The sequence below is a fragment of the Bradyrhizobium sp. 190 genome (genome assembly GCF_023073415.1).
In the GTDB taxonomy this organism is placed as follows: Bacteria; Pseudomonadota; Alphaproteobacteria; order Rhizobiales; family Xanthobacteraceae; genus Bradyrhizobium.
In genome coordinates, this window is sequence record NZ_JADPJL010000041.1 from 1 (window position 1) to 56451 (window position 56451).

Consider the following 56451-nt stretch of genomic DNA (forward strand, 5'->3'; position numbering starts at 1 on the left):
TTGCCGCGGACCCATCATCGATTCAAGTCTCCCGCCCACACCGACAGAATGAATCAGTGATCTCCTTCGGATTCAACGGTCGAGTTTTTCAACACAATCCGCCAGAAGCGGTCGTCGCCGCGCGGTCAGCCTTTGACCGTCTACCCGAATTCAGCGCATGATTGCCGACCAAACGGGAGGAACCGTTCATGCCCAATTGCATCGTTGTCGTTCAGTTCGATTTGCCAAAGCGCTCCGAGGAGCTGGCGGTGAGAGGAGGCACTTCGACCGCGCCGACCTATCGCGACCTCGCCAGGAAAGGATTGATCCGAAAGGACTACCTGAATGGTGAAAATGGCACCGGCGGCGTTTATCTCTGGGACAGCCGTGAATCGGCGGAAGCCTGGTTTACAGAGGAGCGCATCGCGGACTTGACCGAGCGCTTTGGGGTCCGGCCTCGCCTCACCTGGTACGACACCTACGTGACGGTCGACAATTTGAAGGGCGAGACCCGCGTCAACGGCAAGGCGATTGAGGCCGTGGCCTGATCAACCTGATCGCGGCGCAAGGGAAATGTTCCGATGACGATTATCGACTCCCAGGTCCACGCCTATGAGGCGAACACGCCGAAGCGACCTTGGCACAGCGTGCCGAACTGGCCGGATCACGTCACGGGTGACGAGATGGTAGCGGCGATGGACAAGGTCGGCGTCGATGGCGCGATCTTCATCTCCGCCTTTTCCCTGTACCGTTACGACGCCAGCTACGCCGTCGAAGTGCAGCGAGCCCATCCCGGCCGGCTCGCCATCGTCAAGCCGCTCGACCCTGATGATCCTGATGTGGCTGACGTCGTCGCCGAGTGGAAGAAAACGCCGGGCGCGGTCGGAATCCGCGTCATGCTGAGGAAGGAGGAGAAGCGCGCGACTGACGATCCCGGCCTCGACCGGATTGCGCGCGCGGCCGTTCGTTACGACTTTCCACTCAACATCCTGTGCTGGGACAATCTGGACGCGGGCATTGCGCTCATCGAACGTCACCCCGATACGCGATTCATCGTCGACCATTTGGGCATCCTGCAGCCACGCGTGCCGCCTGCGCCGCCCGAGCCCTGGACCAACCTCCCGAAGGTGCTGGAACTGGCCAGGCGTCCCAACGCCGTGATCAAGGTCAGCGGCGCCTGCACACTTTCCCGGCAGCCCTATCCTTTCCCGGACATCTGGGACCCGCTTGCCCGCATATTTGACGCCTGGGGTTTCGACCGCTGCCTGTGGGGCACGGATTGGACGCGTGCGTTCGCAGTCGTCAACTACGAGCAGGCCGTTGAACCCTTCCTAAAGACCGACCGCCTGACCGACACCGAGCGGGCAATGCTGATGGGCGGCGCCTGCGCCAAGGCCTATCGCTGGTCACCGAAGAAGGTTTAGAGCTTCGATCCGCGCCCGCGAAGCTTACTCACTCCGCAGGCGCGGCCGTTGGAAATTTACGCGGCGCGAACGTAGCCGTAGCGCAGGTTCGAGGGCTCCTTGGCCGCCAGCGTATACTCGTTCTTGAGCGAAGCGAGACGATCCGCGGAAAAGGCCGGCATCCTGGTGTTCTCAGCCGCTTTCAGCCTGATCTTATAGAATTTGGTTGCGTTGCCGCCGAAGATCAGCTGCTTGGTGGCGCTATTGGCGTCGCCGAGCGGCGCAAATCCGTATTTCTTCTGCATGTCTTCCGGAATTTCGAGGCGACGCAGCGCTTCGATCTGCCACTGCGGTGAGCCGTACCAGACCGAGTCAGTCCCCCACATGACGTGATCGACCCCCATACCCTTGATCAGCGTGCCGACCAGCGCGGCGCAGAACTTCGGATGCGCCACCGCCGAGTTGGCAAAGGAGGTGCCGATCTCGGCATAGACATTGGTGACGCCGAACTTCTGCGGAATTTCCGCGAGATCCGTGGCCCACTGGATGCGGCCGGTCTGCTCGAACTCCGCCCAGGCCTTGTCCGGCAGTTCGAGGAACGCCCGCAGCGCCGAGTGATAGATCACGAAGTTCATCTGCGGCCAGTCCTTCGCCGCCTTTCCGATGTCCCACGCGGTCGCGTATTCCCACACGCCGGCGAACGACTTCTCGTAGTCGGGCGGCAGCAGTCCCTTGTGGATGCACAGCGTGTTGATGCCGGCCTTCACCGCTTTGTCGTAGAACGGATACATCACCTGCTCGTCGTCGAGCCGCCATGGGAACTTGGAGGGCGCCAGCGGGTCGCCGATCGTGTAGGACTTCCAGGAATCCGGTTTGTAGACCTCGATTGCCTTGTCGACCTCCTCCATCCAGCCAGGCTGCTTGGGAGTGATGACGCTGTGCGCCAACAGGCGGCGCGAGCCCGCGAAGTCGTTGATGATTTCGCGCGCTTTGACGATTTGCTCGTTGGACAGAAGCCACCAGCTCGGATCGTCGAACGGCGCACCGCTCAAGAGTGCCATGTTGGTGTCGCTGTCGTAGTAGATCTCTTTCACATAGTTCAGGAACTTGTAGCGGGCGAGCGAGGAGACCCCCTCCTCCTTCATCTTCGGGTTCCAGTGCTGGCTCGCAAAATCCGCCAGGCCCAGGAGCTCCTTGTGATCGAAGTCGTCGCGCACGAAATGGGTCTGGACGTCGAAGATGAACTGGCCGGCGAGCCCTTGCGCGCGCGCCAGCATCAGCTCGGGCTCGCGGGCCTCTGCAGCCGCGACCTGGAAAACATTGCCGTAGATGTCGTTCATAGCGAGGAATGCCGCCGCCATGCCGCAGCTCGTGTGCAGGAACTGCCTGCGGCTCAAGCCGAGGTGCTTGCCGTTCTGGTCGGCGAGTTCGTTGATCCGCGCCTCGACCTTCTTCTGCGTAGCGCTCTGCGGGGGCGGGAGATACTCGCCGTTGGAAACAATCTGAGTGGGGATCGGCGTTGCCGCCGATGCCGCCTCGGCACCCGCGACCAGGCGCTGCTCTCGTTCACTAAGCCAAGTGCTCATCGTTTTCCTCCCTTGTTGATGATCGAAGCGCGTGCTGATCGTTGCCGCATGGAGGCTGCGTGCGTCTGGCTGCTTCAGGGCGGTTGCGAGGCCGGTACGCCACCATCCTGCCTCGCTCAAAGATTGCACCGCGGCCGCGCATGACGCGGCGAATTCAACGCTCAAATTTCCATGATCGCAAGCAGAGTAATCCGGCAGCCGCACTGTCCCAAACTCATTTCGCTTCTGATCGTCATTCCTCGTTCAGACCCGATTGGACGAACGCATCGTGGGCGGCGCAAGCCAATTATCAGCCGCATCGGCGTCCCTTCCGGAACGGTACAGGTTGCTGCAAACTGCATATGTAGCCTGCGATTCGTAGATGTCTTGAGGACCCATGAACGAGATTTTGATATCCGCCTGCACGATGTTTCTCATTCCGGCAACGCTTTTGTTTGGCGCTTTAGGTGTCGCGAACTCGTCCTTTCTCAAGATGCTGGTCTGCTTGCTGGGCATAGCCACGACAGGAATATGGCTTTACCGGATATGGTGGTGGACAAACCTGTCTTTGATTGATCGCAGAACGGCGCTTGGTCTTGCCGGCATGTATGCGTGCGCGTGGCTGGTGACATTCCTGGTGCAGTTGAAGAATGTGTTCTCGTCGCGCTGACTGACTCCGAAATTCGTCAAGGGCTGGGTGTGTTGACCTTCTTCCAGGTCTGGTCGGGATCGAACCACGTCATCCGCTCGGCCAGCGACATCGTGTAGTCACCCAGGTCCTTCTGGTAGACGGTGCCGGAATGATTCACGAGGAAGGTCATCACGCCCGAATTGCCGTATTCCGCGGGATAAGCGAGCAGCGCAAATCCCCCGATCATCTTGCCCTTGACGATGTAATTGAGCACACCGCCGGGAGCGTTCGGCCCTTGACGCGTCAGAATGCGATAGTAGTAACCGTGGTACGGCATACGTCCCGCCCCCGCCTTGTACCCCTCTTGAGAAGCCTGTGCGACGAGCTCGCCAAGCGGGCTCGCATCACCGTTTGACGCCGGCCAATAGAGCCCATCCTTCTTGCCGGAGGAACTGACGATGCGCCGCGCATAGACGCCGGGACCGGCGCCGGTACGGTCTTTCTCCGCATATTCATTCTGCGCATCGACATAGGCAAGGCAGGTCTGAATCGCGTCGAGTTCGTTGCGCCCAATGCGCCGGTACAAGACCTCGAGCCGGCCAGCGGCCGTATCGAACTTCCAGTTCGTCTCCTGACGGATGAGCGGAATCGGAAGCGGGAAGTCGTCGGCTCCCACGACCAGAAAAGCCTTGTCGCCTTCGACGGTCACATTGTGCTTGGCGTCGTAAGCGCCTACGAACCGATCCCGGGCTTCGCGGTCCGCTACTTCATCGCCTGAGAACATGATGTCCACGCCATCCCGACCGAGCACCTTGAGGATGTCTCGCGTGGCACCCGATTTGATGGCGGCGGCGAGCGCTGTGGCGGCCTCCTCCGGTGTCTTGAAACCCTGCTGAGCACTAGCGGACGATATCCCCAGCAGTAGCAGCAGCGCCGCCGCTGCCAGAAGACCGGTAGTGTGCTTACGACAGCTCTGTGCCAACCGAAGCCTGGTCATCGTCACATCCTCCCGCGCAGGGGGATCCGCGCGCCGGCTACGAGCCAATCCTGGTAGGTGAGGAACTTGATCCCGAGCCTGTCGTAGTGAACCCGGAGATAGCCATCAGCGCCGCGCGTGACCGCTCCCGGCAGGATCGCCTGCACTTCCTGCGCCATGACCCCGACATAGGCCTTGTCGCTGCCGAGATAGCTGAAGCGGTAATAGCCGAGGCCGTTGTCCAGTTGGCCGAGCAGCACGACGTCGTGCTTCAGCGCGATATCGGAGCGTCGGCCGCCACCACCGCCGCGACCTCCACCACCGCCAAACCCTCCGCCACCGCGTCCGCCGCCGGCAAATGCTGCACCGCCGCCACCGCGATGGCCGCCGCCAGCCATGCTTGCGCGTGACACACCGGCGCTGGCAAAACTTGCGTGGCCACGGGCAGAATGGGCATTGGCCGCCCTGCCCGACGACACGTTCCTGATCGCCGTATCGCGCCCGCCCTTGTTGCCCGCGCTGGAACGGCTGCGGTCGGCTGTCTTGGCGCGCTCGCCGCCTTTCGCACCACCACCGCCTGCCTTGGCACGATCACCTGCCTTGGCACGATCACCTGCCGTGGCGCGGTCGCTTCCTTTGGCGCGATCACCGGCTGCGCGGTCCCCGGCGCCCGGCCGATCGGCGCCTGCGCGATCACCGGCACGATCACCCGCGCCGGCGCGGTCCTTTCCGGCGTCGAGTACTTTCTGGCCGTCGCGGCCGCGATAGTCCATCCGATCCGCTGCGCCGGCCCGCAGGTTGTTGTTGCCGAATTTCTGCGCAACGCCGGCGTTGTTGTATCGGACCCCCTGGCGGTGCGCCGGGTTGTGCTGCCAGTTATTTCCGATGTTGGTCGTCCTGTTGTAGTGATTGACGTAGAGGTTGCGGTTACCCCAGTTGAAACCGCCGCCCCAGTAATTGCCCCAGCGCCCGATCGCCCAGCCGGCGCCAAATGCCAACCCTGCGGCAACCACGCCGGCGCCGATGTAGGATGGATAGCCGAAATAATACGGCGGATATTCCGCATAGGGCCACTCACCATAAACTGTCGCCGGATCGTAGTAGGGAACGTAGACCGTATCGGGCTGCGCCTGCTCGATGACGATCACCTCCTTGTTCTCCTGCTGCTGAACGCTGACCTTCTGCTGCTTGTTGGTGACGAGCTTGTTGCGCGCGTGCGCCTTTGCGCGCAGCCGCTGGATCGCGTCCATCACGTCGGGCTGCTGGGCCAACACGGCATCGCCGAGATTCTTGGTCCAGTCGATCTTGTCGCTCATCATCGCGAGAACATCGGGTGTAGCGGCCAGCGCCTTGATGCTGTCGTCCCATGCCTGCTTGTCGACCGCTGCCTTGAGCGCATCGCCTTTCAGGCTCTTGTTGGCTTTCGCCCAGCGGTCGGCCTGCACGGCCTCCAGGGGATAGGTCGAAGCCGCCAGCACATTGGCGAGCAACTCATCGGGGTAAAGCGCGATCGGCGCGACCAGCGCATCGAGCTGCTCGGGTTTCAGCAAGGTCTGCTCAGGCTCCGGCGGTTTGCTATCGGTCGTCTGCGCCGTCGCAATGCTCGGAACAGTAATCATGATCGCTAACGCCAGCAGAAATTTCCCGCAACGCAACATGGTTGTGTCTCCACTTCCGATCGTGGACAAACGAACGACGGAAACGGCACCGCACCTTTGATCAGGATCAAAGGTCCGCGTTCGACGCGAACTGCAAGGGCTGGGGCAGTTGCGCTTGCTCAAGCCAGCGCCTTGCCGTCGGGCCGCGCGGACAGCAGCGTCCGCCGATCATGGACGAGGTTCTGAAGGCGATGCGCGGCTACGTTGAGGGTCGTGACATCAAGGGCGTTTTCGTCCCCGGCCGCTGCCTTGACGCGCTGCATCTGAAGGACCTTGTCGATCTCGCGCTCGATTTCAGACAGCTCCTGCTCGCCCTCTGCCGATCTTATGCGGTGACCGAGGGCATAGAGTGAATCCAGCGCTTGTTCGCTCTTGCGGGGTTCGCCGTCGCGAAGAAACTTCCACGCCGCCGCCGCCACAGAGACCAAGGCTCCGAATATCATCGGAGCCAGAAAGATGGCGTTTCCCCATTGGTCCAGGAAGCTTTCCTGCGTGCCGTTGTAGAAGGCGGCAGCACCCGGATGGACCGGCAGATAGGCATCCGAGTCGGTGCTGGGCGCGGAGATCTGCGCCAGCATTGGCAATTCGCCGAGCAGGTCCCTGCGCGCCTTCATCAACGCTTCCGCCAAAGCGCCGGCCTGATCGTTATCGAGCTGCTTGTTGGCAACCAGGTAGAACGAAACCCTGAGCGTGGTCAGATCGTCGCTGGGAATCGGAGGCGAGCCCCGGAGCGTTCCCTTCGGAACATCGAAGCTTTCGTAAGCGGCTTGTTTCCCGGCAATGGCGCCGGCCGCATCGATAGGAATAAGGACCGGCGCGGTCTTCGGATTTTGTAGAAAGAAACCTCGCAGCATTGCCAGGTATTTCTCAGCCAGGGGAACGACGATCAGAAGTGCGCGCACCTCTTTCGCTTCGAGCGCGCGCCGCGTCTCCGCGAGCCCGAGGTTACGGAACGTGACATTGGCGCGGCCGAGATCGTATTCCTCCGTCAGAACGCTGACGACTTTCCGATTTATCTCGCCGCCGACCACGCCGACGGTGAGGCGCTTCAGGCCGGCGACATCGGTGATCGAGGATCCCGGAGGTGCAACAAGCAATACAACAGCATGCGCGAGGATGATGATGGCTTGCGCCTGCGACAGGTCGCCAACATCGCCTCTCACGACGGCAAGGTCAGTCTTGTTCGACGAAAACGCGTCGGCCGCCTCGAGCGCGCCGGTCACTTCCACCAGCTTGAGACGTACTGTCGCATTCGCTGCGGTGAGCCGGCTTGCCAGCGCCGACATCAGTTTCGTGGCCTCGCCGTCCAGCGATCCGACAGCGACGGTCAGCGTCGTCGGCCGTGAATACCAGCGATAGCCGAACAGACCTGCCCCCGCCACCAGAACGACGACGCCTGCGACAAGGACCATCCGAAGCCATGACGGCATTCTGATCGAATCCATACGGCCTCACTGTTCACAGCATCTGTCAGTGGCCGCTCAGCACCAGCGTCTTGATCGGCAGCAGCAGAGCCTGGATTCGCAGTAACAGCGCATGAACGAGGCCAACCGCATCGACCGCGTGCAAGCCGAAACTCTTAGCCGTGCCCAGCTTGCCGGACGAGATCAGCTCGTGATTGCTGGTGTAGGCGTTGACGATGCAACTGCTTCCCGCCGTCACGCCCTCGAGCCCGCCCTTGTAGAGCGGCTCCAGGAACACGAGAATCGTGCCCGGTCTTGCGATATTCTGCGCTTCAATCAACTGCTCTCCGCCACGGAACTGACCCGCGGCGATATAGTCCTGAACGCCGGTGACGACCATCGGGATGATGGTCCATGGCTTGGAGATGCACGCAGCCTCGGCCACCATGCCGACCTTCATGACCTGGGCTTCGATCTGCCCGAAGCCAGCCTGCAGCGAACGCTGCCCTGCTCCCTCCGGAATCAGAATTCCGGCAGGACGCATCAGTGGATTGACTACATCTCCGGCGCGAAGGACGAACTGCTCCACGCGTCCCGCTACCCCGGCCTTGATGAAGGTCTTGTCATAATCGACCTGTGCCTGCGCCAGCGCGGCTTCCGCACTCGCCTTCTCGGCCGGCAGAAGGGTCGACACGCGCAGCTCGGCCGATTGTTTCGAGGCGTTGGCCGCATCGAGTGATCCCTGGCGCCCGTCGACCATGACCCGCAGCTTTTCGATGTCGCGCTGCGGCACGATTCCCGGGTTGCGCCGTTGCAGCTCGGTCTTCACTTGCAGCTCATCCTGAGCCTGCTGAACGGAGCTCTTCGCCTCCTGTATCTGGCCTTCTGTTTTCAGCACTTCCACTTGTGCTGCGACCAACGAGGCATCGATTTCTGCGATCTTCCGCCGCGAGGTCTCCAGCGCCGCCTCCTGCTTGGAGCTGTCCAGCCTGAAGAGCACGGCATCCTTGGCGACGGGGGCACTATGATCGACACGGACCTCGGCGACACGCCCCGGGATTTCGGGAACGATCGGAACCGTCCTGAAGAACAGGGCCGCGGAGCTGGTCGACGGGTGGAAATAAAAGATCAGGGTAATGAGTGAGACCGTGAGCATCAGGCAAGCGACGATGCCGTATCTCAGTTCGAACCAGACCGAAAAGAAGGTAATTTCCTTGCCGATACGCTTGCCCTGGACATAGCGGCGGTACAGGTAGTCCGGCAGGATCGTGAGCATGGAGCAAATGATCAGCTCAAGCATGGCCGTGCACCTCCCGCTTCGACGCGCGCGGCTTCGGCTCTTCCGTCACCGCGAGGGCTGGAGCATTGCCCACCTCGCCAACGACAACATCGTCCGGCGAAGTGCCCGCGATCTTCTCGACCGAGCCTGCGATGCTGCGCAATGGTGTGCTGAAGTCCGGAAGGTCGATCATCGCAAGCAACAGAGCTCCGATCCAGAACAGATGAATATGGGTGAACAGCGCCAGGAGCCCCAGGACAGCCACGATCTCGAACTGCAACTTCTGCGACTTGTGAGCCATTCGCTCGGGCAGCGAGTGCAGTTTCAGATAGAGGTTGCCAACCGCCAACACGGCGACAATCAGGAAGACACCCATCACGACCATCCAGACGTCCGTGTCGCCGGGCGCCGTGATGAAACCGGGCAAGTGGTGCGGCGCCAGTGGATGAAGTTGATCGCTCAAATTTCCCTCCACTTCTAAAGCCAAATGGGTTCCAGAACCCGGCGCCCCCTTTTAGTCCCACCAGTACTGATCGGCAGCCGCGCCTGACCTTTGATATGAATCAACCCGCCCCGGTGCCCGGCCCTGCTCGTCGACGGCAACAATGATCAGATCGGGCAACGGTGATAGCTGATCGCCATGTCCGCGATGCCCGGAAAGATCCGCGATATCCTGTTCGGCTCGAGCATCTTGAGGCTGAACTGGACGTTGGAAAGCATGATATCGGCCGCACAGCCCGCGATGATGTTCACGGTGTCGCCATCCTCCTTCTTCGTCTTTATCTTGCAGCGGGCAAATTTTCCCCTGAGACGATCGGCTTCCACGATGAAGCCGCCTCCGTGCTGATCCGACAGTGCGGTAAACTCAATCTGCTTCGCCCGTCCCCTCCTGACGAACACGTTGGGGCATTCATCCGTGCTGGTGGCCCATGCCCCGGAGAGATCGAGGGCGCCTGCCTGCTTCGGATCGTGCAGACCCGCAACCATTGCAGCGGCGATTGCGAACCGAAGTAACCGCTTCATGCCATCTTCTCGCTCGGCAAGGCGCTGCCGCAAACTGAAAATCGCGCGGCGTCGCAAACGCTTGATTTGGATCAAAGGAGCGGTCGCGGCGCTGAGGCTAGCTATCGGTTCAGGCGCGACGGTCATTGAGGAAGGATCAGCCATGCCCGAGAAAATCGACGATCTGCTGCCCACGGCGAGGGATATCCAGAAACAAGCCGCCCTCCAGGAGGCCGAAAGGGCCGAACAATACGCCCGCCGAACGGCCGCGGCCGAATCTGAAAAGCACAAGCTGATCGAAAGACTAAGCAAACCATCGGGCCTGACCGAGGACGAAAAGGTCAAGCTTGCCTCGACCGTCATCCAGCGCGCGGTACGAAATGGGCTGAGCGAGGTTCAGGTCTATCGGTTCCCCCACACGCTGTGCACCGACAACGGCCGCGCCATCAATCAGCAGGAGCCGGGCTGGGAAAAGACCCTTACGGGAATAGCGCAGGAAATCTTTCAGCTCTGGTCCGACTACCTGAAACCGCGCGGCTACCGCATCCGCTATCAGATCGTCGATTTTCCCGGAGGTGTTCCGGGTGACATCAGCATTACGATCGCCTGGGGCGAATGATTGCCGGTACGACACTCCGGCGAGCTTGAAGGCGCCCGACGGGCGCCTCGACTCAAACTCATTTCCGCAAACTCATCGCATGGCGATCGTAACCCCGCCCATGGCGGCCGACAATTCCACGCCAACCCTTGGACCGCTGAGCTGCAGGATCACGCCTTTGGCATTCTGCAACTGCACGGCGCCCGCTCCGGCCGCAAGAGCGCCACCGGCGCCGACCACGGCGTATGACCCGGCAATGTCACCGGGGCTCCTCAGGTTCACTGCCCTGCCGACCAGCTTGGTGGTCGATGCGCCAACGGTAAAGCCGATGCTGGCTCCCGAAACCGTAAATGGATAGTTTTTGCCGCGGAATGTCAGCACACCCTCGCCACCTCCGACGCCGACGATGAACCCACCTTTGGTGAAGACAACCCTCACCGTCCCGACTTCCGCGGATGCCGGCGTCGCAATGGCCGCAGAGGTCAGCAATCCAAACAGGGCTACCACGACCGATCGCCTGTGATGCAACATCATCATTATTCACTCCTGCCGGGGTTTAAGTCCGGGCGACAGTGAAGCCGTGACCGCGAGTTCCATTGATCCAGATCAAAGCCACTCAGTCTCATCAAGAAAGGCTTTCGTTACTCGGTAACGGCCGGGATCAGCAAAACCCGAAATGCACGCCATGCTTCGATATCTGGTGCGCGTTCTTATCGCTTCCATCGCCTCCGTCATGGCGCTGGCCGTGGCGGCTTTCACTGATGAGCGCCCCGCAGATCAGACCATTCAGGAGGAGGTGTGGGCGATCCCGGTTACGCTGCCCACGATCGCGTATGTGGTTCGGCCGGTCGGGAAGGGTCCGTTTCCACTCGTGGTCATAAACCACGGCGTTTCGATGAACCAGAAGGAACGCGGCTTCTTTCCGCTGGTGGAATTCAGGGACGCGGCGATGTGGTTCGCCCGGCGGGGCTATATGGTCGTTGCGCCCTCCGGCACCGGATATGGCGCAGCCGCGCTCGATGACGCGGAACGCGGCTTGTACTCGCTGTTCTTTTCAAAGGTCGGCAGTTGCGACAATCCGAACTTCCGCGATGCCGGACGCGCCGTCGCCCTGATCGACAAATGGATCATCGAATACATGACCGATCAAAAGCTGATCGTGCCGGACAATGTCATTGTCGTCGGCCAATCGGCCGGCGGCTGGGCCGCCATTGCGCTGTCGAGCGAGAACCTCCCGGGGGTGCGCGCCATCGTGGCATTCGCGGCGGGGCGTGGCGGACGCGTCGGCGGAAAGCCCAACAACAATTGCGCGCCCGACAGATTGGTTTTGGCGACCGGGGAATTCGGACGAGCCGCTCGTACTCCCATGCTTTGGATCTACATCGAGAACGATACGTTCTTCGGTCCGGAATTATCCAGGCGAATGCACGAGGCCTACACCGGGGCCGGTGGGAAGGCCGAATATCACCTGCTTCCCCCGTTCGGCAATGAAGGACATTTCCTGGTCAGTTCGCCCGACGGCCTTCCGTTGTGGACCCCGCTGGTCGGGGCGTTCCTCGACAAGCACAGATGACGCTGACGCGGATAGAGCGACGGAGGCGAGAAATGACAAGTCAGCGGTTACGCCGATACGACAGTCAATCTCACCTGGTGACAGCACTATCGGTGCTGATGCTGTTGAATTTCGGTATTGGAACTGCGTCTGCGCAACAGCCTGCGAAGCCGGACGGCGGCCCGGCAAGCGAGAAACTAGCCGGCCAAGAGTTCGCTTTGCGTGGCCAGCGCGCGGCGCGCGACATCAAATATTCGGACTGGCGCAAGTTCTGCTTCAAGGTTCCTGGCACAAACATGGTGTGCCGGACATCGATCAGCGGGACGTTTGAGACGGGCCAGTCCGCCGTCCGCGTCGACTTGATCGAGCGCGAGGGCGACAAGGCCGCGCGGCTGCAAATGTTCCTTCCCATCGGGCTCTACCTGCAGGCCGGCGTAAAGATCACGATCGATCAGGGCGCCGCCTACCGGTTTCCGTATGTCTGGTGCCTCACCAACACCTGCATCGCCGCCGATCTGGCTGATCCCAAATTGATCATGGAGATGGAGACAGGCCAGAAGCTTCAGCTCGAGGTTGTGGATTCCAGCGTCCTGGCAGTGACCACGGCCTTGCCGGTCAACCAGTTCGCTGCGGTTCGGCAGGGAACTCCGACGCAGACGTTCGAGCAAAATATCGATGAATGATGCGTAGCATTCGCGGCGGCGACAACTTACGCCGCCCCGGCCGTTACCTTTTCGATCGGCTCAATCAGGGACTTCGCCCGGAACGGCTTTGTAAGATAGGCAATGCACCCGGATTCGATTGCTGCCATGCGGACAGCAGGGCTGTCGTTGGCTGTGATGTAAATAACCGGCAGTGAAATGCCTGCCGCCCTGAGACGATGCCTCAGTTCAATTCCAGATTCGTTGTTCAGGTTGATATCGAGAACCACGCAACATGCCGACTCGAAATCGTCATGGTTCTGGAACTCCTCGGCAGACGAAAACACGACGCAATCGTAACCGTGTTCGCGTAGCAGCCGCTTTAGCCCCCTGAGCGTCCCGAGGTCATCATCGACGACAAAGACGACATTTCGATTCCGCAAGGTGGTTATCCCGTCCATCGCGCTTGAACGTCTTCCAGGAGACGATCTGCAACCTGTCAGCTTCCGCCGAAACTGATCAAGTCGTGGTTCGCCCGACTCACCACGCTATTTTAGTAAGCTCTGAGTCCCCCATCTTCTATTGTCCCATGGGACAATGCGAACTCAAATCCAGCTGACGATTCCTCAATTCGCCTGTCCGGTACCCGACGATTCTCTTAAAATTCCGGCCCGCTCTGCAAGGGAGACCAATTCGGCAAACGTCTGCACTTGCAGCTTCTCCATCACTCTGTGGCGATGCGCCTTGATCGTGCGTTCGGTCGCGCCCAACACGTTGGCCACCTGTTTGTTGGTCTTGCCGCGAATGACGAGTTCAAAGACTTCGCGCTCGCGCGGCGTCAACTTCGCAATATGGGCGCGCAGGGCGTCGAGCTGGCTTCTCTGGCCACGCATTACCTCGTGGTGAGCCATGGCTCGTTCAATTGCACCAAGAAGTTCTTCCGACGATACCGGCTTGGTGAGAACATCTTCCGCGCCTGCCTTGATGGCCCGCACCGTGGTCTGGACATCCGCATAGCCCGTGAGAAACACGATCGGCAAGGTCGAGCCGATTTCACTCAAACGCCCCTGCAGCTCCGGACCGCTCAATCCCGGAATCCGCACGTCGAGCAAAATGCAGCCCAGTTTGTTTTCGCTCGGCGGGCAATCGAGCAAATGCTGGGCCGACGGATAAGTCGCGACCTCGTAACCGGCCTTCTTCAAACGACGTTCGATAGCCGTGCGGAAGGAAGCGTCGTCGTCAACAATATACACAAGCCCCGGCAACAGATCCCCCTACGATAAAGCTAGCGGCAGAGACAAATGAAACGCCGCGACACCTTCCCTTTGATTTTCCGCCCAGATACGTCCCTTATGCGCCTGTACGATGGTGCGCGAGATCGACAGGCCAATTCCCATTCCCTGCTTCTTGGTGGTGAAGAAGGGATCAAAGACTTCGTTCAACTTTTCGGCGGGAATTCCGGGACCGGAATCCAAAATCGAAATAACTGCGGACGACCCACCATTCATCTCGGTTCGCCCAATCACCGCCCGTCCATTCGGTATTGCGGCCATCGCATCCATGCTGTTCACGACCAGGTTCATGATAACCTGCTGAAGCTGAACCTGATCACCCCTCACCTGAATCGGTTCTCCAGACGGCTCGAAGTACAGTGCGACGTTTCGAGCCGACGCCTGGACCGAGAGGAAATCGAATACCTTGCGCACGGTATCGTTGAGGTCGATAGCCTTGTCCTCAAAAGGCACCCTTCGCAGGAAGCTGCGCATTCGATGGATGACCTCGCTGGCGCGAATGTCATCTCGCTTTATGTCAGCAAGAATTTCCTTGACCTCGCTCAAGTCCGGCGACGGAGAATTCAATATCAGTTCTGCCGTCTCGGTATTGGTCAAAATAGTACCGAGTGGCTGATTTAGTTCATGGGCGATCGAGGACGACAGCTCGCCAGCTGTCGCCTGACGGTTCGCATGCGCCAACTCGGTCAGGCGATTCCGGGATTCGCGTTCGGCATTGGCTCGCCTGTGCCGTTCGTGCAGCAAAATCGAAATCAACAAGGCCTGTATCAACAGCACGGCCGCAACAGAAAGGGTCTGCCAGCGGTATTTCTCCCATATGCCTGGCTCGCGAAAACGAACTTCACTTCCAAAAGGCAGGTCGGACTCGCTAACCCGCCATCGCTGCATCTGCAGCCAATTGAAGATCGGTTTCACCGCATCGGACATGGTTACGGGAATACTAGACGCCGGTTCTCCGTGCAAAATCCGCAGGGCCAGCTTTGCGGCGTCAGCGCCGATCAGACCGGGAACGATCACAGGGCCGCCGATGCTGCCCAGCGCAACAAGCGGTTCCGCCGCAACAATAATTGGTCGGTTCGCCTTCTCCGCAACCAGTTCAAACCCTTTGGCAGGCGAAAAGTAGGTACCCTCTCCATCGGAATAAATTGCGGAATAGATGATGGCGCTGCGCGCGGGAAGCGCTTCAACCCTCTTCCGCACCTCCACCATCGTCGCGCCCACGAGATCAATGACATTCAGTCCTGCGGTAGCCTGAGGTATCTCAAGGCCCCAACTCCCGAACACGTTCTGGCGGTCCCAATGATCGCCAACGAAGACGACGGTTTCCAGATCAGGCACCACCGCTCGCGCGACCCCGATCGAATCGGCGAGCACCGTCTTGAGAATGCTGCCCGTCACATCGTTCGGCAATTTCAGCCGGGCGTAGTCGGCCGCATCGACCATTCCAAAAACGACAGGAATTCCCGGCCATAGCTCATTCCTCCAGCGCTGGACGAGCTCGAGCGTCCCGGAGCCCATCGCGACGATAACGCCGATATTCTTGTCTCGATATTTCTCGCCGAAATGACGGCGCAGACTTTCATCATAGGCTTCGCCATCAAAACGGCTGAGATCGAGACTTTCGGAGAAAAGCGTGGTGTGAGCGCTGGCATCGGCGCTGATCCCGGCGCGGAGCCCAGAGAATATCTGAAGGAAAAACGGTCCCGTGGATTGGGATTGGTCCAGAACTAGTATTGATCGCGACCGCCCCTCTAGCGCCGTCACCGGGGGAGAGGCCAGGACCAAAGTTACGCAAATCAACAACGCACTGATCCGCGATATCATCGCTTCAGAACCGCCGTTAGCCTCGATGAAGCTAATCCCCATCTTCGCCGAAAAGATAAATAAAAGCTGGATGGTCGCCGAGGCGTCGGCTACATCCTCGAAAAATTATACTGGTGACCTATCAGACCTTGCCCATCCGGTCATTGTCCCAGAGGACAATGACCCTCGATACAATAGCCTACCCTGCACGGTCTGGTTTAACACGTTCCCGGGAGCCACCAGCCATGTATTTTTAAGGCCATTGGCAGCGCGAGTCCCGGGAATGCAGACAAATTGTCTCAAACAGGGGGAGACTATGTTTGTCAACATCAACGCCCATCCCGGCAGCAGACCGAAGGCTCTCGGACAGCTCGGCGAGCTTTCGCGCGCAAAGGTAATCCTGAGCGAATTCAAGTACAACAAGGGCACCGAGATATTCGGAGAAGCGGAGCCTGCAGACTACATCTACCAGGTCGCGAACGGTGCGGTTCGCACCCACAAGCTCCTCTCCGACGGCCGCCGCCAGATCGGCGCGTTCCACCTGGCCGGCGACATTTTTGGGCTGGAGAACGGAGCAACCCACCGGTTTACCGCTGAAGCGATCGTCGATACGACAGTAAGGCTGATGAAACGGTGCAGCCTGGAGCACGTTGCGGAAACCGACGCGATGGTGGCGCTCGATCTGCTGAATATGACAACGACAAACCTCCGGCATGCCGAGGAACACATGCTGCTGCTGGGGCGCAAGACGTCACTTGAGCGGGTGGCCGCATTCCTGCTCGAGATGGACCCCCGCCTGACGGCCGCCGGCGTGATGGCCCTTCCGATGTCTCGCCGCGATATCGCCGATTATCTCGGCCTGACGCTCGAAACGGTCTCCCGGGCGCTGTCACACCTTCACGGCATGGGCATTCTCGGCTTCCTCGGCCAGACGCAGCGGCAAATCGTGTTGCTGGACCGGATACGATTGGCGGAACTGGACCTTTAGGGCGAAGCTGGATCGCTAACTCGCCTCCGGCCAGCTCACTGAGCCATGCGCCAAAGTATCCGGCGCAGACGTCCAATGCCCGGTACCGTGATTAGCTTCAATCCGGCAGGGCTGCCTGCCATCGTCCAGAGATCAGCGGGAGCAGTCCGGCCATCCTTCTCGCCCCACAACACCAGGGACTTGCTCCAAGTCGGTGGTCGGCGACGCGCCGGGAGGTTCAAGGCGTTCAGGCGCTGTATCTCTCGGTATCTTTTGGCCAAGCGATGCAATCTTCTCGTTGAGCCAAGTGATCTTGGAGCCAAGTGATCTTGGCCTTCGGTACCGCTTGCCCCTCTTGATGCAGATCAAAGGTTCACGCCGGGTCCGCTCCACTTTCGGTCACGCGCCTGCAAGCGCAAGCGAATTTCGGAGACTCCGATGAAAGCCGTCTCTGTGGAAGAAGCGGTCGCCAGAATCCCCAACGGCGCAACCGTGATGGTCGGTGGGTTCATGGGGGTCGGAACGCCCGAGCGTCTGCTGGACGAACTGGTCAGGCAAAGGAAATCCGAGCTTTCCATCATCAGCAATGATGCCGCGGTCCCCGGCAAAGGTGTCGGTAAACTGTTCGACGCGGCGCTGGTCTCGACGCTGACCACGAGCCACATCGGGCTCAATCCAAACGTACAAAAACAGATGATGGCCAACAAGGTCGCGGTCAACCTCGTGCCTCAGGGCACCCTCGTCGAGCGGATTCGGGCCGGCGGCTGCGGCCTGGGAGGCGTGCTGACGCCGACGGGTGTCGGCACCATAGTCGGGGAAGGAAAACCAAAGATCGAGGTCGACGGCAAAAGCTTCCTGCTCGAGACGGCGCTTCGTTCGGATTTCGCGCTGATCCATGCATTTCTGGCGGATTACCTCGGCAACCTCGCCTACGCGCTGACCGCGCGCAACTTCAATCCCGTCATGGCAATGGCGGCCGACACCGTCATCGTTACCGCGGAGAACATTGTCCCCGTCGGCGTCATTGCGCCCGACCATGTCGTAACGCCCGCGCCGCTCGTCGACTACCTCATCGCCAACGGGTGACCCATGGACGCTCAATCGCTCATCGCGCGACGGGTGGCACGCGAACTTCGCGCAGGTAACCTCGTCAATCTCGGCATAGGGATTCCGACGCTGGTCGCGAACTTCGTTCCGTCCGATCTCAAGGTATTTTTTCAGTCGGAGAACGGATTGATCGGCACGGGACCGATGCCGGAGCAAGGCATGGCCCACCCCCTGCTCACCGATGCCGGCGGACGGCCGATCAGTGCCCTGCCCGGCGCATGCGTCTTCGACAGCGCGATGTCGTTCGGATTGATCCGCGGCGGTCACGTGGACATAACGGTCCTCGGCGGCCTTCAGGTCGACGCAGAAGGGCACCTCGCAAACTGGATGATCCCCGGCAAGATGGTGCCGGGGATGGGCGGTGCGATGGACCTGGTGAGCGGAGCAAAGCGCGTCATTGTCGCCATGCAGCACGCCGCCAAAGGGAAATCTAAAATTGTCCAGAAATGTGCGCTGCCGCTGACCTCTTCCCGGCCGGTCGATCTCGTCGTCACCGACATGGCGGTGATCGGCTTTTCCGGCGGAAGGATAACGCTGCAGGAGACCGCGCCGGGCGTCACCGTGGCCGAGGTCATGGCGGTGACGGAAGCGGATTTGTTCATTCCAGCCAGCGTTCCAGAGATGAAGATCTGACCCCGCAGCGTGCTCGAGTAAGGACCTGACATGCGCATCTTCAGCGATTTCAGTGAGTTCAAGGCGGCGGTCGGCAGCGAACTCGGAACCAGCGAATGGATTGAAGTCACCCAGGAACGCATCAACCTCTTTGCGCAGGCGACCTGCGACGATCAATGGATCCATGTCGACCAGGAGCGGGCGAAGAAAGAACTTCCCGGTGGTATCACCATTGCCCACGGACTCCTGTCGCTCAGCCTGGCGCCGATGTTCATTCGTTCCGTGATGGGCTGCAAGGGCCTGCGCAACACCTTGAACTATGGCGCGGACCGGATACGTTACCTCTCGCCTGTCTCAGCCGGCTCACGAATCAGGGGCCACACCAGCATCGCGGAAGTGGAGGACGTCCCGCCCGATGGTCTGAGAGTCAACTATCATATGGTGATCGAAATCGAAGGCGGTCAGCGTCCTGCGTGCGTCGCCGAACTGATCGCATTGCACTACCGCTGATCGTGTTGCTGGAGACGCGGCTAGCAGATCCGTCGGAAGCATCGGATGAAGAAGCACAGCTGGTATGTGACCTTCGAAATTCCATGGAGAGGTACAGCTGTCCGAAGCCGGCGCTCTCGGTCGACGCAAACGTTTGAAACCGAAATCGAAGCCAAGAACTTTGCACGCGCCAAGTTCGAGGAAGGATTAGTCGTGACCGCTGGCACAATCATTCCTCACTTGCCAAGGCGCGCGATCGCATCGGGAAGCATTACGTCATGGCTTGACGAAGGACGGGAACAAGACAGCGGCGACGCGGCGGAAAGTACCGACCCGCGGTCAAGGAAGATCGAATAATCCGCAGCGTTCAAAGGGGGACCACAACCCTACGAAGCACGCTTCCGCCATGTGCACGATAATCAACAGAACGATAATGAGCGCTCGCCAATTGCTCTTGAATGTTGCCATTTTGGCACGGGCCTTTCGCCTAAAGTACGTAGGCTTCAGTTGCAAGTTGGAATCAATGCAATGCCCGCAACACCCGTTGGCGGGGACAATTTAAAGCCAACGGAAATGGAGAGATAAAATGAAGAGTTTTCTGCTGGCTACCGTTGGTCTTGTAGCATTGGTCGGCATCGCCGGCCCGGCATCCGCTGCAGATATGGCGGTCAAGGCACGGCCACCCGCACCGGTCCTGGCTCCGATTTACGACTGGACCGGTTTCTACATCGGCGCCAACGGCGGCTGGGGTCAGAGCCGCAATTGTTGGGATTTCGTTAACGACGGTGTGTTCGTGTTGGGCACCTTCGCTGAGGGCTGCAACTCGCGGTCCGGAGGCGTCGCCGGCGGCCAGATCGGTTATCGCTGGCAAGCCAATCAGTGGGTGTTTGGCGTGGAAGCCCAGGGCGATTGGGCAGATCTCAGCCACACGCGCGTCAGCCTGCTCGATCCTACGCTCTCGCTTCGCACCAAAACCGATGGCATCGGCCTCTTTACCGGCCAGATCGGTTACGCCTGGAATGCAGCGCTGCTGTACATAAAGGGCGGCGCGGCGGTGACCAGCAACCGCTTTAGCATCCTCGACAACCTTAACTTCGGCGCTGAACTGGCTTCGGCAAGCTCGACCCGCTGGGGCGGCGTCGTGGGTGTCGGATTTGAGTACGGCTTTGCACCGAACTGGTCGGTCGGTCTTGAATACGACCACCTGTTCATGGGCGATGCCAATAATACGTTCACGATTGTCGCGCCTTTTGCCGCAGTGCTCAACAACCGGGTCAGCCAGGACGTGGATATGGTCACCTTGCGCCTCAACTACCGCTTCGGCGGTTACGGGGCGCCTGTCGCAGCTCGCTACTGATCAACCGTTTGTCTCCAGCAAGCAAAGCCTTAGCCCCGGCACAATGCCGGGGCTTTTTTCGTTAGTGCGAATGCTGGGTGCTGGCACTACTTGGCGAAAACCATAAAGGGCCGTCAGCGGCGCTTGACCTAAATCAACGCGCGGGGACGCATCAAAGAGCGTCGTGACCAACATAACCCATGCGAGTCATCGGCAGGTCATTGCTCCGGTGAGGAGGATGTTGTGCCCCACGTTCTAATCATCGTTAGCTGGCTTGGCGTTGCCAACGGCGCCGTGATTTCGACCCAGGAATTTACCAGCGCAGAGCGGTGCGACGCGGCTCGGCAGGCACTGATTGAGTACGCCAAGGCCCGGAGCTCTGACGAGACGTTAAGACCGCTCTGCATTCCAAAGTGAAAAAGGGGCGGTTGCCGATGTACAATCGGTTGCCCGATGGCAGCGATGCACAACACAGTTTGATCAGTGCTGCTTACCAATTGATTTGCATCACCGGATTTGGATCGTCGTGGGGTTGGTTGACGGCAAGACTCTCAAATGGGAGTGCTCGCCGGAGGACATCATCATGCCGATGTGTCAGTCGCCTCGGATCTCTGATCCTCTGCTTCAAGCAGGCGGGCCGCCCGCCAACGACAATTACCTGCCCGCAAGAATAGGTACCAGGTCTTCGCGCAAGACAAATAGCACCGTCAAGGCCGGCTGGCAGGCAATTCTCATCCTCTGCGCCGCCACACTGTTGTTACTTTGAATGATTGATTTGCCTTGCGTCCGCACGTCGTGCATTTGGCCCGAAACTGACGACATGCCCCGACGAGGCTAGCGGCGCTTCTACGGCGAGCGTCCGCGGGGAATTTTGAAATGGTCGAAGAATCCGCGGACAAGAAGGCTAAGACGGTCCGATTTCGGATCGAAAGTAGCTTGCTTCCGGAGTTTACCCACTCACGACGAGCAAGACTGCCGATGCCATCACCAGATGTTGCCAAACCAGCCAAACTGCGGCTGCCGCGCTACGAGGAACGAACGGGGCGACACGTGCCGCTTCACGACTTTGCGTTGTCGCTGCGGTTTCAGGTCTCGCCCTCCTGAGGTGGTTGGTTCCAGCCGCTTCACATCGGATGGTTGCATCAACGCAAATGCTTGGCGTTCCTTATCCCTTGGGGTGGCCGTTGCAGGATTGGCGACACGGTCTTCCGTGATCGCGGTCGGCGCGGGAACGATGGTTGGGAGGGTGGTATCGAACACGATACGCTCCGGCCATTTGCGATCAGAATGAATGCGGATAACGGGCGAATTGACGTGCGCACTCTCCATGACCGGCAGTCTGGTCAGGCATGCGTCCAGAATGAACACCAGAGTGAACAATACTCCACCGACATAAAGGAAATATCGCGCCAGCGGCATGCGCTGTACTCCAGCGATTCCGCACCCGCTTCGAGATCGAGCTGGGTCAGAGGCTCCGGATCGATGCAGCCCTCTCAAGGTCAATCCAGAGTGCCGCTGGAAGACTGACGGCCTCCCCCTCGGCCGGCTTGATACAGATCAAGAGCGCGAGCGGTGTGCGTAAAATGCTACTTGTGCCATCCCCGCTTCTCGTGAGCTCCCTCTTCGCCGCTCGCCAGCAATGTCGTCCGCAACACCTCAAAGATCACCGCCGTCGACCAGCCGAACAACAGAACGCCATTCATCGCGGTCATCGGCCCTAGCAGAGACCAACGCTTGACCGGCGTCACGTCGCCATAGCCGAGCGTCGTGTAGTTTACAAAGGCGAAGTACACGAGATCGGCGCCTTCCGGCGCAACATCGACTGCCGCGTAAATCAATGACCAGACCAGCACCTCGGCGAGATGCGCGATCATCAGGACCGTCACGGTGGCGATCATGATCGCGATCAATCGAAGCGTCTGATATGCCGTCGCCAACTCATCCGCGCGGCGCGCCACCCTTATGACGGCCACCATCACCAGAGCATGGATCGCGATGTTGCAACCGCTTGCGGCCGCGCCAACGAGAAACTGACGCAACATCGACACGCCTCCGGAGATCGACCGCGCTGCCGGGATCGGCAATCACGACGCCGGGATGTGATTGCGCCATGACTCTATGCTCAATCGATGATGTGGTATCCGCCGTCGATATACATGACGCCGCCCGTGATCAGCTTCGCGCCGTCGAGCGCCAGGAACGCCGTCGCGGCACCGACGTCGTCGATGCTGACGAGACTCCGCGTCGGCGCGGTGGTTTGTGCCTTGTCCATCAACTCGTCGAACTCGGGAATTCCCGAAGCTGCACGCGTCGCCAGCGGCCCCGGCGAAATCGCGTGCACCCGGATCCCCTTGGGACCGAGCTCAGCTGCGATATAGCGGACGGCGGCTTCGAGGCCCGCCTTCGCAACGCCCATGATGTTGTAGTTTTTGACGACCATCTGGCTGCCGTAATAGGTCATGGTGAACAGCGTTCCGCCGTTTTTCATCAACGGCTCCGCCAGATGCGCCATCCGCATGAACGACCAGCAGGAAACGTCCATCGTCTTGAGGAAGCCGTCGCGCCCGACATCGACCACGCGCCCATGAAGCGCTTCCTTCGGAGAGAAGGCAATCGAGTGAAGCAGAAAATCGAGCTGTCCCCACTCCTTGGCGATCCGTTCAAACACCTGTTCGGTCTGCCCTTCGGTATTCACATCGAGCGGCATGAAGATCGAGGCCTCGAGCGCCTTCGCCAGCGGCTCGACGTGCTTCCTGGCGCGTTCGTTCAGATAGGTGACGGCGAGCTCCGCGCCCAAGGCCCGAAATGCCTTGGCGCATCCCCATGCGATCGACTGATCGTTGGCGATACCCACGATCAGCCCCTTCCGGCCCTTCAGCGCAACCTTGGTTTCTGGAAATACGGGAATTGTCATGACGCTCTCTCCCGTTTCAGGCTGGAGGATGAGTGCCTGTTCCACAGCAGCGACAATGTGTGCTGTGCGATCATGAGTTCTTCATCGGTCGGCACGACGTAGACCGGAATTCGGCTGTCCGCGCGCGATATCCGAAGGCTGTGGCGAGCGTTCTCGGCCAGGTCGAGAGACACCCCGAGCCATTCGAGCCGCTCCGCGATCCGTGCCCGAATGCCGACGGAATTTTCACCGATCCCGGCGGTGAAGACCAAACCATCGAGGCCTTGCAGGGCCGCTGCCAGCATTCCGGCCTGCAGCGAAACCCTGTGGACGAAATAGTCGACGGCAAACGCCGCGTGGGGATCGCTGCTGTTCTGGAGCTCCCGCATGTCGTTGCTGACGCCGGAAAGTCCCTTCAGCCCGCAATCGCGATAGAGAAAATCCTGCACCTTGGCGGGCGACATGCCCTTTTCGGTCATCAGGTAAAGGATAACGCCGGGATCGATCTGGCCGGTGCGCGTTCCCATCGGAAGTCCATCGAGCGCGGTGAAGCCCATTGTGCTCTCCACGCTGCGTCCGCCGTGTATGGCGCACATGGACGCGCCGCTTCCGAGATGCGCCACGATCACCCGGCCCCTCGCGATTTCAGGTGCGACGTCCGGCAGGGTCTTTGCGATGTACTCATAGGAAAGACCATGAAATCCGTAACGGCGGACTCCCTCCTCGTGCAGCCGGCGCGGTATGGCGTAGTGGTCCGCGACCTCGTCGTGGTCACGGTGAAAGGCCGTATCGAAGCAGGCGACCTGCGGCAGAGCGGGAAACTTGGCGAGCAGGGTTCGGATCGGCGCCAGGTTGTGGGGCTGATGCAACGGCGCAAGTGCTGTCAACCGCTCAAGACGCGCGATCACGCCGTGGTCGATCAGCACAGGGCGGTCGTAGTCGGGACCGCCATGGACGACGCGGTGGCCGACGGCGAGCGGGTTCAATTGATGTTCGTCCCGTAGCCAGGCGCTGGCGAGCATCAAAGCGGTCGGAACGTCTGATACAGCCTCGATCGGATAGCATCGATCCGCCAACGCCTCCCCTGCCGCCCCGCTAGCGCGTAGCCGTGGACGGCTGCCGATCCCGTCCATCAGCCCCTTGATCTGCCGGCGCAGCCCACCGTTACCATCCACGGCAAACACCTGGAACTTGACGCTTGAGGAGCCTCCATTGACGACAAGGATGATATCCATGGCCGTCACGCTGCAATTGTCTGGGCGCGGCGCCGGCGCGCATCGGCATAGAGCGTCGCGACCGCGCAAGATGCCATGCGCGCTCTCGGTGAATCGGCGCGCGACGTCAACACGATCGGAACGCGAGCACCCAATACGATCCCGGCACTATCCGCCTTCGCGAAGTACGCCAGGTTCTTGGCCAACATGTTGCCGGCCTCGAGATCCGGCACTACCAGGATCTGCCCTCGTCCTGCAACTTCCGACTTTATGCCCTTGATCCGCGCCGCTTCCGGGTCGACTGCGTTGTCAAATGCGAGCGGCCCATCCAGCAGCCCGCCCGTGATCTGCCCGCGGTCCGCCATCTTGCAGAGCGCAGCCGCCTCGATGGTCGACGGTATCTTGGATGTAATGGTCTCGACCGCCGAGAGAATAGCGACTCGGGGAGATGTGCCGATTCCGATCTGGATATAGAGATCAATCGCATTCTGTATGATGTCACGCTTGACATCGAGGTCCGGAAAAATATTGATCGCGGCATCGGTGATGAACACGGTCTCGCTATAAGTCGGAACATCCATGATGAAGACGTGACTGATCCGCCTCTCCGTGCGCAGCCCGGTCGTCTTCGCGGTAACGCTTCGCATAAGTTCGTCGGTGTGCAGGCTTCCCTTCATCAGCATCTCGCCCTTGGCCGCGTGAACCAGTTCGACGGCCTTTGCCGCGGCGGCCTCGCTATGAGGGGCATCGATCAGTTCGAACCCGCTGATATCGATGCCATGTTTGAACGCGGCCGCCTTGATCTTCGCCGATGGCCCGACAAGTGTCGGCTTGATGATACCGGCTTGCGCTGCATCGGCCACGCCGCGCAGCGAGCTTTCGTCGCATGGATGCACGACGATGGTAGCCGCCGCAGGGATGGTTTTCGCCGCTGCGATGAGACGATCATATTTGGCGCCGGGTTTGGCTTCGGCCGTTTCCCGAGATGCAATGCTCATGTCCAACTCCCAAGCACATTAAGAGACTAAGACGCTTTTGCCCGCGATTTTCCCGCGAGACCGAACAATTCAGTGACGCGATCGAACCGCTTGGCTGCTTCGCCGGATATTTCCGCACTCGCCGACAGGACGGCGTGGATTGCTTCCAGGCCGGCACGCCGCTCGTCTTCACCAGGCGGGAGCAATTTGGGTATGGCGGCGAGGCTCGCCGCCGGTTCGAGCAGCAGTATGAAGAATTGCTCGCGCACGATCTTCTTGAACTGCGCGAGCGTCAGACGCGAGCCTGCGTCGTTCGCGCGAGCCCGCCGCAATGCCTCCAAGCTCCGCTCGTCGACCATTCCCCGCGAACTTCCGACATAGAGCAGGCCGCGAATGACGCATTCCCTGAGGCCGCCGCTGCCGACCTGCGATCTGAGTTCTGCGATGCGAGCCTCCAGCCGTTTGCGGTGTTCCGACGACATTTGCGGCTTTGGCGAAACGTCGGCATCCGGCGTGACGCCGACGGCGGACTGCACCACGGGCGATCCATAGATGCCGAGAAAGAGCGCCTCACTGAGTGTTTCCTGCGCGTCGCGCCATTTATCGAGAACATCGACGATGTTCTTCGAGACGGTCTCCTGGAACTTGACGAACGGATTGTCTTCTGCCGCCAGCTTACGCTGCTCGCGGACCTTGTCAGCAGCTCTCGCGACGCCCTTCATGGCTACGGTATCGCCTCCAAAGGCCTCGTAAGAGACGCGTAGCGGATGCCATCGGCGCATCAACTCCGCCATTTGGGGCGTAACTGCCGCACGAACCCACGGCTGCACGAACTTCCGATAATTCGAGAGATTGATTTCGGATACACGTGCGGCCGTCGCAAACCGGCGTTCATCTTCGGCGGTATTGCCGCCCATGGCCCTGATATCGTCCAGCGTGCGGCGTTCACACCGCATGATCCACTTTCCACCGGCAAGATCGGCATTGGCCGTGTCGGCAGATTTGGCTTCGAAGGTCGCCTCGTAAAGCCCGGGCGGCAGCACATCGATCAGATCGATGTTGCTGGAGAATTCGCTGTGCTCCTTCTTGGCGACGCCTCCGGAGACAAAGATTCCGAGGTGTCCGACAGTCTCGTGAACGGTGTAGACGATAGTTTGCCCGTAAGCCCTGATATCGTCGACATCGCTGTAGAGATCGAGAATCCAGCCGAGTGCCTGTTGCGGCGGCGTGATGTTGTCACCCTTTGAACAGAACACGACGATGGGAGAGGATATTTTCCTGAGGTCGACAGTCTGGCCGTCCGACGTCTTGATGCGTCCGGCGGCGAGGTTATTGCCGACGAACAGCTCGTCGACAATGAACTGGATCTCCTCGGCATTCAAATTGACGTGCCCGCCCCACCAGCGCTCGAACTCGAGATAGCGATCCGCCTCGCTGTCGACCTTCGAATAGACGTTGTACTGCTTGGTCCAGAGCGTGTTCGAGGGATTCATGTTCTCAAAATTCTGGACCAGCCACGCCCCGTCGAACTTGCCGCCGCCAAGGTCGCTGGTGAGCGCGGTCAGCCAGCTTCCGCCCAATAGCCCACCCGAATAGCGCATCGGATTCTTGCCGCGGACGCCCGCCCAGTAGGACAACGGCGCACCGGCGATAATCAGCGGGCCGAACAGCTCCGGCCGCAGCGAAGCCAGGATCATGACCGCCCAGCCGGCCTGGCAATTGCCGATCACGCACGGCTTGCCGTCGGCTTCCGGATGCAGGGCGATAACTTTCTCGATAAAGACGGCCTCGGCTCTCGCGATGTCCTCGATGGTCTGGCCCGGCATCGGTTCGGGCAGGAATCCGATAAAGTAGCAGGGATGGCCGGCTTTCATTGCCACGCCGATCTCGCTGTCGGCCTTGAAGCCGCCGATTCCCGGCCCGTGACCCGCACGAGGGTCGACCACCACGAACGGGCGGCGCTTGTTATCGATCTCCACGCCACTTGGCGGAGCAACGCGTACCAGCCCGTAGTTGACCGGTCGCGGAAGGTTTCTGCCATCAAGGATCAATTCTACTTCATAGTTGAGGACATGAGGTGCCGTTTCAGCGATGTGTTCGCGGTATTGCAGTCCGCGCTCGCGCATCACATCGAGGAACAGAACACTGCGTTGCCCGATATCGATCAGATATTCGAGGCCGGATGCAAAGAGTCCCGGAAGCACTTCGCCAGAGATGGCCGGCTTGTCGGTAAACATGCTCAAATCTCTCACTGCTTGCAGCCCTGCATCAGGATTGCGCTCGGGCGGCGGGGACCATTGATATAGGTCAAGGGGAAGAACTCTCGTTTGACGCGCGGCCAAATCGAAATGCGCCTAGACGCTGGGCATCGCGGCGACTTTTTCGGTACTCTGTTCGGCGCCAGTAGCGGCCGCGTCGGTCCGCTCTTCGCGAATCCATGCCATCGTCAATTCCCAGGTTACCGCCAGGATGATGGGCCCGACAAACAGCCCGAGGATGCCATGCGCCAGCATCCCGCCCAGGACACCGATGAAAATGACAAGCATGGGCGTATTCAGCCCACGTCCCATGAGAATCGGTTTGAGGACATTGTCGGCTAACCCCACGACCAGGAGATACACCGTCAACGGAAGAGCGAGGGCAAAATCCTTGGTAGCCCAGATCCATACGATGACGGGAATAAGGACGATTGCCGACCCAATCTGCAGGATCGCGAAAATCAGTACAAGGAAGGCCAGCACGCCCGCATGAGGCACGCCTGCAAGCTTCAATCCGATACCGGCCAGCAGCGATTGCAGGACGGCCACGCCGATAACTCCCTGCGCTATCGTGCGTATCGTCAACCCGGCGAGCGCGACGAAATCCTGGCTGCGCGGGGTTACCAGACGCGCTTGAATCCTCTTTACCGCCGCCACGAGGCCCGGACCGTAATGGAACAGGAAGCCCGCCAGCACCACCGACGCGACGAACTTGAGCGTTCCCAAGCCGGCGCTGCCGGCGAAGGCAAGCACCGGACCAGCCAATGGCTTGAGGTGCGGAGCGACTTCCTTGAGCGCGACGCTGAGGTTTGTCGAAGCATGGTGCCAGATTTCGTGGATCTGGGTGCCGACGACCGGCCACGCCTTGACGCCTTCGGGAGGTGACGGAATGACCAGCGCGCCAGCGCCCAGCTGGCGAGCAAGCTCTTTCAAGCCATCGACCACGCCGTATCCAAGCCATGTCACCGGTCCAATAACGATCACCAGATTGATGACCGTGATGATCGCGGCCGCCAGCTTTGGCCGATCGCCAAGATGCACCGATAGCCAGTTGTACGGCGGGTACAGGGCCACGGTCAGAACCATGCTCCAGACCAGGATGGGAATGAATGGCCGGACAAGGACGAATGACCAGTAAACGAGGAAGGCCAGCAGACCGAGGCGGAGCGCCAGCTGGATGATCTCTCCTCCGGATGTCGTCTGCCGAACTACCCTCTGGGCCATCGTTTCGACCTCGTGGACGCGCGCAACGGCCCCACCGCGGACCGGATGCAGCACAATAGAGCTTCCGCTGCCACCCGGAGCCTATTGGCGCCTGCCCACGCTCGCGCTTGATCCAGATCAAACGGCAGCACGCAACGGTCGTTTTGGCTGATAAGGTGCACTGTCGGAGCCGGGGAGCTTCTGTCATGCCTGAAGCCGCCGAATATTCGATCCGTGAGCATCTTCGCGACGACCGTCCAATCACTATCCGTGCACTTCGTCCCGATGACCGGGCCGAAATGCTTGCGGCGATCGGACAGACCAGTATGCAATCGCTTCAGCGGCGCTTCTTCGTGCCAAAGAAGGGCTTTTCCGAGCAGGAAATGGCCTTCTTCCTCAATATCGACTTCGACAACCATGTCGCGCTGATCGCGGAAATCAATGAAGACGGACACCCGGTTATCGCCGGCAGCGGGCGCTACATCCTGGTGCGGCCAGGCCAAGCCGAAATAGCCTTCCTCGTCGTCGACGCCTATCAGGGCCAGGGTATCGGCACGATCCTGATGCGGCATCTCGCTATCCTGGCGCGCGATGCCGGTCTCAAGGAACTGGTCGCCGAAGTGTTGCCCGAGAACACCGCCATGCTGAAACTGTTCAGGAAATTCGGCTTCCGGCCCGACGCGAAAGGATCGCCTCAGGTGGTCCACCTGACGCTGCAACTGCCTTGAGCGCGAAGAATCCTGGTGGAGTTCGCTCGGGCCTACCGCAGCCCCAGCAGCGAGCGGCGATAGCCGTTGCTGCGGGCTTCCTCCCGGCACACAAAACTTCCTGTAGGGCCGCTTCCATACCGTCGTTGCCGCTTCGAGTAATAGATCCCTTTGCCGAGATCGAGCCAGACGACCACATCGGCAGGGCAATGTCGTTGCGCTTGTGATTCATAACGGAACGGCGTCAGCGGATTCGCAGAGGCGCTGACTGCGCCATAGGCTATGATCGACGCCGTGATCACGCCCGCAGCCCGCAGTCGGAAACTTCGCATCGACAAATCGCCTGCCTTTGACCGACGAAATGATCGCAGCAGTTCAATCGAAAAACAATTGCCTTTGTCCGCTGCATAAGCCGAAGGCGGCGCGGAGGAGCGTCAGAAGGCTTTCCGCGCCGCCCGATTGTTATGACAACGACGGCACACGGCTTCGCGAGTTAATCAGACGACGTCCCGCCCAAGTTCCCACGATTTGCCTGCGCCCAACGTCACAATTCAACGACAGACATATCGGCCGTTTACCAGCACGCGGACACAGGCTGTGCCTACAGCGGCTGCACCCACGGCGGCTGTGCCTACAGCGGCTGCACCCACGGCGGCTGTGCCAACCACGGCGCGGCGGGTTTGTCGTCGCGCAACGCCTGCGACGCTCACCGGGGTCAACGGCCGTCCTACCCTCGCCTCCGCGCTCTCAATCGACAGCGAAAGCCCGGCGCTAGGTGACCACGCTACCGAGCCGAGAGTTCCGAACGCGAAAACGGCGGTAGCCAACAACGCCCGCCTGATGCTGATTTTCTTCACATCGATCTCCTCTGCTGAGGGGACCACCGAAAGCCATCCGCCTTCCACGTGATTGATCCAGGTCAATAAGCTTCGTTGACCTAATATCGCGGTCGCAGCGAGCCGCGAACTCTATCAGGATCACGTGATCCTTCGAACAATGCCCTCAAGGACAATGTCCTTTGATGAAATTGAATATGAGCGAAGTCGATAGGATAAGTCAGATCCGGGGATATCGCCTCCCGCATTTCCGGCGGACGCCTTGGACTGCGCAGTTCCACGAAATCCCAAATCGTGCTGTTATAGGGAAGCCGTCCAGCGCGGGCGTACGATGAACAGACGCGGATCACTCGATCCGAGTGGTGGGTTCATGCGAGGATTTGGCGCGCCTCTCGGCATTTGCTTGCCAGTGTTGGCAGCCGCAGCACCCAGGACAGCGACGCGCGCTGCCGCGGAACTGCGCACCTTCCTCCTGATAGCAGTCATCAGCATTCTAATGACGATCACTGGCTGTTCGCCGGTGTCGGCTGCAACGCGGCATATCGTTCTGCTTTTTGACGAACGCGTCGAACTGCCGGGCTTATCGCTCCTGGAAGCGGAATTCGTCCACACGCTCAGGTCCGACTCCCCCGACCCGATCGAGGTCTATCGCGAAGCAATGGATCTGTCCCGATTTAGTTCAGACTCCTACAAGGTGCTCCTGCGCGACTTCCTCCGCGCAAAGTATGCAGACAAGAAGGTCGATGTCGCAGTCGCCATCATGGCGCCGGCGCTCGACTTCTTGATGGCGTATGGAAACCTGATCTTTCCGGAGACACCAATTGTGTTCTGCGGGCTGGATAGAGGACAACTGGGTACTCGCTCCCTGACGCCCAACACGTTCGGGGTGCTGATCAAGAGAGAGTTTGCGCCGACACTCGAGCTGGCGCTCCGTCTCCACCCCGAGACCGAACGAGTAGTGGTTGTTTCAGGAACCTCAGATTTCGACCAAGAGCTTCTCGCCCAGGCGCAAAATGATTTCCGTCCATACGAAAACCGGGTCTCCTTTAGTTACCTCTCGGACCTGTCTTTGCCACAACTTCTTGCGAAGCTTTCACGATTGCCTTCACGCGACATCGTCCTCATCATCACAGTGTTTCAGGACGGCAGCGGCCAGCCATTCGTCCCGCACGATGTTGTTGAACGTGTTTCCGGGGCGGCAAGCGTACCCGTCTATGGCTTTCTCGATCAATACATTGGCCGCGGGATCGTCGGGGGAAGCCTTTACAGCACCACCAAGCATGGTGCTGATACAGCCAGGATGGTTTTGCGGCTCCTGACCGGCGCGGCGATGCCGGCACACCTGGCGGAAGTCTCCAGCAACAAGGTAATCTTCGACTGGCGGCAGATGCTGCGTTGGGACATTAGCGAGCGTGGTCTCCCCCCGGGCAGCGAAATCTATTTCCGCGAACTATCCGTATGGCAGCGGTACTCCTGGCAAATCGCATTCGTTGGTGCGGTCGTTCTGATACAAGCCGGGCTTATCTCGATCCTGCTGCATGAGCATCGTCGACGCCGCATGGCCGAAGTACAGTCGCGGCAGCGCATGGCGGAACTTGCCCACATCAACCGCTTCTCGATGGCCGGTGAGCTGACCGCATCAATTGCCCATGAAATCAACCAGCCGCTTGGATCGATTCTCACGAACGCCGAAACGGCACAGTCAATGCTGCGGTCTTCGCACCCTGACATCGAAGAGCTCAAAGACATTGTTGATGATATTCTGCGAGATGACCGGCGCGCCAGCGAGGTCATTCGGAGGATGCGCAGCCTGCTGAAAAAGGCACCTTTCGAACCGCAGCATATCGACCTCAATGAGCTCGTGCGGGAGACAGTCGAGTTTCTTTCGGCACTGGCCGTCGGGCGAGAGGTCAAATTGAGTAGCATGATCTCGCCTGCTGCACTCCCAATTGTCGGCGATCGCGTCCAGCTCCAGCAGGTTATTCTTAACCTGGTCGTCAATGCGATCGATGCGATGGCGGACACGCCCAGCGACGACCGGGCAATCAGCATCCGGACCTCGCGCGTCGAGAAATTTGCCGAGATGGCGGTATCGGATCATGGTCCGGGCATACCCGAAGACAGACTGAAGGAGGTCTTCGAGCCGTTCGTCACCAGCAAGCCTAAAGGGATGGGCATGGGGCTATCCATTGCGCGGACGATTGTGGAAGCCCACGATGGTCAGATATCCGCGAGCAACGAGCCCGGATGGGGTGCGGTGTTCCGGATCAAGTTGCCGATTTCCCGCCATCCTTCAGTTGGCTAGCGTTCGGTCCGGCGGTGCGGGGATGGATCGCACAACTGGCGTGCGATATCGGCCGGGAACGTCCGGATCCCGATTGCACGATCCTGACGATGCCAGGAATCAAAAAGTCCGCTCCGCCTGCACCCGCAAACTCGCCGCGATGCCGGAGCAAATTCTTTCTTCGGCGGCACCGCGGTTTCCCTCTTTCGACAGGCGCGACCAGTTCTCCGCCTCGGCCATCCAAAGAGCCCGGTTTTCCGGTTCACGCTGGGCGAGTTGTCGGCACAGCGTAGCGCGTAAGTCAAACTCCCACTGACCCGCCATTGGCACCCCCTGCCTGAGGGACAAAATGCATTGGCATCAGTTAACGCGAACGCCCTGCCCGGACTATTGCCCCAATGGTCATTGTCCCAACGGGCAGGTGACGTTGGCTGAGCGGCAAACCGAAGTGATCGCTATTCGGATACCCTTGATCTGAGTCAGGAGCAGGCGCTCGCAGGTGTGTGCAATGGCAGAGCGGAACGTACCGGGATGGGGCTCGGTCTAGCACTAGTCGGCCCCGTAAAAGCTCGGATATCGCAGCCGATGTTCGATCTGAGTCGTGGCTGTGATCGATGCATGTTTGCTTTCGCCTTGGGTCCGGGGCGGCAGCAGGTAAAGCGTCATGGCAAATATCAGGTACACCATCAGCACGAGCACCCCGCCAAACCATGCCGAGCGGCCACTGTTGGTCACCAGCGACGCGGTCATGGTCGCGATCAGCATCATGACCACCGCGCCCGGCCAGAATTGCAGGCTCATCGGCTCCGGCCCGATGACGTAGCTGAGCAGCACCAATACCGGTGCCACGAAAAGCGCTATCTGGGATGCACTCCCCAGCGCAATGCCTACGCTCAGGTCCAGCCGGTTTTTGCGTGCGCCGGAAAAGGCCGAGGCCATTTCCGCAGCGCCGCCCACCAGCGCAACGACGATGAAGCCGACAAAGGCCGGCGTCATTCCAAACGTCAGCGCGGCGTGCTGCACCGACTCGACGAAAATCTCGCTCACCAGCGCGACCAGTACGGTGACGCCGGCCAGCGTCGCCAGGGCCAACCCCATCGGCCAGTGCGTCTCGGCAGACTCGGCGTGGCCGGCCCCGCCAAACAATTCGCGATGAGTCCTCAACGAGAACAGCAGGCCCAGGCCATAGGCCACGATGAGCAACACGGACAGGCCGATGCTCAACTTCTCGGTAAACTCCGATCCGGCCGCAGAATCTGCTACGGAGACTGCTGAGGGAATCAGGATCGCGATCGTCGCCAGGAAAAGCAGGCTCGCCTGCAGCCGGGCGCTGCCCCTGTCATATTCCTGCACATGGTGCTTCAGCCCGCCGAGCAGAAATGACATGCCGAGCATGAACAACGTGTTGGTGACGATCGCTCCGGCGATCGATGCCTTCACGAGCGTATATTGCCCGGCGTGCAGCGCGGTTAGCGCGATGACGAGCTCCGTCAGGTTTCCAAGCGTGGCATTGAGCAGGCCTCCAACGCTGTCGCCTGTCTTGGCCGCGACAGATTCCGTAGCGTGACTTAGCAGTCCGGCGAGCGGCAGGATGGCCAGGACCGACAGCACGAAGAGCAGCGTGTGCGCGTCCGGCTTGATGCCTTGCGCGACGAACAGCACGGGCACGAACGCCAGCAGCCATAACAGGGGATTGTGCTGGATTTCCTTGAGCAATGGATTCATGGACGCCTCATCGCCTTCCGGTGCAGTCAATGGTGCTGGCCTGATGAGTGCTTGCGGTCACGTAACCGGATATCGGCAGCGCCGGACCGCGCTTGAAGAATTCATTCCAGCCTCTGCGCATTCGAAAGCGCAAAACTGTCCCTTGTTGCGATAGACCATTTGATCCAGGTCAAGGGTGGCTGCGCCTGCAGGGTCGCGCCGCAAGCGGTTCGGTGCTGCAGTGTGCAAGCCCGTTCTTGCGTTTTTGTCGCTGGAAGAGCTGTTTGCGCCTGTTCGAAAGATTTGAGAACGGAGCGCGCTAAAGGATGGAGCAGATAAGATCGGAAGCTGGCGGTTCTGGCCAAGGGGAAATGTCGCGGTTCGAGCAGGACTCCCGCGCGGGCGGCGCAGGTGCTGATCGCACCCATTTCCACTCCAACTCGCAGCTAACAGGGAGTTTTTCCGGGAGAACGGGATCTCTGGGCTTCATGGGTCAATCCTGAATTACGACACCGCAGGCGTTTGGTCGGCGCCGCCGCCGCCCAGATACGCGTTGATGACTGCAGGGTTGTGCCGAAGATTATGGGCGGTGTCCTCGCCTGCGATGGCTCCATTTTCGATCAGATAGCCGCGATCGGCTATTTTCAGGCTCAGCCGGGCGTTCTGCTCGACGAGCAGGATGCCGAAGCCGCTGGCGGCAATCTTCTTCAGCGATCTGAACAACTCCTTCGAAAGCAGCGGCGACAGACCGAGCGAGGGCTCATCCAGCATCAGGATGTCAGGCATCGACATGAGCGCGCGGCCGATCGCGACCATTTGCTGCTCGCCGCCCGACATCGTGCGTACCTGCTGGCGCTTGCGTTCGGCAAGGCGAGGGAAGAGCTCGTGGACAAGCCTGAGCGTCGATTGCTCGCTTCCTCGCGCGCGCTTCGCGAAAGCGCCGAGTGCCAGGTTCTCCTCTACGGTAAGTTCACCGAATACGCCGCGCCCCTCGGGAACGAGCGCAATGCCATGCTCGACGATCAGATGCGCCGCCAGCCCTGATATCACGCGGCCGTTCATGCGGATCTCGGTTCCTGGCTCGGATGGCACAATGCCGGCGACCGCCTTCAGAAGGCTGGATTTACCCGCGCCGTTCGCACCGAGCATGACGGAAATTTCGCCTTTTCCGACGTGCAGCGACACGCCTTGCAAGGCCATGTGGCGGCCATAGCGAACACCGAGATTGCTTACCTCAAGCATCGTCATCTCCAAGATAGGCGCGAATGACATCCGGGTCGGCCAGCACAGAAGCAGCGGGCCCGTCGGCGATCTTGACGCCGGAATTCATGACGACGCAGCGGCTGCACAGCGTTCGGATCGCATCCATCACATGTTCGACCATGATGATGGTCCGCCCTTCCCGGCTGATGTCGCGAATGAGATCGATGCCAATCAGAAGCTCGGAGGGGTTAAGGCCGGCGAGCCACTCGTCGAGCAGTAACAGTCGCGGATCGGCGGCGAGCGCGCGCGCCAGCTCCACCCGCTTCTGGTCGATATAGGTCATGTCCGCGACCGGGGAGCTTTCGCGACCGGTCAGGCCGACGCGGGCCAGGAGACCACCCGCGAAATCGCGGGCGGGCGGGCCCCACAGGCGGTTGCGCGCGAACACCGCGCCTGCCATCACATTCTCGATCGCCGTCATGGAAGGCAGGACGCGCACGAGCTGGAAGGTTCGGGCGATACCGATCCTCGCGACCTTCTCCGGCGCAAGTCCTGAAATGCGCGTACCGGCAAGCCTGATTTCGCCGGATGTCGGCCGGAGCGCGCCCGAGATCAAATTGAGCATCGTGGTCTTGCCCGAACCGTTGGGTCCGATGAGCCCGATGAGTTCGCCCGCGCCGACATCGAAGCTGACATCGTTGACGGCGATCAGCCCGCCGAATGCCTTGCGCGCGTGCGCAACGCTGAGCACGGTTGCTGCACTCATGCCGCCTTCTCCTCGATTGCGTCGGGCGCCTCGATGCCGGTCCCAGCCGCGGTCCGGCGCCGGATCCGATCGCGCATGCCCTCGATGAGGCCTGTTATCCCGTCGGGCAACAGATAGACGATCGCCAGGAACGTAATCCCGATGACGACCGAACTGTGGTTCGGAAAACGGGCGGTGATGAACTCCATCACGATGGTGAACGGAATGACGCCGACCAACGGTCCCCACAGCCGGCGAGTGCCGCCGAGCAGCGCCATAATCACCACGAGGAAGGAGATCATCGGATTGAAAGCAGCTTGCGGCTCGATGTAGGCGTAGCGCGGCGCAACAATCGCGCCGGCGACACCGATGAAAGCACCTGATGTCATGAACAAGACGATCTTGGCGCGGGCTGTTGCGATGCCGACATGACGCGCCACTGTTTCGTCATCGCCGATGATCCGCAGCGCGAAGCCCAGGCGCGACCGGTTGATCAGCCAGCCCACGCCAAAAACCAGCGTCGTCAGCGCGAGCAGCATCCAGTAGAGATCGCGTTCGGTGAAATCCGTGAAGACGTAGAGTCCCATTTTGTGGGCGAAACGCGATTGCGACCAGGCCACGACCTGCCGGATCAGCTCGGCAAGTCCGAGCGTGAAAATCACGAAATAAACGCCGGATAATCTGAGGGTCGCGGCGCCCACCAGCCCCGCGAGCGCAGCGGAGCTGAGCGCGGCGATGGCGATGAGCACGGGGAACGGAAGGGAATCCAGACCCAGCGCAACAGAATACGTTCCCACGCCAAAAAAAGCGGCGCTCGCCAGGGACACGAGACGGGTCGGGCCCGAGAACAGCGCCCACGCCGTACACATCGCGACATAGAGCATCAGGTTTACGCCAAACGAGAGCGCAAAGCCGTCACTGAAGAGCGGCAGCAGCGAGAGCAGCCCAACCGCGGCAATCCCGCTACCCGCAACCGCCAGTTCGTCGCGACGCAGGCTCATCATGCGGAGGCCCTCCCCAGTATGCCCTGGGGCCGGAACAACAGCACCAGAACGAAGAGCGCATAGTTGGCAGCGAGCGTCAGGCCTGGATCAATCAGGCTCGCTACGGCCGTCTCGGTGACGCCAAGAATCAGCGCCGCAAGCGTCGCCCCGCGCACGTCGCCCACCCCACCCATGATGACGATAATGAGCGCCTTCATGGTGAAGATGACGCCCATCGAGGCGTTGAACGTGTAGAAAGTGGAGAGCAGCGTTCCTCCGCAGGCCGTCAGCGCGCCACCAAGCGCGAAGGCGAAGGCTGCAGTTCTGGCGACATCGATAGCAACGAGTCGCGCCGATGCGGGGTCGACAGCAACCGCACGCACCGCCGTGCCTTGCCTGGTGTGGTACAGAAAGAGATAGAGCAGAGACGCGACGATCACGGCCGCAACGAACGCCACGACGCGGTTCAACCCGTAGGGCTCGCCCAAGATCAGGAAAGGCTCGGCCAGGAACCTGTAGCTGAAATACGCTCCGCCGAAGCCAAGCAGCATCAGGCCCTGGAGCAGAAACAGAAGCCCGAAGGTCGCCAGGATCGAATCGACTTCGAGCATGCCGCGGTTCTTCGCGCGACGGACGAGCGGCCGCAGCAGCCACGCGTAGATCAGCCAGTTTATTACAAGAGCCATCGGCGCGATCACCACCATGCCGAGAAGAGGGTTCACCCCCGTGGCAGTGAACAACCAGAACGAAACGAAGCACGCGGCAACGAGCGTCTCGCCATTGGCAAGATTCATGATGCGCGCAGCGCCATATTGCAGCGTGAGCCCCAGCGCGATCAGCGCGTAGGTTCCGCCGAGCAGCGTGCCCGTGACGATGATCTGCATGTGAAAGGTCCCGAAAGTCAGCGGAAGACAGGCGCAGGCAATTCCGCGCCTGTCCCCGTCTTCAGATCAATTCCAGGCCGGCTTCTTGACCGGCGCCTTGGCGCCGTCGACCCCAAGTCCGTTGACGCCCTGGAGTACGCCGTTGTTCCACTGCCCAACGGTCCAGACCCTGCCGATGAGGTTGTTTTGAAGCGAGACCTTGCCGATGACCGTTTCGAACGTCCCGGTCGAGATCGCCTTCACGACTGCGGCACGATCCGTGCTGCCGGCCTTCACGATCGCCTGCTCGAGGATCTGGAGGGAGGAATAGACCACGGGGCTGGCCCAATAATCCGCGTCCTGCCCGGTAACCTGCTTGTGGCGCTCGCGATAGGCCTTGTAGACCTCGTCACCCGGGTTGATGCCGCCCATCGCCAGCACGCCTTCAACCTGCTTGCCGAAGCGCTGGGAGTAACCGCTCAGGGCTCCACCGACGCCTACATAGAAAGCATCGACGTTGAGGCCCTGGATTCGAGCCTGCTCGGTAAGCGCAAAGCTGTCGGGCGGATACGAGTAGGCGACGAAGGCATCGGGCTTGGCAGCCTTTGCGCCGCTGATGACCGGCGCCAGATCCTGCGTCCCGAGCGGATATGACGTCTCGTATACGATGTCGAATCCCGCCTCCTTGAACGCGGGCTTGGCGGATTGAATCATCTCCAGACCAAACGCCTCGGCGACGTGAGCAAGCGCGACCTTGTTGCCGATCTGGCCCTTGTCTCGCAACGTCTTCAGCGTCGCGACGATGCCGGTGGACAAATCCGATGCCTTGCCGAGCAACCAGAACGAGTTCGGCCAGCGCTTGACGAATGCCTCGAGTTCGTTGGCGTTGCCGGTGGCGACGAGCTGCGGGTATCCGTAGCGCGAGATCAGCGGCGCCGTCGCCAGGTTGATGCCCGTTGTATAGGGCGCGACGATGAAGTCGACCTTGTCAACGGTCGCCAGCCGCTGGATGTTCTTGACCGCCTCTTCAGGACCGCTCTTGTCGTCATACTCGACGAGATCGATCTTCAGCAGCTTGTCGCCGACCTTGATGCCGCCCTTCTGATTCACGTCGTGAACCCAGAGCTTGACGTTCGGCCAGTAGACGGCGGTGGCGCCCGCCGTCAGCGGCCCGGTCTTGGACGCGCTCACACCGATTTTCAGCGTTTCGTTGGCGGCCGCAAATCCCGCTCCGACGGTGAGTAGTGCGGCCGAAATCGCAAGTGCGTTGAATGTCCGTCTAAGCATCAAATCCTCCCTGTTGCTCGCCACCGGCAGGACACGAACCCTATTCGCCATCCCTGGGGCATATTTCGAAATTATTTTTTATTTTCGATATTATTATTGTTTTCGAAACCAACGTCAAGCCCAGTCGCCACCACCACCGCTACGCTGCCGGCGGGCTAGGTCTGGACATCAACAACATGCGCGAGCTGCTGCAGGAGGAAGGGCTGCGATATGTCGACGCGAACCATCCTGAGCCGCAATCGCTTGCCACGTCGCGGCCTGACCGAGGCATTCATTCCTCTGAAACGGTCCATTGTCGTAGGAATTAAGGTCACTGCGGACGTCGGCAGGAATTCCCTCGACAGCGGTGATTTGTCACTCGATGCGCGCGATTTTCGCCTCGTCGATAACCTTCGACCATTTCGTGATTTCAGATCGGACGAGCAACCGCATGTCCTCGGGCGTGCTGCCGCGCACTTCGCCGCCTGTCGCCGTTTCCAATGCCTTCTTCACCGCGGGATCGGCAAGCATCGAGGCGACTTCGGTGTTCAGCCTTTTCACGATGTCGGCTGGCGTGCCTTTCGGGACGACAAGTCCGGCCCAGGTCCGGACATCGTATCCTTTAAGCCCGGCTTCGTCGGCCGAGGGCACATTCGGCAGCAACGGCGTCCGGGCGGGCGACGTAACGGCCAGTCCGCGAATGGCGCCGCTTTCGATTTGCCCGGCCAGCAGCACCGTGGTCCCAACGATGACCGGCACGTCCCCGCCAAGCAGCGACGTCACGCTCGGTGCATCGCCCCGATAAGGGATGTGGACCATCTTGATGCCGGCGGTGGTGTTCAGGAGTTCGCCCGCAAGATGATGAGTGCTGCCAAACCCGACCGACCCGAAGCTGAGCTCATTCGGCTTTTGCTTCGCCATCGCGATCAGATCCGGCAGATTCTTCGCCGGGTAATCCGCCCGCACGGCAATGACGAGGGCGTAGTAGACCAGCGTCGAAACCATCTCGAAGCTGTCGGTCGGATTGTAGGCGAGTGTCTTGTAAAGCGCGCCGGAGATTGCGTGCGCCCCCGTCACGAGACCCAGCGTGTAGCCGTCGGGCGCCGCATTGGCGACGGTTGCGGCGGCGATGTTTCCACCGGCGCCAGGTTTTGCTTCCACGACGACCGGCTGTCCCAACCGCTTCGAAAGGCCGTCGGACACAATGCGGGCGAGCGCATCGGCCGCACCTCCGGCTGAAAACCCGTGCAGCACGCGTATCGGCCGACTCGGATAAGTCTGCGCTGATGTCACCGAGGGTGCGAGCACAAGCAGCCCTGTAACAATGAACGCAAACGATCGCGCAATCCTGGGCATCCCAATCATCATGCTCCTCCCCTCTCCTGCTTTTACGACTTTCGCGCCGAACGGCGCGTTCAAGGCGACTTCGTCTCGCCCTGCGTTCCGGCGAAAACATTTGAGAAAGGCACGTCGCGACGACCGCACCTCACTCGTCGATAACGCGGTTTCGCAGCACGCCGATGTTCTCGATCTCCACTTCGACCACATCGCCGGGCTTGAGGAAGACCGGCGGCTTGCGCGCGAATCCGACGCCGGCGGGCGTGCCGGTCGCGATAACGTCGCCCGGCACGAGGTCGAAGATGGTCGAGCAGTATTCGATCAGCCGCGGGATCGAGAAGATCAGCATCGAAGTGTCGGCCGACTGCATCACTGTTCCATTGACCCTCGTCTCGACCTTGAGCTTCGTCGGATCGCCGATCTCCTCCGGCGTCACCAGCCACGGCCCGAACGGGCCGGTACCGACGAAGTTCTTGCCCGAAGCAATCTGCTGAGCATGCCGCTGCCAGTCGCGCACGCTGACATCGTTGAAGATCGAGTAGCCGGCGACGTGCGCCCAGGCATCGGCCTGGCTGATGTGACGGCCAGCCTTCCCGATCACCACCGCAAGCTCGCCTTCCCAATCGAGATGGTCCGAGACCTTCGGCCGGATTACCGGCTCGTCGTGGCCGACCTGGGAGCGCCAGACGCGCAGGAAGATCGGCGGATATTCGGTCAACTCGCGTTTCAGGCCGGAAGCCAGCGCCTCGTTGTGGTGATCGAGATAGTTGCGGACGGCGCAAACGATCTTCTCCGGCCGTGGAATGACTGGCAGGAACTTGATCTGCGATAGCTTCGGACCCGGTTTTTCCGCGCCTACGAGCTCGTCGCGGCGGGCATAGTCGTCGCTCGCGATGAAATCCGCGAACGTTGGATAGTGCGGCAGGACCTTGCCGAGATCGACCACGGCCTCTCCCACCACCGCGCCCCAGCTTTCTCGGTTGGCTTCGGAAAACGACAACAGTCTCATGGTTCAATCTCACTCGTGATCACTAAACGAGGCCTTCGGGCGCCACCACTCGCAGTTTCGAAGCGAGCGCGAGCAGCCGGGACCGAGTGCCCTGCACGAGCGGAATGCCTGCGCGCGACCGTCTTTCCATCTCCTCGAAGCCACGTTCACCCGGCAGATAAACACGTTGCGATCCGGTCGCCGGCGGCAAGCCGTTGATGGCGGCGCCAAGGCGATCGACTTCGAGAGGGAAGCCTTCTCCGAATGCCGTGGGATCGAGCACAGCAACCAGGCCATTGCCGCCTGGATCGCTTCCTCCGGCAAGTGCAACGGCAATGAGGGGATTGCCCGTCAGGACGCTGGCGAGCACCTCGATCATCAGAGAGAGGCCCGACCCTTTGGCGCCGGCCATGGGCAGAACCGCCTTCACCTTGCGCGGGTCCATCGTCTCTTCCCCATTCTCATCGACGCCCCAGCCCGCCGGAATTGCCCGACCAGCATCCCTGGCGGCCATGATCTTCCCGAGCGCCACCGATGCCGTCGACATGTCAAGGAGCAGCGGGCGGTCCGGATTGGTGGTGGGCGCGGCAATCGCGATTGGATTCGTCGACACCCCTTCCGCCTTGGATCCATGATAGATCATCAGCGGCTTTGAAGCGGTCATGACGATGGCAACTTTACCCGCTTGGGCGACCTGTTGCGCGTAGTATCCGATCGCACCGGCATGGCTGATGGAGCGAACCGCGCACCAGCCGATGCCGTGGGCGTCTGCGAGTTTCGTCGCCGTTCGTGCGGCAATGTTCATTCCCACCGCGCCCGGCGCGCGTTGAGCGTCGATTACTGCTATCGCGCCCTTGCCCGACACCTGGCGCGGTTCGGCGGCGGGATTGATCAGCCCGAGCTCCACCATCTCGACGTAACGGGGAATCCGCAGCACGCCGTGCGAGTCGGCGCCGCGCAGATTGGCCCACACGAGCATCGCCGCCGTCTGTTCGGCCTGATCGGCCGTAAATCCGCCTGCCCTGAGAAGCGCGGCCGCGAAGCCTTGCAGTGTATCAGAACCGATCGCGACCATATCCGAAGCCGCACCCACGCTCAGGCCCCCAGCGGCGAGGGAAAGAACTTGTCGAGCCACCCTTTGATGATCGACTTCGTGCGCGGTGCATCCTCGGGCGCGAGCGGGAAATGGGACGTGCCGCTGATCAAAATGAGCTCGGCCGGCAGGCCGGCCTTTTCGAACATGCGGATCGACTGTTCCGTCGGCGTGATGGTGTCGTTGGCGGTATGCAGAAAAAGTATCGGACGTGGAGCGATGTTTCCCACCACATCGTCGGCGCGGAAATTGTACATGCTCCATGCCGTCTCCACCGGAATCTCCATGATCGCCTTCGGGGAGAGATTCTTGCGCAGGTGTTCGGGGATCGGGACGGCGTCGAAGCGGGAGATCCACATACTCTTACCGGTTTCCTGCTGGTGCCTGCGGCCCTTTTCCAGAAGGGAGGTGAACTTCGCCCAGGCTTCGGGCGTCGGGTGCTGACCGCGGAATTTCCGCTCGCCATCACCCCAGCCGCAGGACGAGATCACGCAGGCGAAACGATCGTCCACACCCGCCGCATAGACGGAGACCGCCGCACCGAAGCTGTGGCCGACCACGCCGATACGCTTGGGATCGACTTCTTCCCTCTCGGCGAGGAACGTCAGTGCGTTCTTGGCGTCCGCCACCTGATCGAAGCAGCGCACTTGCGCCCGCTCGCCCTCGCTCTCGCCGCAGGAGCGGAAATCGAAACGAAGCGCCACGTAGCCCATCTGTTCGAGCATCTGCGCCTGAATCTCAGCGTGGGATTCGTCCTTCGACCCGACGAAGCCGTGCAGGACAATGAACGCAGGCAGTCGCTGGCCCGGTTTTCTCGCATCCGGCACATGGAGAACGGCCGAAAGCTTGAGCCCGTCAGAGCGGAAAGTGAGCTTTTCTTGCATTGGCATAACCTCGTACTGCTGTGCCGTCCGTATGCGTTCGCGCATGCGCGCGAAGACCGAAGTGCCCGGACCTTCTGTCAGTTGATGGCGGTAAAGGGAAAATGATGCTGGCGCCACTCGAGCGGCGCCGGCGTGCCCCAGACATTCATGCACCGCACATTGCCGGGGCGCTCGAGGTTGGTGATGACGTTTGGAACAAAACCCTCATCGTCCGCGATCGACGCCATCGAGCCGGCGCATTCGATCATCGCTCCGCTGGAGTCGGTGTAATAGGCATAGGTATTGTCACCCGGCCGGTGGCGGCCCGGCCCCCAAAGCATCTCCTTGTCAAATCGATCGAGCAGGTCGCCGAGCTTCAGGTAGTCATTGAACTCCTTGAACTCGAATGAGTAGTGATGCAGCCCCGACTTGCCACGAACGACACCGACGATGTGATGCAGACGGTTGCCGCCATACATCCAGCTCAAGCTGTCGTCGACCATGCGTTCCGACAAACGAAGGCCGCCGATGATCTCGAGCTGCCGGCGCGTTGCAGCGGGATCAGGAGTTGTCAGGTTGAGGTGGTCCATCCGATTCGGTCCGACTCCATGGGTCGGGTACCGTCGGGCATAAAGCTTGTCACGCGTTGGCGTATGGATCTCGAAACGCAGCCCCTCCGGCGTCGCGAAAGTTACGCCCGCGGCCATGCATTCGAGGCTCGGCTCGCGAGAAAGAATCCGGCAGCCGGCGCCCTCGACCCGGGACTCCGCCTCCCGGACCGCTTCGACGGTGAGCGCTTCCAGCCCGATCGTATGTGTCGAGTTCTCATGCGACCTGAGCAGCACCAGCTCAGCCGCGCGCCCGTTGGAGCTTAGCCAGGTTTGGCGCTCGTCTGAGTAAGTGACGTGCAATCCGAGTATTTCGGTTGCTTCCCGCACCACCGCCTCGGTCACGGTGGTGTTGATTTTCACATGCCCGATCGCATGCACCAAATGCGGCATCTTCACCTCCCAAACTTCAAGATGTTTGAATTCTGCTACCTCATCGGAGCGACGGAGGCAACACATTTTCGATTAAAATTGATAATTTCGAAATTTTGTGAGAAGACGGACTCGGATTTGGCCGGCGACATGCCGGCGAAAGCTTTCAGAGGACTTGAGGAGATCAGAAACATGGCAGGCGCAAAGGGCAGCAATCCGTTCGCGTGGGAGGATCCTTTCTTGCTCGAGGCACAACTTGGCGAGGAAGAACGCATGATCCGCGACACGGCACGCGCCTACGTGCAGGAGCGTCTGGCGTCGCGTGTCCGAAAGGCTTTTCGGGACGAGAACACGGATCCGGCGATCTTTCGTGAGATGGGCGATCTTGGCCTGTTGGGCGTGACCATTCCCGAAAGCTATGGCGGCATCGGCGCCTCCTACGTCGCCTACGGCCTCATCGCGCGCGAGGTCGAACGCATCGACAGTGGCTACCGCTCGATGATGTCGGTGCAATCGTCACTGGTCATGTATCCGATCCATGCCTATGGCTCGGAGGCGCAGCGGCACAAATATCTGCCCAGGCTCGCCAGCGGGGAATGGATCGGATGCTTCGGCCTAACCGAACCGGACGCGGGCTCCGATCCCGGCAGCATGAAAACACGCGCAACCAGGACCGCGGGCGGTTATCGGCTGACCGGCGCGAAGATCTGGATCACCAATGCTCCGATCGCGGATGTCTTTGTCGTGTGGGCGAAGTCCGACGCCCATGGCGGCAAGATTCGCGGCTTTGTTCTGGAGCGAGGGCTGCCCGGCCTCTCGGCGCCGAAGATCGAAGGCAAACTGTCGTTGCGTGCTTCGGTAACCGGCGAAATCGTTCTCGACGGCGTCGAATTGGACGAAGAAGCGCTTCTGCCTGACGCGGAAGGCCTGGCCGGACCGTTCGGCTGTCTCAACCGGGCGCGGTACGGAATTGCCTGGGGAGCGATGGGCGCGGCCGAAGCCTGCTGGCATGCCGCGCGTCAATACGGGCTTGATCGCAAGCAGTTCGGACGACCTCTCGCCAATACCCAGCTCTATCAGAAGAAGCTCGCCGATATGCAAACGGAGATCGCGCTCGGGCTGCAAGCGGCGCTGCGCGTCGGCAGACTCTTCGATGAAGGAAGCATGGCGCCCGAAATGATCAGCCTGATCAAGCGCAACAATTGCGGCAAGGCGCTCGAGATCGCGCGGCTCGCGCGCGACATGCATGGCGGCAATGGCATCTCGGACGAGTTTTGCGTGATGCGGCACATGCTGAACCTCGAAACAGTGAATACCTATGAGGGCGCCCATGATGTGCATGCGCTGATCCTCGGCCGGGCCCAGACCGGATTGCAGGCCTTGTTTTGATGAAGGAGGCCCGACCAGGCGAACGAAAGTGCCGGAAATTCACGGGATCGTGGCGGAAGGCGGATGATGGCGGAAGGCGGATAACCGTGTACGGGCACGACAGAGGCCAAGAGATCGGGTTCCACGGCCCCTCGCCCTGGCCGATTCATCAGGCGTGGTTTGATTTTTTCGAAAATCAGCATAGTGTGGTGGACGGACAGCAATTTAGGACGACGTGAATGCGCGACAGGCTCAAGCCGGCAGGAGAAACCCGCGGGACCGACGTGCTGCAGCGGATGCGCGCCGACATTATCAGCTGCGCGCTCAAGCCCGGCGCGAAGCTTCGGTTCGAGGGTCTGCGCGAGATGTACGCCGTCAGCTTCTCAACGCTGCGGGAAGCACTGTCGCGTCTCGTGGCTGAAGGGCTGGTGATCGCGGAGGATCAGCGCGGCTTTGTGGTCGCACCGGTGTCGATTGACGACCTCAATGACCTCACCTACGTCCGCGTACTCGTCGAGCGCGAATGCATCGCCCTTGCCATCAAGCATGGTAACGACGATTGGGAGGCTGATATTATCGGTGCTTTCCATCGGATGGACCGTCTCCAGAGCCGCCTCGGCTCCAATTACTATCTTTCAGCAGAGTGGGCCAAACTTCACGGCGACTTTCATTTCTCGCTTGTCGCAGCCTGCGGTTCGCCCAATCTCTTGGAGATCCGCCAGAAGCTTTTCGAACGCGCACACCGCTACCGGCGTATGTCGTCGCAGTTCCGGCCGCAGTGGCGCGACAAGGATGTCGAGCACAAGATGATCCTGGATTCGGTGATCGCACGGGATGCGGCAAAAGCTCAGGAACTGATCGAGCGGCACATCCGCGAGACCACCGAAAACGTCATCAAACACGCTGGCCATCTCTTCGTCGCAGCGGACGAGGAACGTCACAGCCGGGCCGCTCACGTCGCGGCCGAATAACGCGGCGCGCAGCACTCCACTCCCTTCTATCGATGTAAGGCCGTTCTGACGGTAACTCGGCTGCGCGCTCGCCGCGTCGCATCGCGTTGCCTATAATATTACGAAAAGATATTGCATTTTCGAAATTTCGTGCGACAGTGCGCGAGGGACAGCCGGCGCCAAGCCTGCGTTCACGTCACAAAAGGGAGGAATAGATGGTCGTGTCTGAAACGATGACCGCTGCCCGGATGCACACGGTTGGCGGCGAGTTGAAGCTGGAAAAACTGCCGACACCCAAACCGGGTGATATGGACGTGCTGGTTCGCGTGAAGGCCTGCGGGATCGTGCCGAATCTCGGCAACATCCTCGCCAACTGGCCAACGTGGTTTCCCCACATGCCGCAGCCGCCGCTTCCCGCGGTGTTCGGGCTCGACCCGGCCGGCGAAATCGCCGCGGTAGGCCGGCAGGTACACGGGCTGAAACCGGGCGACCGCGTCTACATCAATCCCGGGCGCTCATGCGGCACTTGCCGTCATTGCAGGCGTGGCGATTCCATCTCCTGCAAGCACTATGCGTTCCAGGGCTATTTCGGCTTTAGCGAAGATGCGCTGCAAACCTTTGCCGATTATCCGATCGGAGGTTTGAGCGAATACACCGTCGCTCCCTCCTCCGCGATCGTGAAGATCCCCGACAACATGACCTACGAACAGGCGGCGCGGCTCGGTTATCTCGGCACGGTTTACTCGGCGCTGAAGAAGGCCAATGCCGGTCCGGGCGATACCATTCTCGTCAACGGCATCAGCGGCACGCTCGGCATCGCCGCGGCGATCTTCGGTCCGGCCATGGGCGTCAAGAAGATCCTCGGCACCGGCCGCGACCGCAAGCTGCTGAAGGACGTCAAGGCGCTGGCGCCCTCGCGCATCGAGGTGTTCTCGATCGACGACGGCAGCGTCACCGATTTTGTCATGAAGCATACGGACGGTGAAGGCGTAGACGCCTTCCTGGATTGTCTCGGGCCGGGCGCCTTGCACGAGACGTTCCTTCAAGGCCTTCGCGGCCTGCGCCGCGGTGGCATCGCGGTGGATATCGGAGCGGTCATGGGACCGGTCGCGATCGACGTTCATTGGCTGATGGACCACAACCAGCGCCTCTATGGCTCCGCCTGGTTTACCACGCAGGAAGGACAGGAAATGGCCGACCTCGTTGCCGCAGGCGCGGTGGACCTGTCGATGCTCGAAACGCAAGGCCGCAAGCTCTCCGAAGTGAACGAGGCCATTTCCGGCATCGCGCAGCGCCACGGCGGGTTCTCCAACTTCGTCATCTATCCTTGAACGAACACCGAAGGAGAGGAAACATGAGCTTCAGACGCGTCGTCACGGCCAAGAACGCCGCCGGAAAATCGGTGGTGGTGAGCGATGGCACTTCCCCTCGCGAGATGGCCCTCAAGCATACTCCGGGCTTCGTTTCTGCGCCGATCTGGATGGCCAAACCGTCGCTGCCGGCGGACGGCAAGGATCCGATGTCGATTCCCGGCAGCAGCCTGCTGCCGGGCCCGGGCGGCTCGACCTTCCTCGTCGTCACCTTCCCTCCGGACCGTGTCATGATGTCGCCGGAGTTCAACCCGGCGCTCGCCGGCCCCGAGCATGCCGTGGCTGCGCCCGGAATCGCCGAGACCTTCGAGATGGAAAATCCCGGCATGCACACCACGCCAACCGTGGACTATGCCTGCGTGATCGACGGTGAGATCGTGCTGGAGCTCGACGATGGTGTAACCGTCCAGCTCAAGCAGGGGGATACTGTTGTCCAGCAGGGCGCGCGCCATGCCTGGCGCAATCCGGGAGACAAGCCCGCCACGCTTGCCTTCGTCCTGTTGGGTGCCGGCGCGGCGTGACGCCCTGAGCGTCTGACCAAACATTCAGGGCCTCCGGCCGCAAGCGAGCGGTGTCGCCGCTGGCTTGTGGCGGCGCTCCCATTATCGTCGCGGTTTTTTCCGCCGCCGCTGGCCGCACCGCGCGTACCGGTGCAGCAACGATCTCTATCGAAAGAAAAGGGAGAGTTCGATTGTCTTCAGCCGATGCACCGGAGGTCGTCGTGGTCGGGCTCGGACCGGTCGGCATCACCCTCTGCAATCTGCTGGCTTCCCAGGGAATCAGGGTCGAGGGCGTGGACGCGGCCAGCGAAGTCTACAGCCTTCCTCGTGCAATCGGCATGGACCACGAGGTGATGCGCATCTTTCAGAGCATCGGCGCGACCGATGCTCTCGCGGAGACGATCGGCGACTACCGCCCTTCTGAATACCGTTCTGCGCAGGGCGTTCTGCTGCGGCGGTTCGAATCCCCACCGGAGCCGTATCCACTCGCGTGGCCACCCTATCTCACATTCCTGCAGCCCCAGCTCGAGCGCGTGCTGCGCGAAAATGCGACAAGATTCCCTAACCTCACGCTGCGCACCGGGCTTGAGTTGGTCGAGCTGAAAGACCCGCATAAACCAATTCTGACGCTCAGGGATAAAGCGACAGGCGAGATCGCTCGGCGAGCCCCGCGTTTTGTCGTGGGGTGCGACGGCGGAAACAGCTTCGTCCGTCGCAGTTTCGACATTGGCTTCGAGGACCTCGATTTTCACGAGCCTTGGCTCGTAGTGGACATGATCGTCGAGGACGAACATGCGCAGCTTCCACAGACGAACATACAGTTCTGCAGTCCGGCGCGACCGCACACCTATGTCGTAGGGCCTGAACGGCTGCGACGCTGGGAGTTCATGATCCTGCCGGGTGAGAACGCGGACGAGGTCAATCGCGAGACACGCATCTGGGAACTACTCTCCCCGTGGCTGCGACAGGATCAGGCGCGCCTGTGGCGTTCCGCTACCTACACCTTCCACGCTTTGGTTGCCGAGAGATGGCGGATCGGCAACGTCTTTCTGGCGGGCGACGCCTGCCACATGATGCCGCCCTTTCTTGCGCAAGGCATGGTGCAGGGCGTCAAGGATACCGCCAATCTTTCATGGAAGCTGGCACATGCGCTTCGGGGTGGTTCGGAGCGCCTGCTGGATACCTACGAGGCAGAGCGCCGGCCTTTGGTGCGAGAAATAATCGAAATCACGAAGCGGCTCGGTCGCGTCATCTGCGAACTGGATCCGGAAAAGGCGCGCACACGCGATGCCGAACTGATTGAGGCGATGGCGGCCGGACAAGGCGTCCAGGTCCGCCAGAACCTGTTTCCACCGATCCGCCACGGCCTTGTCGGCCATGGCGCCAACGGATCGCTTTCACCGGGCGCCGGAGAGCCGTGTCCTCAGCCCTGGGTCGTCGGTCCGGGCGGCCGCGCGCGCCTCGATGACGTGCTTCCCAGCGGGTTCATTGTTCTGTTCGCCGGAGATTTCGATGCGCCGCCTGCACTGCTCGGGCGAGCGCAGGAAATGGGTGTCGCCGCATATCGAATTGCGCAGAACCCGTCCGAGCGCGCGTCGCTGACGGAGGAAGACGGCCTGCTTGCCAACTGGCTTTCGGCAAGAGGCGCGTGCGCCGTTCTCGTGCGTCCCGACCATGTGGCGTTCGGCACCGCCGCGGACGTTCATCAGGCCGAAGGACTACTGCACGAATTGCGCTCTGGCCTCGCTGCTTGAGCCGCCTAGTTCTACGTCACTGCGGATGCTTGGCGTTGCCATATGGCCGTTCTCTTTCGTTCCTTATTGCACGGATGGCACGCGTATCGTCATGCCTTCCATCTCCGCCACGACGCGCACCTGGCAACTCAGGCGACTATCTGCCGTGCGCTCCGAGGCCGTAAAGCCGAGCATCTCGTTCTCGTGCTCGCCGATTTCGCCGGTGCACCCGGCGTTTGAGTCGAAGTAACAATGGCACGTGGCGCAGGCGGCCGCGCCGTTGCACTCGGCCACGATTCCACTGACGCCGGCGGCGAGGGCCGCCTCCATCACGGACTGGCCTGTGCTGGCGACGACCTCGCGGGTGGCCCCGTCTGCGTTGATAAAGATGATCTTCGGCATTGTTCCTCCCTCAGGCGTCCCAACGAACAGGCAGCGACACCGGGCCGCGGAATACCCAGCCCCGAAGCACGGGCGGGGCATCATCGCGCAACCGAAGATTAGCAAGGCGTTCGAACAGCATCGGCACCACGATCCTCCCGACGGTCTGCCGCGATACCCAGGTGCCCGCACAGAAATGCGCTCCGGCACCGAAGGCCAGGTGCGATTGCCTGGGCCGGAAAATGTCGAACTGGTCCGGATCGGCGAAGCGCCTGTCGTCCCGGTTCGCCGCGCCGACGCAGAGCCCGATCTGCAGGCCTTCCGGCAGCGTCACGCCGGACAGATCGGCCTCGCGCGTCACGCGGCGCGGATACATGCCGATCGGCGAGATCCAGCGCACCGCCTCCTCGAACGCGGTCGGCCATAGTTCCGGCTTGGCGAGAACGCTGTGCTTTTGCGCTGGATTTGCCAGCAGGCCGAGGGTGAGCGTGAGGATCGCATCGCGCGGCTCGTTCAGCCCGCCGCCGATGATCACCTTGATGTTGGCCCGGATTTCCTCGATCGGCATCGGTGGATCCGCACGCACCATGGACGACAAGATCGACGGGTTGGGGTGTTCGCGGTGATGGTCAAGCACTGCCTCGATCGCGGCATCGATCCCGGCGCCCGCCGCCATCGCCTTCCGCTCGATCTCGGCATCGCGTGAGTAGTTCCCCGCGCCGTCGATCAGCGATTGCGACCACAATGCCAGCGTCTCCCACGGCATCTCCTTGAAGCCGATCATTTCCATCAGACTGAGCGAAGCCATCGGCGCGGCGAGCGCCGGGAAGAGATCCGCCTCGCCCGCCTTGATCACGGAGTTGAGCAGTCGTTCGCATATTTCGGCGAATTTGGGCGCCCAGTGCTCCTTGATCGTGCCGGGCCGGAAAGAAGGCTCGATCGCCTTGCGCCCCACGGCGTGTTCCGCGCCGTCCTTGCGCATGAAGGTCGGTCCCATCACCTTGTTGACCAGGGAAGCGGGGTTGTCGGATGAGTAGGTCGCGGGATCGCGCTCGATCTTCATGATGTCATCGAAGCGCGTGACGAGCGTCAGGTTGGCTGCCGCCACGAAGACGGCAGGAGCCGTGTCGCGAACGCGACGGAAGATGGGATAGGGATCGTCGAGCAGAGCGTCATAAGAGATATCTGCGACCACTGGTACGGCGCTCATCATCTTCCTCCTCCCTGAAAAATTCTTTCGAGGAGCGTATCCAGCGCCGATTGATCACTCAATTCGATAGACTGAATGTAGTTTATCGAAATATTGCATGACCTGTGCTAGGCTGGCAGCCGGGAAACGCGTGCGTGGAGGCAGAACCTTGACGATCAACTCGCTTGATCCGGTCGACATCGGCGCGTTGCGCACGCTCGTCCTGGTCTACGACCTGCAATCATTCTCGTCGGCCGCGGAGCGGCTCAACGTCAACCAGTCCACGATCAGCTACACGGTCGAACGATTGCGCGGCGCCTTTCAGGACCCACTTTTCGTTCGCCAAGGCAACGGCGTCACCGCAACCGAACGCTGTGCGGCTCTGGTGCTCTGGGCCCGGGAGACGATCGGGCAAATCGAGGGACTGGCTTCGCCGGCGGAGTTCGATCCGGCGGTCGCGAAGGGTACCATCACGATTTCCTGCAACCATCACGAACGGCAGACTTTGATCCCGCAGTTCAGCGCCAGACTGCGAAGCGCGGCGCCGCACGCGCGGCTGGTGCTGCTTGACGCGGCGGGACACGGCAATGTCCACCTCAAACAAAACCAGTGTGACATCGTCCTTGGTCCGGTTGGGATCATCGGCGAGAACTTTTATCGCCGACACATCCTCACCGACCACTATGTGTGCGTGATGGATCCCGCCAATGCTCTCGCCCGCGGCCGGATCACGCTTTCAGCCTATTGCAAGGCGGAACATGTGTTCGTAACCCACAATGGTGAATGGCAACCGCTCTACATCGATGTCCTCAAGGCCAAGGGAATCGTGCTGGAGCCGGCGATCACGCTGCCCAGTCATGACAGCCTGGAACGCATTATTCCCGGCAGCAGTCTCATCGCGGCCATCCCACATCATTTGGCGCGCGCCATGCAGGGTGGTCTGCATATCGCTCCGCTGCCCTTTCGCGTTCCGATCAGCATCGACATGTACTGGAGCGCGAGAACCGCCAAGTCGGGTCTCCACAAATGGGCACGCAGTCTGCTCGCCGAAGTGGCCAAGGAGAGCGCCGTCGCAGCCAAATAGATAAGTTCGCTCTCTCGCAGCAGGTCATTCAATCCGAATGCCGGCTTTGGCGACGATCGGGCCCCAGTTGTTCGAATCTTGTGCCAGGAACGACGCAAATTGTTCGGGCGTGCCGCCTTGCGGAATCTGCAAGAACTCCTTCACCTTCTTGCGGAAGTCGTCCCTGGCGGTGATCGTCTGGAGCGCGGAGGACAAGCGGTTGATGATCTCTGGCGGGGTGCCGGCGCGGGCAAAGATGCCGTTCCAGGAATAAAGCGGCGCGCCCAGCCGCGCTTCCTCGAACGTCGGCACGTTGGGGAGTTCCTCAAGCCGTTGGCGTGTAGATACGACCAGCGGGCGCAAGGCGCCCGAGGCAATATGAGGGATGGTCGTGGCCGTCACGTCCAACGAGCAGTCGATGCGTCCGCCCAGGAGATCGTTCAAGCCGCCATCTTTGTACGGGACGTGGATCATTCTTGCCCCGGTGGACTGAAGCATTTGAAGCACGGCCACATGATTGGCAGAGCCGAGGCCGTAGGATGAGTATGTGAGTTTATCCGGATCTGCCTTGGCGGCATCGAGCAATTCTTGAGCCGAACGATAAGGCGATTCGGCGCGCACGACGAGCACGAAGGGCACGTCCAGCAAGTGGATGATCGGCGTGAAGTCCGCCGGCTTGTACGGCAAGGTCTTGAAGAGATACTGATTGAGGATCACCGACAGGAGACCGTAGAGCAGTGTATAGCCGTCGGCCGGCGCGGTGCTTGCGGCCTGGTAGCCGATGTTGGAACTGGCTCCAGGGCGATTGTCCACCCACACGGCCTGACCCAGCTCGGCATGGAGCTTCTCGGCAATAAAGCGGGCCATGACATCGGCGGATGTACCTGCCGGCAGCGTCATGACGAGACGGATCGGACGATCTGGATAGCCGGCTTTGGCTAGGGCTCTGGGGCTATTCAGCACCAAGGGAGCCGCAAGAAGAGAGCGAAGAACGGCGCGACGTGAGTGTCCGGATTTGGTCGATTTCACGGGTGTTCCTCCTATGGAGCCGGGGTGGCGTTGTTCTGATCGTTGTTTTGGTCAAGGAAAGGGTAGTCGGTGTAGCCCCGGTGGTCGGGGGAATAGAGTTCGTCCTGATTCAGCGGATTCATGCGCGCACCAGTGTTCAGCCGGCGCGGCAGATCGGGATTGGCGATGAAGAGCCTTCCGAACGAGATCAGGTCGGCATGGCTCGCGAGCGCGCGTTCAGCGTGCGCGCGGCTGGAAAAGCCATTGTTGGCCACATAGCGGCCGGTAAAGCTGCGACGCAGCGTCGCGTAATCGAGTTCGTGGGTCGCGGGCTCCGTCGTGGTGGAGCCTTCCACTATGTCCACGTAGGCGACACGCAGTTCACTCAGCATCTGAAGCGCTGTGGCAAGCAACCGCGCCGGATCGGAGTCCCGCAAGTGATAAATTGTCGGATTCGCGGGTGAGAACCGTACGCCAACGCGCTCCGGGCTCCAGATTTCACAGACGGCAGCCACTACTTCGACGAGGAGTCTACAGCGGTTTTGCGCCGTACCGCCGTAGGCATCGGTGCGCCGGTTGGCAGAGTCGCGCAGGAACTGGTCGAGCAAGAAGCCGTTGCCCGCGTGCACCTGTACGCCATCGAAGCCGGCCGCGAGCGCGTTCCGCGCGGCCGCGCGATATTCCTCGACAATGCCGGCGATCTCATCGGCCGACAATTCGTGCGGCACCTGGAGCGGCTTACGGCCCTCGGCTGTGCGAATGGTGCCTGGGGGCAGAATGGCCGATGGCCCCACCGGCAGCGCGCCGCCCGGCTGCGTCAGCGAATGAGAGTTGCGCCCGCAATGCCAGAGTTGGGAGAAAATGCGTCCACCCGCGCGATGCACGGCATCGGTGACGGCGCTCCAGCCTGCGACTTGAGCCTCGGTGTAGATGCCGGGCGTGTTCGGCCAGCCTACGCCGCGGGCCGAAATGGCGGTTGACTCGGTAACCACGAGCCCGGCCGTCGCGCGCTGCGCGTAGTAAGAGGCATTGAGAGCCGTCGGCACGCCGCCGGGCGAGCGATCACGCGACATCGATGACATGATGATCCGGTTGGGAAGTCGCAGGGCGCCCAATGACGCGGGATCGAACAGACTTCTGGCCATCACATCTCGTCCCTGAGAGCGCGCGCTCCGGCTTAAGGGGCAGATTCCTGCTCCAACCGTTGCTGCACTCTATGACTAGCGTCTGACGTTAGCAATAATTTTCGAAATAAATTAGCATTTACGTAATATACTGCGCGCCCAACGCTTTATCGGGGCTCCGGGATTCCATGGCGCAGCGCGACACCCTGGCGGCCAACGCATGCGCAAGGGTCGGCGGTTCGGCGTGCCGACCATGGTCTTCAACGGCGAATTGTTCTGGGGCGGCGATCGCATCGACGTGCTGATCGAGCGCATCAGGAATCCGGAATCGATCGCAACGGCGCTGGGCAGCCGCCACGGGAGGTGAAGCGGGCCTCGTGCTTTAACTAGTTACTGGCCAAATGCTGCCAGCACCCGGTGCGCTCCAGCACCGGCCGCAGCGCAGCCCGGCTTTCCACATCGAGGGCGGAAAACTTGTCGCGAAGCTGCTGCAGGCACTTCACCTGATATTTGAATGGCGCGAGCGCATAAGGCAGGCCCCAAACATTGATCTCCAGCCGCTCGAGGCCTTTGGCAAAGGCCTCCGCATTGGCGACAAGGAACGGCAGATAGAGTTCGCCGGCAATTCTCAATAGCGCTTCGGCCATGCCACCAAGCGCTTGTTCGCGCAGGTACCACTCCCCTTCCACCCCCGATGCATCATCCAGCCGCCGCACCCAGTGATCGGCGAACGGCGCCTTCGCGCGCATGATCCGCATCGGCGTCGGATCGGTCGCCATCTCGCTGAGCTGGCCGAACCACGCGAAATCGGCGAGCGACGGCTGGCTGCCGAACAGATAACTGGTCATCCCGACATGCGGCTCGAATGCCGCGAGTATCCGCAAGAAACTCTCTTCCAGCAGCGGCTTGTTTTCCGCCGTCGCGCCGAGAATGACCATGCGCGAAATCTGCCGCTTCCGGAATTGCTCGATTTCCTCTGCGCTGCCGGTTTCGGCGTCCGACACCGACCATTCCTCGCCGGCCCAGCGCGCGACGTAGGCCTGATCTTCCGGATCCCACCAGCGATAGAGAAAT

General features: G+C 60.8%; 57 protein-coding genes (1 of these 57 only partly in view). 21 read left to right on the forward strand and 36 right to left on the reverse strand.

Annotated features, from left to right (window positions below):
• Positions 1-188: 188 nt before the first annotated feature.
• Positions 189-527 carry a YdhR family protein gene (locus tag IVB22_RS23660; RefSeq protein WP_247519659.1) on the forward strand — a complete coding sequence of 113 codons (339 nt, stop codon included), beginning with the start codon at positions 189-191 and terminating at the stop codon, positions 525-527.
• Between the two features lie 33 nt (positions 528-560).
• Positions 561-1403 carry an amidohydrolase gene (locus IVB22_RS23665; RefSeq protein ID WP_247519660.1) on the forward strand — a complete coding sequence of 281 codons (843 nt, stop codon included), beginning with the start codon at positions 561-563 and terminating at the stop codon, positions 1401-1403.
• A 56-nt stretch (positions 1404-1459) separates the two neighbouring features.
• On the opposite strand, the gene IVB22_RS23670 is transcribed toward IVB22_RS23665, so the two are convergent.
• Entirely contained in the window at positions 1460-2968 is a 1509-nt protein-coding gene (locus IVB22_RS23670) for an amidohydrolase family protein (RefSeq protein WP_247519661.1), read from the reverse strand.
• A 376-nt stretch (positions 2969-3344) separates the two neighbouring features.
• On the opposite strand from IVB22_RS23670, the gene IVB22_RS23675 reads away from it, so the two are divergent.
• Positions 3345-3617, forward strand: coding sequence for a hypothetical protein (locus IVB22_RS23675; RefSeq protein WP_247519662.1), 273 nt, complete (start codon positions 3345-3347; stop codon positions 3615-3617).
• Between the two features lie 16 nt (positions 3618-3633).
• Here the strand turns inward: IVB22_RS23675 and IVB22_RS23680 are convergent, their stop codons facing one another.
• The 6 genes from IVB22_RS23680 to IVB22_RS23705 all read right to left on the reverse strand — a co-directional run bounded on the left by IVB22_RS23680 (position 3634) and on the right by IVB22_RS23705 (position 10043).
• Entirely contained in the window at positions 3634-4575 is a 942-nt protein-coding gene (locus IVB22_RS23680; RefSeq protein WP_247519663.1) for a DUF2950 domain-containing protein, read from the reverse strand.
• A 2-nt stretch (positions 4576-4577) separates the two neighbouring features.
• Positions 4578-6212 carry a DUF3300 domain-containing protein gene (locus IVB22_RS23685; RefSeq protein ID WP_247519664.1) on the reverse strand — a complete coding sequence of 545 codons (1635 nt, stop codon included), beginning with the start codon at positions 6210-6212 and terminating at the stop codon, positions 4578-4580.
• 119 nt (positions 6213-6331) lie between these two features.
• Positions 6332-7657, reverse strand: coding sequence for a TAXI family TRAP transporter solute-binding subunit (locus IVB22_RS23690; RefSeq protein WP_247519665.1), 1326 nt, complete (start codon positions 7655-7657; stop codon positions 6332-6334).
• A 25-nt stretch (positions 7658-7682) separates the two neighbouring features.
• Positions 7683-8915: an HlyD family secretion protein gene (locus tag IVB22_RS23695; RefSeq protein WP_247519666.1), complete on the reverse strand. Its 1233-nt coding sequence runs from the start codon at positions 8913-8915 to the stop codon at positions 7683-7685.
• Positions 8908-9357 carry a hypothetical protein gene (locus tag IVB22_RS23700; protein ID WP_247519667.1) on the reverse strand — a complete coding sequence of 150 codons (450 nt, stop codon included), beginning with the start codon at positions 9355-9357 and terminating at the stop codon, positions 8908-8910. The genes IVB22_RS23695 and IVB22_RS23700 overlap by 8 nt, the downstream gene beginning before the upstream one ends.
• 146 nt (positions 9358-9503) lie before the next feature.
• The gene (locus tag IVB22_RS23705) at positions 9504-10043 is read right to left on the reverse strand and encodes a hypothetical protein (protein WP_247519668.1); all 540 of its coding nucleotides are present in this window, start codon (positions 10041-10043) and stop codon (positions 9504-9506) included.
• 16 nt (positions 10044-10059) lie between these two features.
• On the opposite strand from IVB22_RS23705, the gene IVB22_RS23710 reads away from it, so the two are divergent.
• A complete protein-coding gene (locus IVB22_RS23710) occupies positions 10060-10515 on the forward strand; it encodes a hypothetical protein (protein ID WP_247519669.1) in 456 nt (151 codons plus the stop codon).
• Between the two features lie 72 nt (positions 10516-10587).
• Here the strand turns inward: IVB22_RS23710 and IVB22_RS23715 are convergent, their stop codons facing one another.
• Positions 10588-11031, reverse strand: a complete 444-nt coding sequence (locus tag IVB22_RS23715) for a hypothetical protein (RefSeq protein WP_374207620.1) — start codon at positions 11029-11031, stop codon at positions 10588-10590.
• Between the two features lie 196 nt (positions 11032-11227).
• Between IVB22_RS23715 and IVB22_RS23720 the strand changes: the two genes are divergently transcribed.
• Together IVB22_RS23720 and IVB22_RS23725 are read left to right on the forward strand one after the other, a co-directional pair.
• Complete coding sequence (locus IVB22_RS23720; protein WP_247519733.1) at positions 11228-12067, forward strand: S9 family peptidase; 840 nt, start codon at positions 11228-11230, stop codon at positions 12065-12067.
• Positions 12068-12099: 32 nt separating this feature from the next.
• Entirely contained in the window at positions 12100-12729 is a 630-nt protein-coding gene (locus IVB22_RS23725; protein ID WP_247519670.1) for an invasion associated locus B family protein, read from the forward strand.
• Positions 12730-12755: 26 nt separating this feature from the next.
• Here the strand turns inward: IVB22_RS23725 and IVB22_RS23730 are convergent, their stop codons facing one another.
• The 3 genes from IVB22_RS23730 to IVB22_RS23740 all read right to left on the reverse strand — a co-directional run bounded on the left by IVB22_RS23730 (position 12756) and on the right by IVB22_RS23740 (position 15845).
• On the reverse strand, positions 12756-13148 hold the full coding sequence (locus IVB22_RS23730) for a response regulator transcription factor (protein ID WP_247519671.1): 393 nt from the start codon (positions 13146-13148) through the stop codon (positions 12756-12758).
• A gap of 165 nt (positions 13149-13313) precedes the next feature.
• Positions 13314-13952, reverse strand: coding sequence for a response regulator transcription factor (locus IVB22_RS23735; RefSeq protein ID WP_247519672.1), 639 nt, complete (start codon positions 13950-13952; stop codon positions 13314-13316).
• 9 nt (positions 13953-13961) lie between these two features.
• Positions 13962-15845, reverse strand: a complete 1884-nt coding sequence (locus IVB22_RS23740; protein WP_247519673.1) for an ABC transporter substrate binding protein — start codon at positions 15843-15845, stop codon at positions 13962-13964.
• Positions 15846-16098: 253 nt separating this feature from the next.
• Between IVB22_RS23740 and IVB22_RS23745 the strand changes: the two genes are divergently transcribed.
• From IVB22_RS23745 to IVB22_RS23770, 6 genes are all read left to right on the forward strand, one after another.
• The gene (locus tag IVB22_RS23745; RefSeq protein WP_247519734.1) at positions 16099-16770 is read left to right on the forward strand and encodes a helix-turn-helix domain-containing protein; all 672 of its coding nucleotides are present in this window, start codon (positions 16099-16101) and stop codon (positions 16768-16770) included.
• A 417-nt stretch (positions 16771-17187) separates the two neighbouring features.
• The gene (locus IVB22_RS23750; protein ID WP_247519674.1) at positions 17188-17835 is read left to right on the forward strand and encodes a CoA transferase subunit A; all 648 of its coding nucleotides are present in this window, start codon (positions 17188-17190) and stop codon (positions 17833-17835) included.
• Between the two features lie 3 nt (positions 17836-17838).
• Entirely contained in the window at positions 17839-18489 is a 651-nt protein-coding gene (locus IVB22_RS23755; protein WP_247519675.1) for a 3-oxoacid CoA-transferase subunit B, read from the forward strand.
• Positions 18490-18519: 30 nt separating this feature from the next.
• The gene (locus tag IVB22_RS23760) at positions 18520-18978 is read left to right on the forward strand and encodes a MaoC family dehydratase (protein ID WP_247519676.1); all 459 of its coding nucleotides are present in this window, start codon (positions 18520-18522) and stop codon (positions 18976-18978) included.
• Positions 18979-19023: 45 nt separating this feature from the next.
• A complete protein-coding gene (locus IVB22_RS23765; RefSeq protein ID WP_247519677.1) occupies positions 19024-19314 on the forward strand; it encodes a hypothetical protein in 291 nt (96 codons plus the stop codon).
• 229 nt (positions 19315-19543) lie between these two features.
• On the forward strand, positions 19544-20314 hold the full coding sequence (locus IVB22_RS23770; protein WP_247519678.1) for an outer membrane protein: 771 nt from the start codon (positions 19544-19546) through the stop codon (positions 20312-20314).
• A gap of 963 nt (positions 20315-21277) precedes the next feature.
• On the opposite strand, the gene IVB22_RS23775 is transcribed toward IVB22_RS23770, so the two are convergent.
• The 7 genes from IVB22_RS23775 to IVB22_RS23805 form a co-directional block, all read right to left on the reverse strand.
• A complete protein-coding gene (locus IVB22_RS23775; protein WP_247519679.1) occupies positions 21278-21712 on the reverse strand; it encodes a hypothetical protein in 435 nt (144 codons plus the stop codon).
• A 167-nt stretch (positions 21713-21879) separates the two neighbouring features.
• The gene (locus IVB22_RS23780) at positions 21880-22335 is read right to left on the reverse strand and encodes a potassium channel family protein (RefSeq protein WP_247519680.1); all 456 of its coding nucleotides are present in this window, start codon (positions 22333-22335) and stop codon (positions 21880-21882) included.
• An 80-nt stretch (positions 22336-22415) separates the two neighbouring features.
• Complete coding sequence (fabI, locus tag IVB22_RS23785; RefSeq protein WP_247519681.1) at positions 22416-23207, reverse strand: enoyl-ACP reductase FabI; 792 nt, start codon at positions 23205-23207, stop codon at positions 22416-22418.
• Positions 23204-24421, reverse strand: coding sequence for an acetate/propionate family kinase (locus IVB22_RS23790; protein ID WP_247519682.1), 1218 nt, complete (start codon positions 24419-24421; stop codon positions 23204-23206). The genes fabI and IVB22_RS23790 overlap by 4 nt, the downstream gene beginning before the upstream one ends.
• 5 nt (positions 24422-24426) lie before the next feature.
• Entirely contained in the window at positions 24427-25398 is a 972-nt protein-coding gene (locus tag IVB22_RS23795; protein ID WP_247519683.1) for a phosphate acetyltransferase, read from the reverse strand.
• A 26-nt stretch (positions 25399-25424) separates the two neighbouring features.
• Positions 25425-27614 (reverse strand): DUF3141 domain-containing protein, encoded by a 2190-nt coding sequence (locus IVB22_RS23800; protein ID WP_247519684.1) that lies wholly within the window; start codon positions 27612-27614, stop codon positions 25425-25427.
• Positions 27615-27731: 117 nt separating this feature from the next.
• Positions 27732-28913, reverse strand: coding sequence for an AI-2E family transporter (locus IVB22_RS23805; RefSeq protein WP_308200448.1), 1182 nt, complete (start codon positions 28911-28913; stop codon positions 27732-27734).
• A gap of 131 nt (positions 28914-29044) precedes the next feature.
• Here IVB22_RS23805 and IVB22_RS23810 point away from each other — a divergent pair, with 131 nt between their 5' ends.
• A complete protein-coding gene (locus tag IVB22_RS23810; protein WP_247519685.1) occupies positions 29045-29566 on the forward strand; it encodes a GNAT family N-acetyltransferase in 522 nt (173 codons plus the stop codon).
• Between the two features lie 32 nt (positions 29567-29598).
• On the opposite strand, the gene IVB22_RS23815 is transcribed toward IVB22_RS23810, so the two are convergent.
• Positions 29599-29877, reverse strand: coding sequence for a hypothetical protein (locus IVB22_RS23815; RefSeq protein ID WP_247519686.1), 279 nt, complete (start codon positions 29875-29877; stop codon positions 29599-29601).
• A gap of 874 nt (positions 29878-30751) precedes the next feature.
• On the opposite strand from IVB22_RS23815, the gene IVB22_RS23825 reads away from it, so the two are divergent.
• Positions 30752-32686 carry a HAMP domain-containing sensor histidine kinase gene (locus IVB22_RS23825; RefSeq protein ID WP_247519687.1) on the forward strand — a complete coding sequence of 645 codons (1935 nt, stop codon included), beginning with the start codon at positions 30752-30754 and terminating at the stop codon, positions 32684-32686.
• 99 nt (positions 32687-32785) lie between these two features.
• Here IVB22_RS23825 and IVB22_RS23830 read toward each other — a convergent pair whose 3' ends face one another.
• The 12 genes from IVB22_RS23830 to IVB22_RS23885 form a co-directional block, all read right to left on the reverse strand.
• Positions 32786-32989 carry a hypothetical protein gene (locus IVB22_RS23830; protein WP_247519688.1) on the reverse strand — a complete coding sequence of 68 codons (204 nt, stop codon included), beginning with the start codon at positions 32987-32989 and terminating at the stop codon, positions 32786-32788.
• Positions 32990-33214: 225 nt separating this feature from the next.
• Entirely contained in the window at positions 33215-34390 is a 1176-nt protein-coding gene (gene cax / locus IVB22_RS23835; RefSeq protein ID WP_247519689.1) for a calcium/proton exchanger, read from the reverse strand.
• 483 nt (positions 34391-34873) lie between these two features.
• On the reverse strand, positions 34874-35611 hold the full coding sequence (locus tag IVB22_RS23840; protein WP_247519690.1) for an ABC transporter ATP-binding protein: 738 nt from the start codon (positions 35609-35611) through the stop codon (positions 34874-34876).
• Positions 35604-36338, reverse strand: a complete 735-nt coding sequence (locus tag IVB22_RS23845; protein ID WP_247519691.1) for an ABC transporter ATP-binding protein — start codon at positions 36336-36338, stop codon at positions 35604-35606. Before IVB22_RS23845 ends, IVB22_RS23840 begins: the two co-directional genes overlap by 8 nt.
• Positions 36335-37321: a branched-chain amino acid ABC transporter permease gene (locus IVB22_RS23850; RefSeq protein WP_247519692.1), complete on the reverse strand. Its 987-nt coding sequence runs from the start codon at positions 37319-37321 to the stop codon at positions 36335-36337. The genes IVB22_RS23845 and IVB22_RS23850 overlap by 4 nt, the downstream gene beginning before the upstream one ends.
• Positions 37318-38184, reverse strand: coding sequence for a branched-chain amino acid ABC transporter permease (locus tag IVB22_RS23855; RefSeq protein ID WP_247519693.1), 867 nt, complete (start codon positions 38182-38184; stop codon positions 37318-37320). Before IVB22_RS23855 ends, IVB22_RS23850 begins: the two co-directional genes overlap by 4 nt.
• 66 nt (positions 38185-38250) lie before the next feature.
• On the reverse strand, positions 38251-39450 hold the full coding sequence (locus tag IVB22_RS23860) for an amino acid ABC transporter substrate-binding protein (protein ID WP_247519694.1): 1200 nt from the start codon (positions 39448-39450) through the stop codon (positions 38251-38253).
• 354 nt (positions 39451-39804) lie between these two features.
• Positions 39805-40797, reverse strand: coding sequence for a tripartite tricarboxylate transporter substrate binding protein (locus tag IVB22_RS23865; RefSeq protein WP_247519695.1), 993 nt, complete (start codon positions 40795-40797; stop codon positions 39805-39807).
• Positions 40798-40915: 118 nt separating this feature from the next.
• Positions 40916-41776 (reverse strand): fumarylacetoacetate hydrolase family protein, encoded by an 861-nt coding sequence (locus IVB22_RS23870; protein ID WP_247519696.1) that lies wholly within the window; start codon positions 41774-41776, stop codon positions 40916-40918.
• Positions 41777-41798: 22 nt separating this feature from the next.
• A complete protein-coding gene (locus IVB22_RS23875; protein WP_247519697.1) occupies positions 41799-42848 on the reverse strand; it encodes an Ldh family oxidoreductase in 1050 nt (349 codons plus the stop codon).
• 2 nt (positions 42849-42850) lie between these two features.
• Positions 42851-43732 (reverse strand): alpha/beta hydrolase, encoded by an 882-nt coding sequence (locus IVB22_RS23880; RefSeq protein WP_247519737.1) that lies wholly within the window; start codon positions 43730-43732, stop codon positions 42851-42853.
• A 77-nt stretch (positions 43733-43809) separates the two neighbouring features.
• Positions 43810-44712 carry a VOC family protein gene (locus IVB22_RS23885; protein ID WP_247519698.1) on the reverse strand — a complete coding sequence of 301 codons (903 nt, stop codon included), beginning with the start codon at positions 44710-44712 and terminating at the stop codon, positions 43810-43812.
• Positions 44713-44883: 171 nt separating this feature from the next.
• On the opposite strand from IVB22_RS23885, the gene IVB22_RS23890 reads away from it, so the two are divergent.
• The 5 genes from IVB22_RS23890 (at position 44884) to IVB22_RS23910 (ending at position 50633) form a co-directional block, all read left to right on the forward strand.
• Positions 44884-46080 (forward strand): acyl-CoA dehydrogenase, encoded by a 1197-nt coding sequence (locus tag IVB22_RS23890; RefSeq protein ID WP_247519699.1) that lies wholly within the window; start codon positions 44884-44886, stop codon positions 46078-46080.
• Between the two features lie 218 nt (positions 46081-46298).
• Positions 46299-47030 (forward strand): GntR family transcriptional regulator, encoded by a 732-nt coding sequence (locus IVB22_RS23895; protein ID WP_247519700.1) that lies wholly within the window; start codon positions 46299-46301, stop codon positions 47028-47030.
• Positions 47031-47224: 194 nt separating this feature from the next.
• Positions 47225-48340 (forward strand): alcohol dehydrogenase catalytic domain-containing protein, encoded by a 1116-nt coding sequence (locus tag IVB22_RS23900; protein ID WP_247519701.1) that lies wholly within the window; start codon positions 47225-47227, stop codon positions 48338-48340.
• Between the two features lie 23 nt (positions 48341-48363).
• Positions 48364-48900: a cupin domain-containing protein gene (locus IVB22_RS23905; protein WP_247519702.1), complete on the forward strand. Its 537-nt coding sequence runs from the start codon at positions 48364-48366 to the stop codon at positions 48898-48900.
• A gap of 170 nt (positions 48901-49070) precedes the next feature.
• Complete coding sequence (locus tag IVB22_RS23910; protein WP_247519703.1) at positions 49071-50633, forward strand: bifunctional 3-(3-hydroxy-phenyl)propionate/3-hydroxycinnamic acid hydroxylase; 1563 nt, start codon at positions 49071-49073, stop codon at positions 50631-50633.
• A gap of 63 nt (positions 50634-50696) precedes the next feature.
• Here the strand turns inward: IVB22_RS23910 and IVB22_RS23915 are convergent, their stop codons facing one another.
• Together IVB22_RS23915 and IVB22_RS23920 are read right to left on the reverse strand one after the other, a co-directional pair.
• Entirely contained in the window at positions 50697-51014 is a 318-nt protein-coding gene (locus tag IVB22_RS23915) for a 2Fe-2S iron-sulfur cluster-binding protein (RefSeq protein WP_247519704.1), read from the reverse strand.
• Between the two features lie 10 nt (positions 51015-51024).
• Positions 51025-52203: a cytochrome P450 gene (locus IVB22_RS23920; protein WP_308200449.1), complete on the reverse strand. Its 1179-nt coding sequence runs from the start codon at positions 52201-52203 to the stop codon at positions 51025-51027.
• A 148-nt stretch (positions 52204-52351) separates the two neighbouring features.
• On the opposite strand from IVB22_RS23920, the gene IVB22_RS23925 reads away from it, so the two are divergent.
• Positions 52352-53266, forward strand: coding sequence for a LysR family transcriptional regulator (locus IVB22_RS23925; RefSeq protein ID WP_247519706.1), 915 nt, complete (start codon positions 52352-52354; stop codon positions 53264-53266).
• Between the two features lie 24 nt (positions 53267-53290).
• On the opposite strand, the gene IVB22_RS23930 is transcribed toward IVB22_RS23925, so the two are convergent.
• Both IVB22_RS23930 and IVB22_RS23935 read right to left on the reverse strand, forming a co-directional pair.
• Positions 53291-54274 (reverse strand): tripartite tricarboxylate transporter substrate binding protein, encoded by a 984-nt coding sequence (locus IVB22_RS23930; RefSeq protein WP_247519707.1) that lies wholly within the window; start codon positions 54272-54274, stop codon positions 53291-53293.
• Positions 54275-54285: 11 nt separating this feature from the next.
• Positions 54286-55398, reverse strand: coding sequence for an alkene reductase (locus IVB22_RS23935; RefSeq protein ID WP_247519708.1), 1113 nt, complete (start codon positions 55396-55398; stop codon positions 54286-54288).
• Positions 55399-55597: 199 nt separating this feature from the next.
• On the opposite strand from IVB22_RS23935, the gene IVB22_RS23940 reads away from it, so the two are divergent.
• The gene (locus tag IVB22_RS23940; RefSeq protein ID WP_247519709.1) at positions 55598-55744 is read left to right on the forward strand and encodes a hypothetical protein; all 147 of its coding nucleotides are present in this window, start codon (positions 55598-55600) and stop codon (positions 55742-55744) included.
• Between the two features lie 19 nt (positions 55745-55763).
• On the opposite strand, the gene IVB22_RS23945 is transcribed toward IVB22_RS23940, so the two are convergent.
• Positions 55764-56451: the 3' portion of a glutathione S-transferase N-terminal domain-containing protein gene (locus IVB22_RS23945; RefSeq protein ID WP_247519710.1), read on the reverse strand. 323 nt of this gene lie beyond the right edge of the window; the window shows 688 of its 1011 coding nt (coding positions 324-1011); its start codon lies beyond the right edge, outside the window — the gene reads right to left on this strand; the stop codon is at positions 55764-55766.

Bases quoted from the DNA above. Each gene is read 5' to 3' on its own strand.
- IVB22_RS23800 (WP_247519684.1), bottom strand. From the start codon at position 27,614: ATGTTTACCGACAAGCCGGCCATCTCTGGCGAAGTGCTTCCGGGACTC.
- IVB22_RS23740 (WP_247519673.1), bottom strand. From the start codon at position 15,845: ATGGGGATTAGCTTCATCGAGGCTAACGGCGGTTCTGAAGCGATGATA.
- IVB22_RS23775 (WP_247519679.1), bottom strand. From the start codon at position 21,712: ATGCCGCTGGCGCGATATTTCCTTTATGTCGGTGGAGTATTGTTCACT.
- IVB22_RS23685 (WP_247519664.1), bottom strand. From the start codon at position 6,212: ATGTTGCGTTGCGGGAAATTTCTGCTGGCGTTAGCGATCATGATTACT.
- IVB22_RS23730 (WP_247519671.1), bottom strand. From the start codon at position 13,148: ATGGACGGGATAACCACCTTGCGGAATCGAAATGTCGTCTTTGTCGTC.
- IVB22_RS23780 (WP_247519680.1), bottom strand. From the start codon at position 22,335: ATGTTGCGTCAGTTTCTCGTTGGCGCGGCCGCAAGCGGTTGCAACATC.
- cax (WP_247519689.1), bottom strand. From the start codon at position 34,390: ATGAATCCATTGCTCAAGGAAATCCAGCACAATCCCCTGTTATGGCTG.
- IVB22_RS23750 (WP_247519674.1), top strand. From the start codon at position 17,188: ATGAAAGCCGTCTCTGTGGAAGAAGCGGTCGCCAGAATCCCCAACGGC.
- fabI (WP_247519681.1), bottom strand. From the start codon at position 23,207: ATGACAATTCCCGTATTTCCAGAAACCAAGGTTGCGCTGAAGGGCCGG.
- IVB22_RS23825 (WP_247519687.1), top strand. From the start codon at position 30,752: ATGCGAGGATTTGGCGCGCCTCTCGGCATTTGCTTGCCAGTGTTGGCA.
- IVB22_RS23840 (WP_247519690.1), bottom strand. From the start codon at position 35,611: ATGCTTGAGGTAAGCAATCTCGGTGTTCGCTATGGCCGCCACATGGCC.
- IVB22_RS23670 (WP_247519661.1), bottom strand. From the start codon at position 2,968: ATGAGCACTTGGCTTAGTGAACGAGAGCAGCGCCTGGTCGCGGGTGCC.
- IVB22_RS23900 (WP_247519701.1), top strand. From the start codon at position 47,225: ATGGTCGTGTCTGAAACGATGACCGCTGCCCGGATGCACACGGTTGGC.
- IVB22_RS23770 (WP_247519678.1), top strand. From the start codon at position 19,544: ATGAAGAGTTTTCTGCTGGCTACCGTTGGTCTTGTAGCATTGGTCGGC.
- IVB22_RS23665 (WP_247519660.1), top strand. From the start codon at position 561: ATGACGATTATCGACTCCCAGGTCCACGCCTATGAGGCGAACACGCCG.
- IVB22_RS23660 (WP_247519659.1), top strand. From the start codon at position 189: ATGCCCAATTGCATCGTTGTCGTTCAGTTCGATTTGCCAAAGCGCTCC.
- IVB22_RS23845 (WP_247519691.1), bottom strand. From the start codon at position 36,338: ATGAGTGCAGCAACCGTGCTCAGCGTTGCGCACGCGCGCAAGGCATTC.
- IVB22_RS23755 (WP_247519675.1), top strand. From the start codon at position 17,839: ATGGACGCTCAATCGCTCATCGCGCGACGGGTGGCACGCGAACTTCGC.
- IVB22_RS23920 (WP_308200449.1), bottom strand. From the start codon at position 52,203: ATGAGCGCCGTACCAGTGGTCGCAGATATCTCTTATGACGCTCTGCTC.
- IVB22_RS23860 (WP_247519694.1), bottom strand. From the start codon at position 39,450: ATGCTTAGACGGACATTCAACGCACTTGCGATTTCGGCCGCACTACTC.
- IVB22_RS23885 (WP_247519698.1), bottom strand. From the start codon at position 44,712: ATGCCGCATTTGGTGCATGCGATCGGGCATGTGAAAATCAACACCACC.
- IVB22_RS23895 (WP_247519700.1), top strand. From the start codon at position 46,299: ATGCGCGACAGGCTCAAGCCGGCAGGAGAAACCCGCGGGACCGACGTG.
- IVB22_RS23850 (WP_247519692.1), bottom strand. From the start codon at position 37,321: ATGATGAGCCTGCGTCGCGACGAACTGGCGGTTGCGGGTAGCGGGATT.
- IVB22_RS23725 (WP_247519670.1), top strand. From the start codon at position 12,100: ATGACAAGTCAGCGGTTACGCCGATACGACAGTCAATCTCACCTGGTG.
- IVB22_RS23745 (WP_247519734.1), top strand. From the start codon at position 16,099: ATGTTTGTCAACATCAACGCCCATCCCGGCAGCAGACCGAAGGCTCTC.
- IVB22_RS23715 (WP_374207620.1), bottom strand. From the start codon at position 11,031: ATGATGATGTTGCATCACAGGCGATCGGTCGTGGTAGCCCTGTTTGGA.
- IVB22_RS23810 (WP_247519685.1), top strand. From the start codon at position 29,045: ATGCCTGAAGCCGCCGAATATTCGATCCGTGAGCATCTTCGCGACGAC.
- IVB22_RS23765 (WP_247519677.1), top strand. From the start codon at position 19,024: ATGAAGAAGCACAGCTGGTATGTGACCTTCGAAATTCCATGGAGAGGT.
- IVB22_RS23905 (WP_247519702.1), top strand. From the start codon at position 48,364: ATGAGCTTCAGACGCGTCGTCACGGCCAAGAACGCCGCCGGAAAATCG.
- IVB22_RS23705 (WP_247519668.1), bottom strand. From the start codon at position 10,043: ATGACCGTCGCGCCTGAACCGATAGCTAGCCTCAGCGCCGCGACCGCT.
- IVB22_RS23690 (WP_247519665.1), bottom strand. From the start codon at position 7,657: ATGGATTCGATCAGAATGCCGTCATGGCTTCGGATGGTCCTTGTCGCA.
- IVB22_RS23870 (WP_247519696.1), bottom strand. From the start codon at position 41,776: ATGAGACTGTTGTCGTTTTCCGAAGCCAACCGAGAAAGCTGGGGCGCG.
- IVB22_RS23935 (WP_247519708.1), bottom strand. From the start codon at position 55,398: ATGGCCAGAAGTCTGTTCGATCCCGCGTCATTGGGCGCCCTGCGACTT.
- IVB22_RS23830 (WP_247519688.1), bottom strand. From the start codon at position 32,989: ATGGCGGGTCAGTGGGAGTTTGACTTACGCGCTACGCTGTGCCGACAA.
- IVB22_RS23940 (WP_247519709.1), top strand. From the start codon at position 55,598: ATGCGCAAGGGTCGGCGGTTCGGCGTGCCGACCATGGTCTTCAACGGC.
- IVB22_RS23865 (WP_247519695.1), bottom strand. From the start codon at position 40,797: ATGATGATTGGGATGCCCAGGATTGCGCGATCGTTTGCGTTCATTGTT.
- IVB22_RS23855 (WP_247519693.1), bottom strand. From the start codon at position 38,184: ATGCAGATCATCGTCACGGGCACGCTGCTCGGCGGAACCTACGCGCTG.
- IVB22_RS23680 (WP_247519663.1), bottom strand. From the start codon at position 4,575: ATGACCAGGCTTCGGTTGGCACAGAGCTGTCGTAAGCACACTACCGGT.
- IVB22_RS23815 (WP_247519686.1), bottom strand. From the start codon at position 29,877: ATGCGAAGTTTCCGACTGCGGGCTGCGGGCGTGATCACGGCGTCGATC.
- IVB22_RS23790 (WP_247519682.1), bottom strand. From the start codon at position 24,421: ATGGATATCATCCTTGTCGTCAATGGAGGCTCCTCAAGCGTCAAGTTC.
- IVB22_RS23880 (WP_247519737.1), bottom strand. From the start codon at position 43,732: ATGCAAGAAAAGCTCACTTTCCGCTCTGACGGGCTCAAGCTTTCGGCC.
- IVB22_RS23710 (WP_247519669.1), top strand. From the start codon at position 10,060: ATGCCCGAGAAAATCGACGATCTGCTGCCCACGGCGAGGGATATCCAG.
- IVB22_RS23760 (WP_247519676.1), top strand. From the start codon at position 18,520: ATGCGCATCTTCAGCGATTTCAGTGAGTTCAAGGCGGCGGTCGGCAGC.
- IVB22_RS23675 (WP_247519662.1), top strand. From the start codon at position 3,345: ATGAACGAGATTTTGATATCCGCCTGCACGATGTTTCTCATTCCGGCA.
- IVB22_RS23890 (WP_247519699.1), top strand. From the start codon at position 44,884: ATGGCAGGCGCAAAGGGCAGCAATCCGTTCGCGTGGGAGGATCCTTTC.
- IVB22_RS23915 (WP_247519704.1), bottom strand. From the start codon at position 51,014: ATGCCGAAGATCATCTTTATCAACGCAGACGGGGCCACCCGCGAGGTC.
- IVB22_RS23720 (WP_247519733.1), top strand. From the start codon at position 11,228: ATGGCGCTGGCCGTGGCGGCTTTCACTGATGAGCGCCCCGCAGATCAG.
- IVB22_RS23795 (WP_247519683.1), bottom strand. From the start codon at position 25,398: ATGAGCATTGCATCTCGGGAAACGGCCGAAGCCAAACCCGGCGCCAAA.
- IVB22_RS23695 (WP_247519666.1), bottom strand. From the start codon at position 8,915: ATGCTTGAGCTGATCATTTGCTCCATGCTCACGATCCTGCCGGACTAC.